Annotated in this window: 54 protein-coding genes and 1 pseudogene (1 of these 55 cut by a window edge); 20 read left to right on the plus strand and 35 right to left on the minus strand. The window is 62.0% G+C overall.

Annotation, left to right across the window (positions count from 1 at the left end):
* Positions 1–51: 51 nt before the first annotated feature.
* The 4 genes from HX814_RS15010 to HX814_RS15025 all read right to left on the minus strand — a co-directional run bounded on the left by HX814_RS15010 (position 52) and on the right by HX814_RS15025 (position 1,904).
* A complete protein-coding gene (locus tag HX814_RS15010) occupies positions 52–477 on the minus strand; it encodes a DUF2946 domain-containing protein (protein WP_166742140.1) in 426 nt (141 codons plus the stop codon).
* A gap of 10 nt (positions 478–487) precedes the next feature.
* Positions 488–970, minus strand: a complete 483-nt coding sequence (locus HX814_RS15015; protein WP_177008331.1) for a copper chaperone PCu(A)C — start codon at positions 968–970, stop codon at positions 488–490.
* A 46-nt stretch (positions 971–1,016) separates the two neighbouring features.
* Positions 1,017–1,412, minus strand: coding sequence for a DUF2946 domain-containing protein (locus tag HX814_RS15020; protein WP_177008332.1), 396 nt, complete (start codon positions 1,410–1,412; stop codon positions 1,017–1,019).
* Positions 1,413–1,547: 135 nt separating this feature from the next.
* Positions 1,548–1,904 carry a DNA-binding protein gene (locus HX814_RS15025; protein ID WP_177008333.1) on the minus strand — a complete coding sequence of 119 codons (357 nt, stop codon included), beginning with the start codon at positions 1,902–1,904 and terminating at the stop codon, positions 1,548–1,550.
* A gap of 452 nt (positions 1,905–2,356) precedes the next feature.
* Between HX814_RS15025 and HX814_RS15035 the strand changes: the two genes are divergently transcribed.
* Positions 2,357–2,608, plus strand: coding sequence for a DUF6124 family protein (locus HX814_RS15035; RefSeq protein ID WP_087693137.1), 252 nt, complete (start codon positions 2,357–2,359; stop codon positions 2,606–2,608).
* A gap of 95 nt (positions 2,609–2,703) precedes the next feature.
* Here the strand turns inward: HX814_RS15035 and HX814_RS15040 are convergent, their stop codons facing one another.
* The 3 genes from HX814_RS15040 to cbiE form a co-directional block, all read right to left on the minus strand.
* The gene (locus tag HX814_RS15040; protein ID WP_177008335.1) at positions 2,704–3,834 is read right to left on the minus strand and encodes a YhcG family protein; all 1,131 of its coding nucleotides are present in this window, start codon (positions 3,832–3,834) and stop codon (positions 2,704–2,706) included.
* A gap of 250 nt (positions 3,835–4,084) precedes the next feature.
* Positions 4,085–4,804 carry a cobalt-precorrin-6A reductase gene (locus HX814_RS15045; protein ID WP_177008336.1) on the minus strand — a complete coding sequence of 240 codons (720 nt, stop codon included), beginning with the start codon at positions 4,802–4,804 and terminating at the stop codon, positions 4,085–4,087.
* Positions 4,801–6,006, minus strand: a complete 1,206-nt coding sequence (gene cbiE / locus HX814_RS15050; protein ID WP_177008337.1) for a precorrin-6y C5,15-methyltransferase (decarboxylating) subunit CbiE — start codon at positions 6,004–6,006, stop codon at positions 4,801–4,803. The genes HX814_RS15045 and cbiE overlap by 4 nt, the downstream gene beginning before the upstream one ends.
* Positions 6,007–6,101: 95 nt before the next feature.
* Here cbiE and cobG point away from each other — a divergent pair, with 95 nt between their 5' ends.
* The 5 genes from cobG to HX814_RS15075 all read left to right on the plus strand — a co-directional run bounded on the left by cobG (position 6,102) and on the right by HX814_RS15075 (position 11,487).
* A complete protein-coding gene (cobG, locus tag HX814_RS15055; protein ID WP_371318524.1) occupies positions 6,102–7,403 on the plus strand; it encodes a precorrin-3B synthase in 1,302 nt (433 codons plus the stop codon).
* On the plus strand, positions 7,396–8,022 hold the full coding sequence (locus tag HX814_RS15060; RefSeq protein WP_003217338.1) for a precorrin-8X methylmutase: 627 nt from the start codon (positions 7,396–7,398) through the stop codon (positions 8,020–8,022). The genes cobG and HX814_RS15060 overlap by 8 nt, the downstream gene beginning before the upstream one ends.
* A complete protein-coding gene (locus tag HX814_RS15065) occupies positions 8,022–8,753 on the plus strand; it encodes a precorrin-2 C(20)-methyltransferase (protein WP_003217336.1) in 732 nt (243 codons plus the stop codon). The genes HX814_RS15060 and HX814_RS15065 overlap by 1 nt, the downstream gene beginning before the upstream one ends.
* Complete coding sequence (cobJ, locus tag HX814_RS15070) at positions 8,753–10,393, plus strand: precorrin-3B C(17)-methyltransferase (RefSeq protein WP_177008338.1); 1,641 nt, start codon at positions 8,753–8,755, stop codon at positions 10,391–10,393. Before HX814_RS15065 ends, cobJ begins: the two co-directional genes overlap by 1 nt.
* A 302-nt stretch (positions 10,394–10,695) precedes the next feature.
* On the plus strand, positions 10,696–11,487 hold the full coding sequence (locus tag HX814_RS15075; RefSeq protein WP_102606174.1) for a hypothetical protein: 792 nt from the start codon (positions 10,696–10,698) through the stop codon (positions 11,485–11,487).
* A 1-nt stretch (position 11,488) separates the two neighbouring features.
* Here HX814_RS15075 and HX814_RS15080 read toward each other — a convergent pair whose 3' ends face one another.
* The 13 genes and pseudogenes from HX814_RS15080 to HX814_RS15140 form a co-directional block, all read right to left on the minus strand.
* Complete coding sequence (locus HX814_RS15080; RefSeq protein WP_003217330.1) at positions 11,489–12,085, minus strand: MarC family protein; 597 nt, start codon at positions 12,083–12,085, stop codon at positions 11,489–11,491.
* Between the two features lie 184 nt (positions 12,086–12,269).
* Complete coding sequence (locus HX814_RS15085; RefSeq protein WP_102606175.1) at positions 12,270–15,047, minus strand: hybrid sensor histidine kinase/response regulator; 2,778 nt, start codon at positions 15,045–15,047, stop codon at positions 12,270–12,272.
* A 102-nt stretch (positions 15,048–15,149) separates the two neighbouring features.
* Positions 15,150–16,442: a phosphoribosylamine--glycine ligase gene (gene purD, locus HX814_RS15090; RefSeq protein WP_003217326.1), complete on the minus strand. Its 1,293-nt coding sequence runs from the start codon at positions 16,440–16,442 to the stop codon at positions 15,150–15,152.
* Positions 16,443–16,580: 138 nt separating this feature from the next.
* Positions 16,581–18,188 (minus strand): bifunctional phosphoribosylaminoimidazolecarboxamide formyltransferase/IMP cyclohydrolase, encoded by a 1,608-nt coding sequence (purH, locus tag HX814_RS15095; protein ID WP_008439025.1) that lies wholly within the window; start codon positions 18,186–18,188, stop codon positions 16,581–16,583.
* Between the two features lie 81 nt (positions 18,189–18,269).
* Complete coding sequence (gene fis, locus HX814_RS15100; protein ID WP_003186237.1) at positions 18,270–18,590, minus strand: DNA-binding transcriptional regulator Fis; 321 nt, start codon at positions 18,588–18,590, stop codon at positions 18,270–18,272.
* A complete protein-coding gene (gene dusB / locus HX814_RS15105) occupies positions 18,587–19,600 on the minus strand; it encodes a tRNA dihydrouridine synthase DusB (RefSeq protein WP_003217321.1) in 1,014 nt (337 codons plus the stop codon). Before dusB ends, fis begins: the two co-directional genes overlap by 4 nt.
* 185 nt (positions 19,601–19,785) lie before the next feature.
* Positions 19,786–21,048, minus strand: coding sequence for a DUF3426 domain-containing protein (locus HX814_RS15110; protein ID WP_177008339.1), 1,263 nt, complete (start codon positions 21,046–21,048; stop codon positions 19,786–19,788).
* A 30-nt stretch (positions 21,049–21,078) separates the two neighbouring features.
* Positions 21,079–21,957 carry a 50S ribosomal protein L11 methyltransferase gene (gene prmA, locus HX814_RS15115; protein ID WP_003217316.1) on the minus strand — a complete coding sequence of 293 codons (879 nt, stop codon included), beginning with the start codon at positions 21,955–21,957 and terminating at the stop codon, positions 21,079–21,081.
* A 288-nt stretch (positions 21,958–22,245) separates the two neighbouring features.
* Positions 22,246–23,607 (minus strand): acetyl-CoA carboxylase biotin carboxylase subunit, encoded by a 1,362-nt coding sequence (gene accC, locus HX814_RS15120; protein ID WP_003217312.1) that lies wholly within the window; start codon positions 23,605–23,607, stop codon positions 22,246–22,248.
* 17 nt (positions 23,608–23,624) lie between these two features.
* The gene (gene accB, locus HX814_RS15125) at positions 23,625–24,086 is read right to left on the minus strand and encodes an acetyl-CoA carboxylase biotin carboxyl carrier protein (RefSeq protein ID WP_003217309.1); all 462 of its coding nucleotides are present in this window, start codon (positions 24,084–24,086) and stop codon (positions 23,625–23,627) included.
* 25 nt (positions 24,087–24,111) lie between these two features.
* A complete protein-coding gene (aroQ, locus tag HX814_RS15130) occupies positions 24,112–24,567 on the minus strand; it encodes a type II 3-dehydroquinate dehydratase (RefSeq protein ID WP_003217307.1) in 456 nt (151 codons plus the stop codon).
* A gap of 264 nt (positions 24,568–24,831) precedes the next feature.
* Positions 24,832–25,326, minus strand: a pseudogene (locus tag HX814_RS31695) (methyl-accepting chemotaxis protein); the annotation flags it as partial.
* A gap of 1,519 nt (positions 25,327–26,845) precedes the next feature.
* Positions 26,846–28,516: a PleD family two-component system response regulator gene (locus HX814_RS15140; protein WP_008439016.1), complete on the minus strand. Its 1,671-nt coding sequence runs from the start codon at positions 28,514–28,516 to the stop codon at positions 26,846–26,848.
* 274 nt (positions 28,517–28,790) lie between these two features.
* On the opposite strand from HX814_RS15140, the gene HX814_RS15145 reads away from it, so the two are divergent.
* The 5 genes from HX814_RS15145 (at position 28,791) to HX814_RS15165 (ending at position 34,237) form a co-directional block, all read left to right on the plus strand.
* Positions 28,791–29,858, plus strand: coding sequence for a DUF2333 family protein (locus HX814_RS15145; RefSeq protein WP_003217301.1), 1,068 nt, complete (start codon positions 28,791–28,793; stop codon positions 29,856–29,858).
* A gap of 2 nt (positions 29,859–29,860) precedes the next feature.
* Positions 29,861–30,397, plus strand: a complete 537-nt coding sequence (locus HX814_RS15150) for an NUDIX hydrolase (RefSeq protein ID WP_008439015.1) — start codon at positions 29,861–29,863, stop codon at positions 30,395–30,397.
* 297 nt (positions 30,398–30,694) lie between these two features.
* Positions 30,695–31,066 (plus strand): translation initiation factor Sui1, encoded by a 372-nt coding sequence (locus HX814_RS15155; RefSeq protein ID WP_003217297.1) that lies wholly within the window; start codon positions 30,695–30,697, stop codon positions 31,064–31,066.
* Between the two features lie 212 nt (positions 31,067–31,278).
* Entirely contained in the window at positions 31,279–33,192 is a 1,914-nt protein-coding gene (gene speA / locus HX814_RS15160) for an arginine decarboxylase (protein ID WP_003217295.1), read from the plus strand.
* Between the two features lie 181 nt (positions 33,193–33,373).
* On the plus strand, positions 33,374–34,237 hold the full coding sequence (locus HX814_RS15165) for an alpha/beta hydrolase (protein WP_134325668.1): 864 nt from the start codon (positions 33,374–33,376) through the stop codon (positions 34,235–34,237).
* On the opposite strand, the gene HX814_RS15170 is transcribed toward HX814_RS15165, so the two are convergent.
* From HX814_RS15170 to HX814_RS15180, 3 genes are all read right to left on the minus strand, one after another.
* Complete coding sequence (locus HX814_RS15170) at positions 34,221–35,567, minus strand: MATE family efflux transporter (protein WP_003217292.1); 1,347 nt, start codon at positions 35,565–35,567, stop codon at positions 34,221–34,223. The genes HX814_RS15165 and HX814_RS15170 overlap by 17 nt on opposite strands.
* Positions 35,568–35,731: 164 nt before the next feature.
* A complete protein-coding gene (locus HX814_RS15175) occupies positions 35,732–36,034 on the minus strand; it encodes a DUF6124 family protein (RefSeq protein ID WP_023659366.1) in 303 nt (100 codons plus the stop codon).
* A 294-nt stretch (positions 36,035–36,328) separates the two neighbouring features.
* Positions 36,329–36,619: a hypothetical protein gene (locus tag HX814_RS15180; RefSeq protein ID WP_003212934.1), complete on the minus strand. Its 291-nt coding sequence runs from the start codon at positions 36,617–36,619 to the stop codon at positions 36,329–36,331.
* Between the two features lie 162 nt (positions 36,620–36,781).
* Between HX814_RS15180 and HX814_RS15185 the strand changes: the two genes are divergently transcribed.
* The 5 genes from HX814_RS15185 (at position 36,782) to HX814_RS15205 (ending at position 41,217) form a co-directional block, all read left to right on the plus strand.
* A complete protein-coding gene (locus HX814_RS15185; RefSeq protein WP_003212932.1) occupies positions 36,782–37,087 on the plus strand; it encodes a MazG-like family protein in 306 nt (101 codons plus the stop codon).
* Positions 37,084–37,833, plus strand: coding sequence for a methyltransferase domain-containing protein (locus tag HX814_RS15190; protein WP_177008340.1), 750 nt, complete (start codon positions 37,084–37,086; stop codon positions 37,831–37,833). Before HX814_RS15185 ends, HX814_RS15190 begins: the two co-directional genes overlap by 4 nt.
* Before the next feature lie 24 nt (positions 37,834–37,857).
* Complete coding sequence (locus HX814_RS15195; RefSeq protein ID WP_177008341.1) at positions 37,858–38,463, plus strand: DUF4136 domain-containing protein; 606 nt, start codon at positions 37,858–37,860, stop codon at positions 38,461–38,463.
* Between the two features lie 45 nt (positions 38,464–38,508).
* Entirely contained in the window at positions 38,509–39,066 is a 558-nt protein-coding gene (locus HX814_RS15200; RefSeq protein WP_003212927.1) for a DUF4136 domain-containing protein, read from the plus strand.
* A gap of 129 nt (positions 39,067–39,195) precedes the next feature.
* Positions 39,196–41,217: a pilus assembly protein TadG-related protein gene (locus tag HX814_RS15205; protein WP_256343939.1), complete on the plus strand. Its 2,022-nt coding sequence runs from the start codon at positions 39,196–39,198 to the stop codon at positions 41,215–41,217.
* On the opposite strand, the gene HX814_RS15210 is transcribed toward HX814_RS15205, so the two are convergent.
* Positions 41,214–43,961, minus strand: coding sequence for a PAS domain-containing sensor histidine kinase (locus HX814_RS15210; RefSeq protein ID WP_177008342.1), 2,748 nt, complete (start codon positions 43,959–43,961; stop codon positions 41,214–41,216). The genes HX814_RS15205 and HX814_RS15210 overlap by 4 nt on opposite strands.
* Positions 43,958–44,398: a TadE/TadG family type IV pilus assembly protein gene (locus HX814_RS15215; RefSeq protein WP_003212919.1), complete on the minus strand. Its 441-nt coding sequence runs from the start codon at positions 44,396–44,398 to the stop codon at positions 43,958–43,960. Before HX814_RS15215 ends, HX814_RS15210 begins: the two co-directional genes overlap by 4 nt.
* Before the next feature lie 71 nt (positions 44,399–44,469).
* On the opposite strand from HX814_RS15215, the gene HX814_RS15220 reads away from it, so the two are divergent.
* Together HX814_RS15220 and HX814_RS15225 are read left to right on the plus strand one after the other, a co-directional pair.
* Complete coding sequence (locus tag HX814_RS15220; protein WP_003212917.1) at positions 44,470–44,955, plus strand: prepilin peptidase; 486 nt, start codon at positions 44,470–44,472, stop codon at positions 44,953–44,955.
* A gap of 114 nt (positions 44,956–45,069) precedes the next feature.
* Positions 45,070–45,858, plus strand: a complete 789-nt coding sequence (locus HX814_RS15225) for a response regulator transcription factor (RefSeq protein WP_102605218.1) — start codon at positions 45,070–45,072, stop codon at positions 45,856–45,858.
* On the opposite strand, the gene HX814_RS15230 is transcribed toward HX814_RS15225, so the two are convergent.
* From HX814_RS15230 to cpaB, 8 genes are read right to left on the minus strand one after another with little or no spacing between them, the layout of a single operon-like run.
* A complete protein-coding gene (locus HX814_RS15230; RefSeq protein WP_177008343.1) occupies positions 45,855–46,127 on the minus strand; it encodes a DUF3613 domain-containing protein in 273 nt (90 codons plus the stop codon). The two genes, HX814_RS15225 and HX814_RS15230, sit on opposite strands and share 4 nt — an antisense overlap.
* Positions 46,128–46,149: 22 nt before the next feature.
* On the minus strand, positions 46,150–46,872 hold the full coding sequence (locus HX814_RS15235; RefSeq protein WP_087693100.1) for a tetratricopeptide repeat protein: 723 nt from the start codon (positions 46,870–46,872) through the stop codon (positions 46,150–46,152).
* 11 nt (positions 46,873–46,883) lie between these two features.
* On the minus strand, positions 46,884–47,768 hold the full coding sequence (locus HX814_RS15240; RefSeq protein WP_177008344.1) for a type II secretion system F family protein: 885 nt from the start codon (positions 47,766–47,768) through the stop codon (positions 46,884–46,886).
* Position 47,769: 1 nt separating this feature from the next.
* Entirely contained in the window at positions 47,770–48,654 is an 885-nt protein-coding gene (locus HX814_RS15245; RefSeq protein ID WP_003212908.1) for a type II secretion system F family protein, read from the minus strand.
* Positions 48,655–48,665: 11 nt separating this feature from the next.
* On the minus strand, positions 48,666–49,937 hold the full coding sequence (locus HX814_RS15250) for a CpaF family protein (protein WP_008438997.1): 1,272 nt from the start codon (positions 49,935–49,937) through the stop codon (positions 48,666–48,668).
* Positions 49,934–51,124, minus strand: coding sequence for a pilus assembly protein (locus HX814_RS15255; protein WP_177008345.1), 1,191 nt, complete (start codon positions 51,122–51,124; stop codon positions 49,934–49,936). Before HX814_RS15255 ends, HX814_RS15250 begins: the two co-directional genes overlap by 4 nt.
* Positions 51,121–52,344: a type II and III secretion system protein family protein gene (locus HX814_RS15260; protein WP_177008346.1), complete on the minus strand. Its 1,224-nt coding sequence runs from the start codon at positions 52,342–52,344 to the stop codon at positions 51,121–51,123. Before HX814_RS15260 ends, HX814_RS15255 begins: the two co-directional genes overlap by 4 nt.
* 20 nt (positions 52,345–52,364) lie before the next feature.
* Positions 52,365–53,300, minus strand: a complete 936-nt coding sequence (gene cpaB / locus HX814_RS15265) for a Flp pilus assembly protein CpaB (protein WP_087693096.1) — start codon at positions 53,298–53,300, stop codon at positions 52,365–52,367.
* A gap of 315 nt (positions 53,301–53,615) precedes the next feature.
* On the opposite strand from cpaB, the gene HX814_RS15270 reads away from it, so the two are divergent.
* Positions 53,616–53,807, plus strand: a complete 192-nt coding sequence (locus HX814_RS15270; protein WP_008438993.1) for a Flp family type IVb pilin — start codon at positions 53,616–53,618, stop codon at positions 53,805–53,807.
* Positions 53,808–53,872: 65 nt separating this feature from the next.
* A complete protein-coding gene (locus HX814_RS15275; RefSeq protein WP_003212897.1) occupies positions 53,873–54,280 on the plus strand; it encodes a response regulator in 408 nt (135 codons plus the stop codon).
* Positions 54,281–54,395: 115 nt separating this feature from the next.
* Here HX814_RS15275 and HX814_RS15280 read toward each other — a convergent pair whose 3' ends face one another.
* Positions 54,396–56,081: a ShlB/FhaC/HecB family hemolysin secretion/activation protein gene (locus HX814_RS15280; RefSeq protein ID WP_087693095.1), complete on the minus strand. Its 1,686-nt coding sequence runs from the start codon at positions 56,079–56,081 to the stop codon at positions 54,396–54,398.
* 175 nt (positions 56,082–56,256) lie between these two features.
* Positions 56,257–56,431, minus strand: the 3' end of a protein-coding gene (locus HX814_RS15285; protein WP_256343940.1) for a collagen-like triple helix repeat-containing protein. 1,538 nt of this gene lie beyond the right edge of the window; 175 of the gene's 1,713 nt are visible here — the last part of the coding sequence; the start codon falls outside the window, past its right edge; its stop codon occupies positions 56,257–56,259.

Genomic DNA, 56,431 nt, shown 5'->3' on the forward strand with positions numbered 1-56,431 from the left:
CTGCGGCTGTCTGTCTAAAGTCGGCCGGGGTGAAGTAACGGTGTGAAGTGCTTACGCGATGATGGGCGGGGCGCGGCTGCGGGCACCGGGGAACACGGTTTGCCGGGCATGGCCCAGGCGTGGGGCGGGGGTCAGGGCGTTGGCGGGCGGCGGGCTGCCGAGGGTGACAAACGACACGCTGCCAGGCAGCGCCGGGCAACTGAAGAGCAGGCTGCAATAGCCGCACTTTTCCCAGAGCACGTGGTGTTCGTCGGGTGCTTTGTGGTGATCGGTCGCAGGCTTGGCGTCGCCATGGCAGCTCGGCGCGTCCATGGACATTTCCATCGACATGCCGGCGTGATGATCCATCGGCATCGCTTGGGAAATCAGCGGACCGATAAAGATCATCAGCATGGCGAACAGGCTGATCCAGCTGCCGCGCATAAGGCCTACAGGCTTACGGCGGTGCGGGGACAACCTGGCGCGTGGGGCGCCCATCAAGGTTTATCTATTGGGCGTGCATGTGTTCGTGGCTGGCCATGGGCGGCTGCTTCTGCACTGACACTTCCACCTTCACTGGCCCGGCCTTTTCAAAGTTCAGGGTCAGCGGAAAATGCTGGCCGTCGCGCAAAATGCTGCGGTCCTTCAGGTCCAGCAGCATCACGTGGTAGGCCATGGGCGCGAACGTCAGGTCACCTTTGGCCGGCACCGCGACGCTGGTCACTTGCTGCATCTTCATCAGATCGCCCTGCATCACATGCTCATGCAGTTCGGCCTTGGCGGCCACGGGCGTGTCGACGCTGAGCAAGCGATCCGCATGCTCGCCCTGGTTATGAATCACGAAATACGCCGCGACGGTCGGCGCATTGGGCGGCAGTTCCTGGGACCAGGGTTCGCTGACCACCAGTTCGCCGACCTTGAAGTCTTCGGCATTGGCAGCAGTACACACCGGCAGCAACAACGCAGCCAGAAGCAGGGAAGATTTGAGCATGGCAGTTCTCCAGAACGGTTCTAAACGCAGTTCACTTGCGAAGAAATCAGACCGTTGGAGAGGCGCGGGGGTTAAGGCTCGGCCATTGCTGGCGCGGGGTGGGGGATTGCAATGACGGCGGCGGCAGGTCTTGCGCCGCGTCGAATCGTGCGAAATACAGTGTTGGTGAATGCCCCGGCAGCGCCACTAATGGCGCCGAGCCCGAGCAGCACCAGCAATGCTGCATGGTGGAGTGATCGTCCTGCTGCGGCGCCGGAATCTCCAGCTTGCCCAGGGCAATGGCCGTCAGCTTGTTGGCATTGGAGGAGCAGAAACTGCCCCACAGCAGTTGCTTGACCGGGTCATCCGCCTGCTGCATCGCACCCGCCAGCGGCATGGCAAACGCATTGAACAGCACTGCAAGGCAGGCTATCCAGGCAATTGCAAAGCGTTGACGGGCCATGGCGGACAATCCGTAGGGTTAAGCGATCAGGTGGGTATTTAGCCTGATCGGGGAGGATAAGTAAAAAGGGGCGGTGTGGTTTGGTGTCGCAGTGCTGGGTTTGAGGATAGACGGGAACTGAGGGATTGTATTCGGCTATTGCCTGGTATTCAGCCTGCGGGTTGCTCGGGCAATGGTCTCTCGCGCTGTGCTGACCAATGAGCCATCGCCTGGGTCTTCTTCGATGCAGGCTTCCAGATAAGCGTCGATCTCTTCTTGTGTGCGTAGATGGTTGGCAGCATCGAAGCGCGTGAACTGTGTCTTTGTGTCAGGCAGGCATTGGGCTTTTTCCAGCCATTGGTTTAATCGTGCTGCGACGTCGGGCTCATCTGATTTCAATGCGTCCGCTTCAAGGCCAAGCGCGTGCGCAAGCTCGGAATTCGCGATTATGTGTTCGATAATCGTATGTTCAGCAGGTCGAGTTAAGCGTCGGGGACGGGATTTTTCAGTCATGCGATGAACCTCATGTTTAGCGTCGGTGGACGAAATGTTGAAGATCATCGCCAAGGGAATACTTACTCTGGTAGTCAGCGGGTTCTGGTGTCTGTGTAGGCAGCTTCTCATTGGGCCTCCATGCAACCTGGATACGGGAATGCTCCACAGAAATTTTCGACAGTGATTTGAGGTTGTCCCTAGGAAACTCAATCTCTAGTCTCCGAACACCACTGCAAACTCAGTGGTCGGGCGTCGCGGCCCGGATTTCTTCAGACGCAAAAGCGTCATCCTGTCCTTTCAGTTGGCGCTTTTTTATCGTCTACTGTGCGGCGCTATGGTGGCTGTGCGCGGGATACCTTCGGGTATGCCGGTGTTCTGGAGAGCCGGTCCGCGAACCCGCGTTCAGCTACCACCCCCATCGCATCGCGGCGATCAGTGGTAGCTCCTTTGTACTTCTCCGGAGCTTCACAATGATTAAACCTACCCCCAATCCCCCTTTTCGGCTGTTCACCGTAGCCGATGGAATCAGCACCGAAGACCTGTTGGTCAACCTCATTGAAACACTCGCCTCGGCCAATGCGCTGAGTTGCGACTTGGCGTTTAGCCTGGAAGGATCGAAGCGAGAGGAGTTGTTGGGCGTCGCTCAGTTGATCGAGCTGGCGGAGTTACTGGCTGATCGGGTGCACGATGCAGCCGGACAGACGGCTGCCGCGAGGAGCTAACAGCCTGATAAGTGATCGTTCCTGCGCTGGGCGGAACGATCACTGTTTACTGCGTTATCGCTACCGCGAGCGAGATAGCAGCAACGCGCAGGGTTTCATGCATCGCCTCCCTTCTTTCTCCGTCTTGGTTTAGGCTGGACCGATCCCTGCGCATCAATGTCAAAGGCTTCTGAAGAGGGTAAAGCGGTCTGCGCGCTACGTTCACGTGCCAGTTCCACGGCGCGATGCAACTGCACCTGCAAAGTCTTTAAATCGGGGATGTGGGCAAGATATTCGGCCACGTGGATGTTGGCTGCACCCAAGTCCAGCAGTTCCACCTGCTCGGAATCGCGGGCAGCGCACAGAATCAGGCCGATGGGTGCTTCCTCGCCTGCCGCGCGGTCGTGTTTGTCTAGCCAGCGCAGGTAAAGCTCCATCTGCCCCTTGTGTGCGGGTTTGAATTTCTCCAGTTTCAACTCCACCGCTACCAGCCGTTTTAGGTGACGGTGGTAGAACAGCAAGTCGAGATAGAAATCATCCGAGCCGACGCTGATACGCTTCTGCCGTGCCACGAAGGTAAAACCCACTCCCAGCTCCAGCAGGAAGCGCTCCATCTCGCGCAAGATGGCGTCTTCCAGATCGCGCTCGCTGTAATCGTGAGGCAAACCCAGAAAGTCGAGCATGTACGGGTCGCGGAATACGAGATCGGGAGTCATCTGTCCACCTGTACGCAGGTGGTTTATTTCAGCCTTCACCACGACTTCGGGTTTCTTGGCTATGGCCGTACGCAGATACAACTGACTGGCGATGCGCTCGCGCAAGGTGCGTACGCTCCAGCGTTCCACGCGGCACAGCTCGGCATAATACTCACGTTCCAGCGGCTGTTTGAGCGGCAGGACTTCGATGAAGTGGCTCCAGCTCAATGCCTGCGATAGCGTCGAAACCATATCCTCATCGGGGAACACCTCGGCGAACTGCACCATGCGGCGCAGGCTACGTGCGCCGAACGCCTGACCGTACTCTGCCACCAATTGTGTCGACAGCGTCGACACAATTTGCTCGCCATATTCTGCACGCTCGTTTTTCAGTACTTCACGCTGGACGCACAGCCCGACATGCCAGTACAGCATCGTCTGTGTGGCATTAGCGGTCCGTGCGACATGCTGGCGGGCAGATTCGATCAGGCTACGCAGTTCGGTCAGCAGGACGTCGGCCTGTTGGGGCGTGGTGAGTTTACGTGTCGCCATCGCTTCAACTCTTCATCCAGGAATACGTTTATTGGTCAGTTACGGTTGTCTTGCGTTGCTTTGAGTTGTCAGAGCCAATGGCAATCCAGGCGGAGGCGATCCATCTGGTTCTCGGACACCGATAATGTAGCGCTTCATGATCGTGAGTCCTACGGTAGGTTGACCTGATGATTGTATGAGCGTGTGATAATCATCGACGATAAAGAGTGCCCACAGGATGCGAACAGCATCAGATGCTTGAGCAACCCGTCTACTGCGACTGTATGGCCAAGAGCAGGGAGACGACACTCGTGAACTCCCGATTCACCCTCGACAACACCGGCCGCCTCAACACCAACACCGGCACCCCCCGCTCCCGTGCCACTTCCAGCTTCGGCTCGGTAGCCGTGCTGCCGCTGTTCTTGCTGATCAGCACATCAATCTGCCGCCGCTCAAACAGCGCCCGTTCATCCTCGATCAAAAACGGCCCACGGGCGCCAATCACTTCGCAGCGTTCATTGCCGGGGTACACATCCAGTGCGCGCAGTGTCCAGAACTGCTCGGCGGGGATTTCGTCGAGGTGTTGTAACGGTTCACGGCCCAGCGTGAACAGTGGTCGCTTGAAGGGTTTCAGAGCTTCAATCAACTCCGCCCAGTCACCGACTTCGCGCCAGTCATCATCCGCCTGTGGCTGCCACGCCGGGCGGCGCAGGGCCCAGCAGGGAATGCCACACACACCCGCAGCACGGGCGGCGTTGGCGCTGATCTGTGCGGCATACGGATGGGTCGCGTCCAGCACCAGCTCGATACCTTCATCGCGAATGAACTGCGCCAAACCTTCCGCGCCGCCATAGCCACCGACGCGCACCTGGCACGTAAGGTCGGTGGGAACGCGGCCAACACCCGCCAGGCTGTAGACATGCTCGGGCCCCAGTGTGCGGGCGATGGCCAGGGCTTCCGTCACGCCGCCCAACAGCAGGATGCGTTTCATAGCGGCTTGATCACTTCCAGCAGGGTGATCGGCAGCGCCTGGCGCCAGGTATCAAAGTCTCCCAGCGGTTGGGCATGGGCCACATGAATGCGGGTCAGCTCGCCGCCGTGTTGTTCGCGCCAGGCCATCAGGGGCATTTCACTTTGCAGGGTCACGGCGTTGGCCACCAGCCGGCCGCCCGGACGCAGGTGTTGCCAGCAAGTGTCGAGCACGCCGTCGCGGGTGACGCCGCCGCCGATGAAGATGGCGTCGGGCGCTTCCAGGCCAGCGAGTGCGTGGGGCGCGGTGCCGCGAATCAGTTGCAGGCCGGGTACGCCAAGGGCGTCACGGTTGTGTTCGATCAACAGTTGCCGGCCTTCATCGGCCTCGATGGCCAGGGCGCGGCAGCTGGGGTGGGCGCGCATCCATTCGATCCCGATGGAGCCGCTGCCCGCGCCCACGTCCCACAGCAGTTCGCCGGGCATCGGCGCGAGGCGGGCGAGGGTCATGGCGCGCACGTCGCGCTTGGTCAGTTGGCCGTCGTGCCTGAAGGCCGAGTCCGGCAGCCCTGCCAGGCGTGACAGGCGCGCTGTGTTGGCGTCGGCCACGCAGTCGATGGCCAGCAGATTCAACGCGGCAATCGGTTCGCCAGGCCAATCCCGGGCGATGCCGTCGATGCGCCGCTCATCCGGCCCGCCGAGGTGTTCAAACACACTCAGGCGACTTGCGCCAAACCCGCGCTCGGCCAATTGTGTGGCAATCGCCGCCGGGCTCTGGCCGTCATTGCTCAGCACCAGCAAACGCACGCCGCTGGCCAGATGCGCATTCAGCGCCGCCATCGGCCGGGCAACCACCGACAGCGTCACTACCTCTTGCAACGGCCAGCCCAGACGCGCCGCCGCCAGGGACACGGAAGAGGGCGCCGGCAGAATCAGCAGCTCATCGGCCGGCACCTGCCGCGCCAGGCTCGCACCCACGCCATAGAACATCGGGTCGCCGCTGGCCAGCACGCACACCGCTTCACCACGCCTGGCCAGCACCGGCTCCAGGGAAAACGGGCTGGGCCACACCTGGCGTTCGCCACGGATGCACACCGGCAACAAGTCCAGCTGGCGTTGCCCGCCAATAATGCGCGAGGCGCGCAACAGGGCGTGCCGGGCGTTTCTGCCCAGGCCCTTGAAGCCGTCTTCACCGATGCCTACTACCGTCAGCCAGGGCGACATATGAATTCCTTGAACGACATCCGACGGGCAGGCTTTTCATGCCGCCGGACAAAGCAGGCATAATACCGCGCCTTTACCCGTGAACCGGTAGCCCCGTGAAACCAATACCACCGTCCAATACCTTGCGCCCCTCGGCCTGTCCGGGGTTGCTGCGTATTGTCCAGGCGTTGGATGGCGGGATTTGCCGCATCAAACTGGCGGGCGGTTCGATCCGTGCCGAGCAGGCGTTTGCCGTGGCCGACGCCGCCCAGGCCCATGCCGGCGGGGTGATCGAGGCGACCAACCGCGCCAACCTGCAGATTCGCGGGATCGGCGCCGAACAGGATGCATTGATCGCCGCCTTGCTGGCCGCCGACCTGGGCCCCAAGCGTGCCGCCGGTGATGATGTGCGCAACCTGATGCTGAGCCCCAGTGCCGGCATTGACCGCGAGATGCTGTTCGATACCCGACCGTTGGCCGACCAGATCCTCACCATCCTGGAAACCCACCCGCGTTTCCATGAGCTGTCGGCCAAGTTCGCCGTGCAACTGGACGGCGGTGAAGCCCTGGCCATGCTCGAGCATCATCACGACCTGTGGCTGTCAGCCTTCGATGCCAATGGCAACACGCTGTTGGCATTCGGCCTGGCAGGCTGCCCGGCGCGGGATGCGCCCTTGGCGGCGGTACCTTTGGCGCAAGGGCATGCACTGGTGGTGGCGGTGCTGGAGCGGTTCCTTGAACTGGCCCGGCCTGATCAAACCCGCATGCGCCACCTGCTGGCTGAAACCGCTGTGGATAACTTTTTGCGGCAGCTGAATATGCCATTGCAGCCGGTTGATGGCTTTTCAAGGCACTCCAACCCCGCGCCGCTGCACCTGGGAAGTTATCCACAGCGCCAAAAAAACCAGGTCTACGTCGCCGCCGTCGCACCCTTGGGCCGCCTGGATTCGGCGATGCTCAGGGGCGCTGCGCAGCTGGCCGTCGACCATGGCGACGCCACCTTGCGTGTCACGCCATGGCAAGGCCTGCTGCTGCCCAATATCCAGGATGCGGCGGCTGTCACCGAACGCCTCGAACAGCTTGGCTTTTTGTGTTCGGTGGACCAACCCCTCGCACGGATGATCGCCTGCACCGGCTCCAGCGGCTGCGCCAAAGGCCTGGCCGACACCAAGACCGACGCCCTGCAATTGGCAACGCTTGCGCCCGGCCACAGCGTGCACCTGTCCGGCTGCCCGCGTTCCTGCGCGGCCGCACACACCGCGCCGGTCACCCTGCTGGCGGTAAGTCCCGGCCACTACGACCTCTATTTTCGCGACGCAGGCCTGCCCGGTTTCGGCCGCCTGCACGCGCGCACTCTTTCTATTGAAGCGGCGGGCGCCTTGTTGCGCGCTCACCCACGGAGCAACACCGATGATTGATTACATCCGCGACGGTCAGGAGATCTATCGCAACTCCTTCGCGATCATTCGCGCAGAAGCCCGGCTTGATCGCATCCCTGCCGACCTGGAAAAACTCGCGGTGCGGGTGATTCATGCCTGCGGCATGGTCGACGCCATCGACGGCCTGCAATTTTCCGAAGGTGCCGGCAAGGCCGGGCGCGAAGCCCTGGCCGCTGGCGCGCCGATCCTGTGTGATGCGCGGATGGTCTCCGAAGGCGTGACCCGTACGCGCCTGCCGGCCAACAATCAGGTGATCTGCACCCTGCGCGACGACAGCGTGCCGGAGTTGGCCCGCGAGTTGGGCAACACCCGTTCCGCCGCCGCCCTGGAGCTGTGGCGCCCGCACCTGGAAGGCAGTGTGGTGGTGATCGGCAATGCGCCGACAGCGCTGTTTTACCTGCTGGAAATGCTCGACGCCGGCGCGCCAAAACCTGCACTGATCCTCGGGTTCCCGGTGGGCTTTGTCGGCGCCGCCGAATCCAAGGCGATGCTGGCGGCAGACAGCCGCGGCGTACCGTTCGTGATCATGCAGGGCCGCCTTGGCGGCAGTGCGATGGCCGCCGCCGCGGTCAACGCCTTGGCCACGGAGGTCGAATAATGCCGGCACGCGGACGTTTGATTGGCCTGGGCGTAGGCCCCGGCGATCCGGAACTGATTACCCTCAAAGCCCTGCGCCTGCTGCGCGAATCGCCGGTGGTGGCGTACTTCGTGGCCAAGGGCAAGAAGGGCAACGCTTTCGGCATCATCGAAGACCATTTGGTGCCCCAGCAAACCCTGATGCCGCTGGTGTACCCGGTGACCACTGAAGTGTTGCCGGCGCCGCTGTCCTACGAGCAAGTGATCAGCGATTTCTACGACACCGCCAGTGTCGACGTTGCGGCACACCTGGACGCGGGGCGCGATGTGGCGGTGATCTGTGAAGGCGACCCGTTCTTCTACGGCTCCTACATGTATTTGCACGACCGCCTGGCCGAGCGCTACGAAGCCCAGGTGATCCCGGGTGTGTGCTCGATGCTCGGTGGCGCCTCTGTACTGGGCGCACCGTTGGTGTATCGCAACCAGAGCCTGTCGGTGCTTTCCGGCGTGCTGCCCCATGACGAACTCAAGCGTCGCCTGGCGGATGCCGATGCGGCGGTGATCATGAAGCTGGGGCGCAACTTCACCAAGGTGCGTCAGGTACTGGAAGAATTGGGATTGGCGAGCCGGGCGTTGTACGTCGAGCGCGCGACCATGGCCAATCAGAAAATCGTCGCTCTGGATCAGGTCGATCCGACGTCCTCGCCGTATTTCTCGTTGATCATCGTTCCTGGTGAAAGGTGGCAAGGCTGATGACGGCTCCCGCGATTGTCATCCTGGGGCAGGGCAGCCTCGCCACGGCCCGCGCTATCCAGCAGGTGTATCCCGACGCACTGATTCACGGCCTGGCCGGGCGGGTCGAGGGCGCAGATCAGGCCTATAACGAATTCGGCGCCAGCGTGCGCCAGTTGTATCAACAGGGCACGCCGATCATCGCCCTGTGCGCCGCCGGGATTGTGATCCGCACCCTGGCGCCGCTGTTGCTGGAGAAGGGCGTCGAGCCTGCTGTGCTGGCCGTCGCCGAAGACGGCAGCGCGGTAGTGCCGCTGCTCGGTGGCCTCGGTGGCGTGAACGTGATGGCGCGGGAAATCGCCGCTGCCCTGGACGTTGCCGCCGCGATCACCACCAGTGGCGAGCTGCGTTTTGGTACCTGCCTGCTTAACCCGCCCCATGGTTATCAACTGGGGGATCTGGAGCTGGGCAAACGCTTTGTCTCGGATTTGCTGGCTGGCGAATCAGTACGCATTGAAGGCGCGGCGCCGTGGCTGGATCAGGCCAACTTGCCCCAGGATCAACAGGCGCGCCTGGCGATTCACGTCGGCAGTGCCGAGCGCACACCTGCGGCCAATGAGTTGCTGATTTATCCGAAGACGGTGCTGGTTACCTGCCAGCCGGGGCCGCAACTGGCCGGGCGAATTCGTGCGGCGTTGCAGGATGCCGGGCTCGCCGTGCAGTCCCTGGCTTGCCTGCTGGCGGCTGAAACGGAGATGGCCGATTCGTCATTGCACGAGGCGGCGTTGGAGCTGGGCGTGCCATTGCGCTTCGCCGATCTGGCGCCTCAGGCGGATATCGCGATCACGGTGGCCGAGGCCCCTCTGGACCTGTCCCTGATCGGTCGTCCCCGTGGCCGCCTCGCGGTGATCGGCTTGGGCCCCGGCGCTGCCGAACTGATGGTACCGGCAGTAAAAGCCGAGCTGGCCCGCTGCACCGACGTGCTGGGTTACGAAACCTATGTGCGCATGGCCGGGCCGTTCCGCGCGGACCAGATCCAGCATTGCACCGACAATCGCGAAGAGATGCAGCGCGCGCGTCATGCCTTTGAGCTGGCGGCGCAGGGTCGTTCGGTGGTGGTGGTTTCCTCGGGTGACCCGGGTGTATTCGCCATGGCCGCCGCGGTGATCGAAGCCTTGCACGAGTCCAGCGACCCGGCCTGGCATCAGGTCGACCTGGAGATTTTGCCGGGCGTATCGGCATCCCTCGCCACGGCAGCCCAGGCAGGTGCCCCGCTGGGGCATGACTTCTGTGTGATGTCACTGTCGGACAACCTCAAACCCTGGTCGATCATCGAGAAGCGCCTGGACCTGGCGTCCCAGGCCGACCTGGCGCTGGCGTTCTATAACCCGATCTCCCGTGCGCGGCCCTGGCAGTTGGGACGCGCCCTGGAAATCGTCGCGCAGCACCGCACGCCTGAAACACCGGTGGTATTGGGCCGTGACATCGGTCGCCCGGGCCAGACCCTGCGAGTCACCACCCTGGGGCAACTGACGCCGGAGCAGGTGGACATGCGCACCATGGTGCTGATCGGTTCGTCCACCACCTGCGTCTTTGCGCGGGCAGGTGGTGGCGAGTGGGTCTACACGCCACGTTGGTACGGCGAGAAACCCGCCTCCTGAAAACAACGGCGGCCCCGCCATGGGGCCGCCTTGAAACGTCAGTCATTGATGCCGGAAAGGTCTGCTTGCCGAGGTTTTTTTGCATCGGCTCAAGTCATACCTTTCTCTACGGCTTGAAGAAAAGCACGGCGCTTTTGTGTGCCGCCGCCTCATCCCCAGCGTTTACTCAACTGCGCCGCCTGCGGTGATTTTTCCTGCGGGTCGTGGCGCGTCCCGTGGTCAATTTCCAGCAGCTCAAAATCCCCGGCAAGTCGACTAGTGTTGGCGTTGAGCCCCATGTTGGGGGTTATGGAGAAATGGCTATGGAGCGAAACAACAAACGGATCAACAGCGCAAAAAGGAGGAAGCTGATTGCCGCTTACCGGCTTCCGGGCGCGCCCGGCCTGGCGTCGGGGTTGAGCGCGCCGGTGAAGCCCGAGGCGGATGATGAGCTGGACGCGGCGGTGGTGAACAACAGCGTCATGTCGTTTGTGCAAGGCATGACCAGCCTCAACAAGGAGTACACCCGCAAAAGCTATTTGCTGGCGAGCAGCTACGTCAGCGATGTGCTGCGGGTCGCCCGGGGCACAGAGGCCTGGTACAACGAATTCATCAAGGTCATGAGCAGCCTCGGCTGGATGCCGGTCAGGAGCAGTTTCGAGCGGGTGTACACCTCTCGCAAGGGGCTGTCGGTGCAGTTGGCGGCGCTGAACCTGATGGCGGCCACCGTGGCCTCGACGTTTCTGTCGGGGCCGCTGATCAGTGTATTGCCCAAACGGGTGGCGGAGGCGGTTGAAGCCTTGAAGCAGCTCCCGGCCTCATTTGAGTTATTCAAGCGAAATACCACCACGCGTGACGGTGGCGATTTCGGCTTGGCGTCCTGCTCGGAAATCGCCGGGGAAGTTTCGATGGTGCTGGTGACGTACAGCTCCCACGGCGTCAGCAAGCAACTGGGCATACCGTTTCTGGAGTGGGACAGTGCATCCGTCGAGGCCTTCAGTGGCCGCACGTGCCTGGTGCTGAACAGCTCGGTGGTCAACGAAGACACGATTCAACTGCTGCGGGACAGCGCAGGGGACAAGGTCCGCCTGGCTATCGCCAACTACAGGATTTGATCTACGGCACCAGGTAACCGCGTACACCGGTGAAGATGATTTGTGCGGCCAGGGCGCACACGAACAGCCCCATCAACCGGCTGACAATCTGCAAGCCCTGGTCGCCGAGGATGCGTTCGATACGGTTGGACAGGTACAGCACCACGCCCACCGTCAGGCTGGCCAGGGCGATACTGAGGATCGCGGTGATCTTGTCGTCCCAGTGCGGCTGGCTGACGCCCATCACCAGCAGCGCACCGATGGTGCCGGGGCCGACGGTCAGGGGAATGGTCAGCGGCACGATGGTCACGTCCTGCTGCACGTTGTCGGTCTGCACCGCTGACTTGCCCTGGGCCATGCCCAGGGCCGAGATGAACAGCACACTGCCGGCGCCGATGCGGAAGGCGTCGACGGTGATGCCGAACACACTGAAAATCACCCGGCCGAACAGGTAGAGCAACACGCTCGATACCAGGGTGGCGAGGGCCACTTTCCAGGCCAGGCGCCGCCGCTCCTTGCTGGAGTACCCGCGAGTCAGGCTGATAAAGCAGGAGAGCACGAAGAAGGGGCTGTAGAGCACCAGCATCTTCAGGTAAACGCTGAATAGCACGTGGAGCATGGTGGGAGCTCGCAGCGAAGGAGGGCGAGCGGGAGTTTATCAGGCCTGTGACGAACGGGCTGCACTGATCCCCTGTAGGAGCGAGCTTGCTCGCGAAGGTCGTTAACGATAACGCGGGCTTTCTGGTTTAACGCGGCGCTCTCAGGTTCTTCGCGAGCAAGCTCGCTCCTACAGGTTGGGCGTGTCAGGAAGTCGGGGCGTGCTCGGGGCGTTGTGCCCGCTGTGCTACCCAGTACTCCACCAGCTCGCGCAATTGCGACAACTCCACCGGCTTGGCCATGTGCCCGTCCATCCCGGCCTGGCGTGCACGCTCTTTATGTTCCGAAAGAATGTGCGCGGTGAGTGCCACGATTGGCGTACGAATCCGCTGGTTGCTGACCTCCCATGCCCGCAGTTGCTGGGTCGCGGAGAAGCCGTCGAGGATCGGCATTTCACAGTCCATCAACACCAGGTCGTAGCGCTGGGCCTTCATTGCCTGCAGGGCTTCTTCGCCGTTGCTGGCGGTGTCGGGCTGCAAGTTGAGCTTGCCGAGCATGCCGCGAATCACCTTGGTGGAGATGCTGTTGTCCTCCGCCACCAGGATCCGGAAATCACTCGGCACGGTCACCGGGGCCGGCGCGCTGATCGCCGGCTGGCGTGGTTGCACGGAGCCCTTGCTGCGCTGGGTCAACTCATCGGCAAGGGTGGTCTTGAGGGTATAGCCGGCCACGGGTTTGGCGAGGATGCGCTTGATCCCGCAGTTGCGCGCGATGATCTTGCTCGGCGCATTGCTGATGCCGGTGAGCATGATCAGCAGGATGTCGTGGTTCAGGCTCGGGTCTTCCTTGATCTTCGCCGCCAGTTGCATGCCGGTCATGCCGGGCATGTTCTGGTCCAGCAGCACCACGTCGAAATAGTCCCGCAGGTGCGCCTTGGTGCGCAGCAGCGCCAGGGCTTCCTTGCCCGAAGGCACGGCACTCACGTTCAGGCCCCAGGCCGTGCATTGCTGCACCAGCACTTTGCGGCAAGTGTCGTTGTCGTCCACCACCAGCACGCGCGCGCCCTTGAGCGGGCCGTCGAGGTCGGAGGTCGGGTGCTCCAGGCGTTCCGGGTCCAGCGGCAAGGTCAGCCACAGGGTGCTGCCTTGCTGGCTGCCACTTTTGATGCCGAATTCGCCGTTCATCAACAGGATCAGCTGGCGGGCAATGACCAGGCCCAGATGGCCGCTCAGGCGGGTGGCAGAGAGGAAGTTCTTGCTGTGCAACTCGCTGTGCAGCAGGGCGTCGCGCTCGGCGGGTTCCATCGGCAGGCCGCTGTCTTGCACGGCAATGCGCAGGCGCGGTTTGCTGCTGCGCTCGTCCAGTGCGACGACGATCAGTACTTCGCCTTCATCGGTTTTTTGCAGGGCATTTTCCAGCAGGCTCAACAGTGCCTGGCGCAGCCGCGTCGGGTCGCCGCTGATCACCCGGGGTACCTGGGGCTGGATAAAGCTGATCAGCTCGACGTTCTGCTGCTCGGCCTTGGCGCGGAAAATACTCAGGCAGTCTTCGATCAGCGCGTTGAGGTCGAACTGCACATCGTCCAATTCGATCTGCCCGGATTCCAGCTTGGAGATGTCGAGAATCTCGTTGATCAGGGTGAGCAGTTCGTTGCCGGCGCTGTGGATGGTTTGCACGTAGTCGCGTTGCTTGACTGAAAGCGGGGTGCCCAGCAGCAGTTCGGTCATGCCCAGCACGCCGTTCATGGGGGTGCGGATTTCGTGGCTGATCTTCGCCAGGAATTCGGCCTTGGCGGCGATTTCGGCGTTGCTGGCCGCCAGGTCGCGGCTGAGGCTGAAGTTGTCTTCGGTGATGGCGCGCTGGCGTTCGCCCAGGGCCAGGCTCATCAACAGGCCACTGAGGCAGATAAAGCCGAGCAGGGTGATGATCAAGCCTTGTGGCGGCACCAGCGTCAGGCCCAGCAAGGCCGGGAGAATAATCAGCGTGCCGATGTTGAAGATCACCATCGCCAGCATGAACAGGCGCGCCGGGCGGTAGCCCTTTTGCCAGTGATAGGCCGAGACGAACAACATGCTCAGGCCGGCCAGCGCCACCAGGGCGTAGGTGATGATGTTCAGGGGCAAGGTGTTGACGAACAGCAGCAACAGGCCGGTCAGGACGATCAGCAGGATGTCGGCCATCAACAGCTTGTTCAGCGGATGCGGGCCCAGTGGCGCAAAGAAGCGGTAGGCAAACATCAGCCCGCACGGCGCGGTCAGCAGCAGGGCGAGGTAGGCACCGGGGGTTTGTACCGCGTGCCAGTTCGGCAACCACGGGCCCAGCACGTTGAGCAGCAGCGCAAGGCTGAGCAGCAACAGCAATTCGCAGGCGGCGAGCCACAGGCTGCTGCGGGAGCGATGGTAGGCGTAGCGGGTGAGGTTGTGCAGGATCAGCATCACCAGGCAACCGAACAGCAGCCCGTAGATCAGCGTCTGGTTCTGGTTGGCCGCAGCCAGCACGGCCGGCTCAAGGGTGATGTAGGGGCGCAGCTCGTGTTCCGAGACCATGCGCAGGTACACGTCCAGCGGCTTCTGGCTTTGCGGCATCGGCAGCATGAAGTCGCTGCTGGGCAGCGGGCGCTCGGCCTGGGGCTGGCGGGTGCCGGTAGCTTCCTGCTCCACCAGGGTGTCGCCGTCGAGTACATACAGGTTCAGGTGTGACAGGTCAGGGGCGAATACCCGCAGCACTTGCTCGTGTTTGCCGGGTTGCAGCCTGAAGCGTACCCACAACGCACCGTCCGGTTGCGCGGCGGTAATCCGGTCCAGTTCGATGGGGCTGAATTGATTGATGTAGCGGGGCGAGCGGATGTCGCTCAGTTGCAGATCGGCCTGTTCATCAAGCAATACTGCCCAGCCACTGCCTTGTGCGGCGGCCTGGGCCGGGAGCAAGCAGAGCAAGGTCAGCAGACTGACAGTGAAACCTATGGCGATCCTGAGCCAGCGCACGGCGAAATCCCTTCGTAGGTTGATGCATGGGTATAACTATGCGCGGGGCCACAAGCGTAGGGCAAGGGCCAGAGGCCCCTGCCTAACCGAACGGATAGCTGTTTACTGACTTTCGCCACGCTCACGGGCAATGGCGCGGTAGCCAATGTCGGTGCGGTAGAAGCAGCCTTTCCAGTCGATCTTCGCCGCCAGCTTGTAAGCCTGTTGCTGGGCGGCATCTACGCTGCTGCCCATGGCGGTTGCGCACAGTACGCGACCACCGGCGGTGACGACCTTGCCATCCTTGAGCGCGGTGCCCGCGTGGAACACCTTGCCTTCCAGCGTAGCAGCCGCGTCCAGACCTTCAATCACATCGCCCTTGGCGTAGTCGGCCGGGTAGCCGCCGGCGGCCAGCACGATGCCGACGCTCGGGCGCGGGTCCCACTGGGCTTCGACCTTGTCCAGGGCCTGGGCCAGCGCAGCTTCAACCAACAGCACCAGGCTCGATTGCAGGCGCAGCATCACCGGTTGGGTTTCCGGGTCGCCGAAGCGGCAGTTGAACTCGATGACTTTCGGATTGCCGGCCTTGTCGATCATCAAGCCGGCGTACAGGAAACCGGTGTACACATTGCCTTCGTCGGCCATGCCGCGCACGGTTGGCCAGATGACCAGGTCCATCACGCGCTTGTGCACTTCGGCGGTTACCACTGGCGCCGGGGAGTAGGCACCCATGCCGCCGGTGTTCGGGCCGCTGTCGCCGTCACCCACGCGTTTGTGGTCCTGGCTGGTGGCCATCGGCAAGACGTTCTTGCCGTCGACCATTACGATGAAGCTGGCTTCTTCGCCGTCGAGGAACTCTTCGATCACTACGCGCGAACCGGCTTCACCGAAAGCATTGCCGGCGAGCATGTCGCGCACGGCGTCTTCGGCTTCAGCCAGGGTCATCGCGACGATCACGCCTTTACCGGCGGCCAGGCCGTCGGCCTTGATCACGATCGGTGCACCGACTTCACGCAGGTAGGCCAGGGCCGGCTCGATCTCGGTGAAGTTCTGGTAGTCGGCGGTCGGGATCTTGTGGCGCGCCAGGAAATCCTTGGTGAAGGCTTTCGAGCCTTCCAGCTGGGCAGCGCCGGCGGTTGGGCCGAAGCAGTCCAGGCCGCGGCTGCGGAACAGGTCCACAACGCCAGCTACCAAGGGCACTTCCGGGCCGACGATGGTCAGGGAAACGTTTTTCTCGGCAAAGTCCGCCAGTTGCTCAAGGGCCAACACGTCGATGGCGACGTTTTCGCACTTGGCTTCAATGGCGGTACCGGCGTTGCCGGGGGCGACGAAAACTTTCTGGACACGTGGGTCCTGGGCAACTTTCCAGGCCAGGGCGTGTTCACGGCCACCGCTGCCAATGATCAAAACATTCATTTCAAAAACCTCGGATGACGCTGAATTCTGACCGTTCCCACGCTCTGCGTGGGAATGCCTCTTGTGACGCTCTGCGTCACGCTTTGGGACGCGGAGCGTCCCGGGCTGCATTCCCACGCAGAGCGTGGGAACGAGCAATCAGTGACGGAAGTGGCGCATGCCGGTGAAGACCATGGCAATGCCGGCTTCATCAGCCGCTGCAATCACTTCTGCGTCACGCATCGAGCCGCCCGGTTGGATCACGGCGGTAACACCGGCTTTCGCGGCGTTGTCCAGGCCATCACGGAACGGGAAGAATGCGTCGGACGCCATCACCGAACCGGCGACCTGCAGGCCGGCATGTTCTGCCTTGATCGCAGCGATGCGTGCCGAATTCACGCGGCTCATCTGGCCCGCGCCGACACCGATGGTCTGGCGGTTCTTGGCGTAGACGATGGCGTTGGATTTAACGTACTTGGCGACTTTCCAGGCGAAGATCAGGTCGTTGATTTCCTGTTCGGTCGGGGCGCGCTTGGTCACCACTTTCAGATCGGCGCTGCCGATCATGCCGATGTCGCGGCTCTGTACCAGCAAGCCGCCGTTGACGCGCTTGTAGTCCCAGGCAGCGGCACGTTCGGCCGACCACTCGCCGCACGCCAGCAGGCGCACATTGGCCTTGGCGGCAACGATGGCGCGAGCCTCTTCACTGACGGATGGCGCGATGATCACTTCAACGAACTGACGCTCGACGATCGCCTTGGCGGTCTCGGCGTCCAGCTCACGGTTGAAGGCGATGATGCCGCCGAAGGCCGACTCGGTGTCGGTGGCGTAGGCCAGTTCGTAGGCCTGGCGGATACCGCCTTCAGCGTCCGGGCTCACGGCCACGCCGCACGGGTTGGCGTGCTTGACGATCACGCAGGCTGGCTTGACGAAGCTCTTCACACATTCCAGCGCGGCGTCGGTGTCGGCCACGTTGTTGTACGACAGCTCTTTGCCTTGCAGTTGGGTCGCGGTGGCGATGCCGACTTCAGCAGGCTTGGCCTCAACGTAGAACGCCGCGCTCTGGTGCGGGTTCTCGCCGTAGCGCATTTCCTGGGCCTTGATGAACTGGCTGTTGAAGGTGCGCGGGAACTGGCTGCGACCTTCTGTGCTGAGGGTTTCAGCGGCCTGGTTCACGGTGCCCATGTAGTTGGCGATCATGCCGTCGTAGGCAGCGGTGTGTTCGAAGGCCTTGAGCATCAGGTCGAAGCGCTGGGCGTAGGTCAGGCCGCCGGCTTTCAGGCTTTCCAGTACGTTGGCGTAGTCGCTGGCGTTCACCACGATGGCCACGTCTTTGTGGTTCTTGGCTGCCGAGCGAACCATGGTCGGGCCGCCGATATCGATGTTTTCGATGGCGGTCGGCAGGTCGCAGCCTGGCTTGTTGATGGTGGCTTCGAACGGGTACAGGTTAACGGCCACCAGGTCGATCGGCTTGATGCCGTGCTCGCTCATGATGGCGTCGTCGATACCGCGACGACCGAGGATCCCGCCGTGGATTTTCGGGTGCAGGGTCTTGACCCGACCGTCCATCATTTCTGCGAAACCGGTGTAGTCCGCCACTTCCACTGCGGCCACGCCGTTGTCCTGCAGCAGTTTGAAGGTCCCGCCGGTGGAGAGAATCTCCACGCCCAGGGCTTCCAGCTCCCGGGCAAATTCGAGGATCCCGGTCTTGTCGGAGACACTGATCAAGGCACGGCGGATCGGCAGGCGGGTAGTCTGGTCGGTCATTTCAATTTCCATCAAAAGCAAAGGAGTCAGCAAAAAAGGCGTCCGTTTTTACGCGGGCGCCTTTATGGTTTGATTGAATGCTTACAGCAAATCGTACTGCTTGAGTTTCTTGCGCAGCGTGCCACGGTTCAGACCGAGCAGCTCACTGGCCTTGGTCTGGTTGCCCTTGACGTAGTTCATCACGCTTTCGAGCAACGGCGCTTCGACTTCGGAGAGCACCAGGTTGTACACGTCCGTGACGGCAGCGCCCTCAAGGTGGGCGAAATAATTGTGCAGCGCCTTCTCGACACTCCCGCGAAGGGTCTGGCCTTCTTCGCTCGGCGTGTTGAGGTGCTGTTTCAAATTGACGTTGTCGCTCACGGGTGTTGTTCCACTCACTAAAGTCTCGGTCATCATCGTCATGCGGCCACCCCTTCTCCGTCCCCTGTCACCAGGCTCTTGTAACGCTCGGAGAAGAACTCACGAACGTTGGCGCACTGTGCTTCCGTATCATCCAAACGATTGAAGTGGGCGCGAAACTCCCTGGCGCCCGGCAAGGTTGCGAGATACCAGCCCACATGCTTGCGAGCAATGCGTACTCCCATCACGTCTCCGTAGAAAGCGTGCAGGGCGGCCAGATGCTCTAGCAGAATACGTTCCACCTCGATCAGCTCCGGTGCCGGCAAGGTTTCGCCGGTACGCAGAAAATGCTCGATCTCACGAAAAATCCACGGCCGCCCCTGGGCAGCCCGGCCAATCAACAGGCCATCGGCGCCGGTCGCGTGCAGCACGCGCCGGGCTTTCTCGGCTGAGTCGATGTCGCCGTTGGCAAAGACGGGAATCGACACCGCCTGCTTGATCGCGGCAATGGTGTCGTACTCGGCTTCACCGGTGTAAAGGTCGGCGCGGGTGCGGCCATGCACCGCCAGCGCTGTAATGCCCGCCTGCTCGGCGATCTTCGCCACCGTCAGGCCATTCTTGTTGTCCCGGTCCCAACCGGTGCGGATCTTCAGGGTGACCGGCACATCCACTGCAGCGACAACGGCATGCAGGATCTCGCTCACCAACTGCTCATCCTTCAACAGGGCAGAACCTGCGGCCTTGTTGCAGACCTTCTTGGCCGGGCAACCCATGTTGATATCAATAATCTGCGCCCCCAACTCCACGTTGGCCCGGGCCGCATCCGCCAGCATCTGCGCATCACCGCCGGCGATCTGTACCGAGCGGGGCTCGGGATCACCTTCGTGGATCATGCGCATCCGCGATTTGCGGGTGTTCCATAGGCTCATGTCGCTGGTGACCATTTCCGAGACTACAAGCCCTGCGCCCAAACGCTTGCAAAGCTGACGAAAGGGCTGGTCGGTGACGCCCGCCATCGGGGCGAGGATCAAGCCGTTGTGCAATGTGTATGGGCCGATGCGTACCGCCGACATAGGACTTCCCTGTTGTGGGGCCGGATCATTAGAGTTCGAAAAAGGGTTGGCATGATACCCGCTCTCGATGACTGGATAAAGGCTGAATTGGATAAAATCTGAGCAGTTATTTTCTTATCGCCGCAGGTTTGGTCAAAGGCGATGCAGTCAATAATCTGCCGTCAAGCACCGGCCAGGCAGCCGTTTCACTCGGGGGAGTGGAAGCTCAGGCTGTAATTCACCGCTTTGTTGCCCGGGTCGAGGATGTCCAGGGCAATGTGGATCGGCGTCTGGGAGGGCATCTCGGTCACGCCTGCCAACTCGCCGCTGAGGTATTCGGCGGGTTTGAAGCGACGACTGGCGATCATATTCCCGTTCATGTCGGCAAAGCGTAGCTCCAGCAGCGGGAACGGTTGGGAGAATGTCGCGCGGTTATAGATGATCGCGTCCACCACCAGGGCACCGGCAAACTCCGGGTGGCTGCGCACCACCAGGTTGCTGCTCTTGATGTGGGCGATATCGACCCGGGATGGCACGGTGCAGCCCAGTTTCGGGCACAGTTCCTGGAACCATGGACGGTAGGCGTCCTGGCGTGCCAGGTCGTCGAATTGGTAGGCGACGTATTGTCCCGCCAGGCCGGCGGCGGCCAGCAGCACCAGCAAGCCCCAGAACAGGCGGCGGCCCCAGCCGGAGGAACGCTTCTGTGAATACAGGTGCAGCGGGTCGTCTTCCAGGTCCGAAAGCAGGTCGTCGTGGGCGCCGGCCTCGGGGCGAGGGCGCTTGCGTTTGGGCTGCGGGCGTTCCGGTTGTTCGGGTTCCGGCTCGTCCGCTACGGCGGTTACCGGTGGGTCGAGTTCGTCATCGGTGGTGCTTGTGTGCAGCGGTGGTTCGTCGTCCGGCTCTACCGCTTCAAACGACATCGACGGTTCGGTGCGCTTGGGTTTGCCTGGGCTTGCCTTGGCCGGTTGCGGTTCCTCGTCGGCCGTTTGCGGGGCTTGGGCCCGTTCATCCCGGGGTTCGCTGAACAGGCTGGAGGCCCATTGCTCTTCCTCGGCCTTGGCCGTATCACGGCTGGCGCTGAGGGCATCTTCCTTTTGCCGACGATCGGCGCCGGGCTGGCGACGGTCGGCACCCACGGGCTGGGTGTGCTGGATCTCGCGACGTTCCAGCTTGGCCAGTTCTACGTCGAGGTCCAGGTTATCCAGGTCCAGCTCTTCGGCGGTCCATTGCTTCTGGCTGATGGCTCGCGGCGCTTGGGGTGGCGGTTCTACGGCTGCCGGCGGCTCTGCCGCAGGTGGTGCCTGGGGCGCGGGCGCATTGGCGCGCTGCTCCAGCAGTTGGCGAGCGGCATTGAACACTTGCAGGCACGACCCACAGCGCACCACGCCACGGGCCACGCTCAATTGAGCGTGGTTGACGCGAAAGCGTGCTTGGCAGTGTGGGCACTGGGTGACGAAACTGTCGGTCATGCGGCCATCCGATTCATGCAGGCGCTCATTCTAGCGCCGACGACCACTGATGCGTACCCAGCCATCGCGGTTGGCGATCGGATCCAGCTCAAAATCCTGGGCGTAGGCGGCGGCAACGTCTTCGCCCTGTTCGGCGAGGATGCCCGACAGCGCCAGGCGGCCGCCCGGCTTGACCAGGCTCGACAGCTGCGGCGCCAGGGAAACCAGCGGCCCGGCAAGGATATTGGCCACCAGCACGTCGGCTTGCACCTGGGGCAATTGCTCCGGCAGGTACAGCGGGAATTTCTCTTCGGCGATGTTATTGCGCCCGGCGTTATCGCGGGAGGCTTCCAGGGCTTGCACGTCGATATCGGTGCCGACCGCTTCCTTGGCGCCCAGCAGCAGGGCGGCGATCGCCAGGATCCCCGAACCGCAGCCGAAGTCCAGCACGTTGCAGTCTTTCAGGTCCTGGCCATCGAGCCATTCCAGGCACAGCGCGGTGGTGGGGTGGGTGCCGGTGCCGAACGCCAGGCCCGGGTCCAGCAGCAGGTTCACGGCGTCAGGCTCGGGGGCGGCATGCCAGCTCGGCACGATCCACAGGCGCTGGCCAAAACGCATTGGCTGGAAGTTGTCCATCCAGCTGCGTTCCCAGTCCTGGTCTTCGATGATTTCGCTGTGATGCTCCGGCAGCGGGCCGCCGGTGAGCAGTTCCATGTGGGCCAGGACGCTGGCGGCATCGGTGCCGTCTTCGAACAGGGCCAGCAGATGGGTGTGGGACCACAGCGGGGTGGTGTTGAGCTCGGGTTCGAAGATCGGCTGGTCTTCGGCGTCCATGAAGGTCACCGACACGGCGCCCACTTCGAGGAACGCGTCTTCGTAGGTTTCGGCTTGTTCTGGGCTGATGGCGAGACGGACTTGCAGCCAAGGCATGGCGGGCACCTTTGAAAAAATGAGTGTGCAGCGGGGTAGGGCTGCGAAAGACGCGCAAGTTTACGCGAGCGAACAGCAGAAGACGACTGTACTGCTGGTGTACACAGAACAAAATGTGGGAGCGGGCTTGCTCGCGAATGCGGTGTGTCAGTAATGGATGTGTTGACTGGCACACCGCATTCGCGAGCAAGCCCGCTCCCACAAGGGGAATGTATCCATCCAGAAAAATCGGGTGGGCAGAAACAACAAAACCGCCCGAAGGCGGCTTTGTTGGGTGGAGCACTTCGCTTACTGATTAGCCAGCTTGTGTTCCAGGTAGTGAATGTTCACACCACCTTCGCAGAAGCCTTCATCGCGAACCAGGTCCCGATGCAGCGGGATGTTGGTCTTGATGCCGTCTACCACAATTTCGTCCAGGGCATTACGCATACGGGCCATGGCCTCGTCGCGGGTGGCGCCCCAGGTGATCAGCTTGCCGATCAGCGAGTCGTAGTTGGACGGAACCTTGTAGCCGCTGTACAGGTGCGAATCCACACGTACGCCGTTGCCGCCGGGCGCGTGGAAATGCTTGACCAGGCCAGGGCTTGGGATAAAGGTTTTCGGGTCTTCGGCGTTGATCCGGCACTCCAGGGAGTGGCCGTGGATCTTCACATCATCCTGGGTAAACGACAGCTTGTTGCCAGCGGCGATGCTCAGCATCTCCTTGACGATGTCGATACCGGTGACCATCTCCGAAACCGGATGCTCTACCTGCACACGAGTGTTCATCTCGATGAAGTAGAAACGGCCGTTTTCGTACAGGAACTCGAAAGTGCCCGCGCCACGGTAGTTGATGTCGATGCACGCCTTGACGCAGCGAGCCAGTACTTCCTGGCGAGCTGTTTCGTCCAGGCCCGGTGCCGGCGCCTCTTCCAGTACCTTCTGGTGACGACGTTGCAGCGAGCAATCGCGGTCACCCAGGTGGATGGCGTGGCCCTGGCCGTCGGACAGTACCTGCACTTCCACGTGACGTGGGTTGGTCAGGTACTTTTCCAGGTAGACCATCGGGTTGCCGAACCAGGCGGCAGCTTCCGAGCGAGTCTGCTTGGCGGCTTCGATCAGTTCTTCTTCCTTGTGCACCACGCGCATGCCGCGACCACCACCGCCACCGGCGGCCTTGATGATCACCGGGTAACCGACTTCGCGACCAATGCGCAGGGCGGTTGCCTCGTCTTCAGGCAGTGGGCCGTCGGAACCTGGAACGGTAGGTACGCCGGCCGCGATCATGGCGTCCTTGGCCGATACCTTGTCGCCCATCAGGCGAATGGTTTCGGCTTTCGGGCCGATGAAGGCAAACCCGGATTTCTCCACCTGTTCGGCGAAATCGGCGTTTTCCGCGAGGAAGCCGTAGCCGGGGTGGATGCCATCAGCGCCGGTCACTTCAGCGGCGGCGATGATGTTCGAGACTTTCAGGTACGAGTTCGTGGCCAGTGGCGGGCCGATGCAGATGCTTTCGTCCGCCAGTTTCACGTGCATCAATTCGGTATCGGCCGTCGAGTAAACAGCGACGGTCTTGATGCCCTCTTCCTTACAGGCGCGCAGGATACGCAGCGCGATCTCGCCGCGGTTGGCGATCAGGACTTTTTGCAGTTTCTTCGCAGGTTTCAACATCGAAGGCGCTCCGCGGTTCAAACGATGGTGAACAGCGGCTGGTCGTACTCAACCGGCTGACCGTTTTCTACCAGGATGGATTCGATGACGCCGGCTTTTTCCGCCGTGATGTGGTTCATCATCTTCATCGCTTCAACGATGCAGATGGTGTCGCCCACTTTCACGGTTGCGCCGACTTCAACGAAGGCTGGCGAGGTCGGTGCCGGGGTGCGGTAGAAGGTACCGACCATTGGCGACTTGACCACGAAACCGTTCAGTTTTGGAGCAGCCGGAGCTTCGGCAGCAGCCGCGACCGGAGCAGCCGCCACGGGTGCAGCGGCCGGAGCCGGCGCTTGCATCTGTGGTGCGTAGAACTGTTGGGCCGGGGTCTTGCTGTGACGGCTGATCCGTACGGATTCCTCGCCTTCCTTGATCTCCAGCTCGTCGATACCGGATTCTTCCAGCAGTTCGATCAGTTTCTTAACTTTACGGATATCCATGAATCATCAACTCCCAAAGGGTCGGTCAGGGGCGCTTGGCCGTGTCTTCAAGCTGTTCCAGGGCGGCCTCCAGGGCCAGTCGGTAACCGCTGGCGCCAAGGCCGCAGATCACTCCTACCGCAACGTCGGAGAAGTAAGAGTGATGGCGGAAAGGTTCGCGTTTGTGCACGTTCGATAAATGCACTTCGATGAATGGGATGCTCACCGCCAGCAGCGCGTCACGTAATGCAACGCTTGTGTGCGTAAAAGCGGCGGGATTGATCAGGATAAAGTCCACGCCTTCGCTGCGCGCGGCATGGATGCGATCAATCAGTTCGTACTCGGCATTGCTTTGCAGGTAGAGCAGATGGTGGCCGGCATCACGTGCCCGTCGTTCCAGATCGAGGTTGATCTGTTCGAGGGTCACTGCCCCGTAGACGCCCGGTTCGCGGGTGCCGAGCAGGTTCAGGTTGGGTCCGTGAAGAACCAGTAAGGTCGCCATCGGCTGTTCCTTGTTATTGATGTGGGCACGGTAGAACCCGGCGACTATGCCGCAAAGGCTTTGTGACTGTCCAGTTCTATGCAGTAGGCAGCACGATTAGCGAGGATTGCGCAAAATATGTGACCGCAAGGCTGAATCCGGTCAGTGTGGGAGCTGGCTTGCCTGCGATGGCGGTGGTTCAGCCGCCACATGCGTTGACGGGTGCGCCGCCTTCGCGAGCAAGCCCGCTCCCACATTTTGATCTTCACAAGACGGGAGAGCCGGTCAGACGCGGAATGCCTGCACGGCGGTGTTGAGTTGCCCGCCTAGTACCAATAAGTGCTCGCCCTGGCGGCGTCCCTGGCCAATTCGCAGCAAGTTGTCCTCGCCCAGCTGGTGAATCCGCTCGCTGTTATCGCGGATTTCACTCACGGCGCCACTTTGCTGGGCCGTCACATCGGCGATCCGCACGGCGGTGTCGGAAATGGTCTGGATCGCCCCGACGATTTCATCCAGCGCGCCGTCAGCCGCCTGGGCTTGTTCGGCAGTGGCCTCGGCGTGTTCGACCTGGGCACGCATGCCTTCCACCGATTGCCGGGCGGCGGTTTGCAGGCCGGCGATCAGGTGCTGGATTTCGGCGGTGGCGCCAGCGGTGCGCTGGGCCAGGGAGCGCACCTCATCGGCCACCACGGCGAACCCGCGCCCGGCTTCACCGGCCCGGGCGGCTTCGATGGCGGCGTTCAGCGCCAGCAGGTTGGTCTGGTCGGCAATCGAGCGAATCACCGTGAGTACGCCGCCGATGGTCGCGGACTCTTCGGCGAGTTTCTCGATCATCTGCGCATTTATCTGCACTTCGCCGACCAATGCGTGCAACCCGGTCAGGCTCAGGCCGATCACCCGTTGGCCCTGCTCGACGGCCTGGCCCGCGCTGCGGCTGGCCTCGGCAGCCTGGCTGGCGTCGCCGGCAACCTGCTGGATAGTCGCTTCCAGTTCGCCCAGGGAATCGCGAATCTGCGCGGTATCACCGGCCTGGCGCTCGGCCCCGTCGTGCATGCCGCTGCTCAACTCCGCCAGCGCGCTGCTGCTGCCGGCCACTTGCTCGGCGTTGCCTCTGATGGTGCCCACCAGGTCCACCAGGTAGGCGCGCAGGCGGTTCAGGGACTCTTCGATATCGTGCAGTTCGCGGTTGGTCTTGCCCAGGGCAATGTGTTGGCTGAAGTCACCTTCGGCCCAGGTGGACAAGGCCGGCGCCAGGTTGGTCAGCACCCGCGCCAGGCGCCGCTGCAAGGTGTCGATCAAGAGGGCGATCAGCAGAATCAGGCCGATCATCACGCCTTGCATCAGCCGCACTTCGCCCTGGATCTGCGCGTGCTGGGCGCGCACCACAGGCTCCAGCCCGGCGATGGCTTGCTGCACGGCGTTGATTTTCAAGTGGGTGGCGGTGGCCAGTTCGGTGCGTTGCTGGATTTGTTCGCGGGTGCGTTTCAGCTCGGCGGGGTAGCGGGTCAGCAGGCTGTTGAGTTCGCGCTTGAGGTCGACGCCGGTGTCCTGGGCCACGGTTTTTTCAGTGTTTTCCAGGCCCATCATGGCCGAGAAATCGTCGGTACTGGACTCGCTGCTGGCGGTTACCCCCAGTAATGGCAACTGCCCCAGCACGTCAGCCTGGCTGCGGATATTACTGACTTCGCGCTCCACATCGTCAGCCAGTTCGCTGCGCCCGCTGCTCACCAGCTTGTCCCGGGCCAGGGAGAGTTTCGCCAGGTGCTGGGACGCAGCGAGCAACGGCGGCAGATAGCGCGCCGCCTCGGGCGTACTGACGCCGCTGGCGTACTGGTTCAATTGCTCCAGGTTGGCACCGAGTTCGCGTTCGGCTTGCAGCAGCAGGGCTTGCGGGTCGCCGGCCAGCTTACCGGCGGCCAGCAGGTCGGTCTTGCCGAAGGTGTCCAGGTCGGCAAGGCTGGGGCGCAGGTTTTGCGCCAGCTCTGCGGGTAACTCATCCAGCTGCTGCAACAGGTTTTCCAGGCTCTGGCTGGCGCTGCTCAGGCGCAGGGCGTCGCCGCTGGCGAGGTAATCGTCGATATTGCGCGCGGCCTGGTTCTGGAACGTCTGCGACAGGCCAAGGTAGCGCTCCATCAGCAGGTAAGGCCGTTCCAGGGCACGTTGCGACCACCAGAGCGTAGCGCCCAGGGCCAGGCAAACGGCGACCAGAAGGAGGGTGTTCAGATTCGTCAGCAGCTTCAGGCGCATGCGTGGTTTCAACCGACAGCAGAAGTAAGTGCCTGAAGTTATTGCGTTTCCATTACAGAGTTATGACGGATTCGGTGGATTCCGGTGAAAAGGTGGCACTTTGCTTTGATGCACGCGCCGACATCACCCGGTTACGCCCGGCATCCTTGGCGCGGTACAGCGCCTCGTCGGCCTGGGCCGCCATCATCAGGCTGTCGGAGCCATCACACAGCTCCACCACGCCGGCACTGAACGTGCACCACAAATCCTGGGGCTGGGCGGGATAGTGAATCTCGGCAAAGCGCCCGCGAATCTCGTCAAGTACTTGGCAAGCCCTGTCGAGGTCGGTGTCGGGCATCACGATGGCAAATTCTTCGCCGCCGTAACGGCCTATATAGTCGGTCTTGCGCAGGCGCTGCTTGAGAAACAGCGCGAGGCTCTTGATCACCCGGTCGCCCATGGGGTGGCCGTGGCTGTCGTTGACCCGCTTGAAGTGGTCGATGTCGAGCATCGCAAAACTCAGTGGCTTGCTCTCGCGGCGCGCGCGGAAGCTGCAGTCTTCGAGCAGTTGCAGGATGTGGGTGTGGTTGTACAGCCCGGTGAGGCTGTCGCGCACCATCCGCGCCTTGAGGTTGCGTGCCCGCGCGGCGCGGTTGCGTACGGTGGTGATCAGGTGCCGGGGCTTGATCGGCTTGGTGAGGAAGTCGTCGCCGCCTTCGCTCATGGCGTCCAGTTGCTTGTCCAGGTCGTCTTCGGCCGAGAGGTAGATGATCGGCACGCTGACGTAGCGGTCATTGTGACGGATCACCTTGGCCAGCTCGGTACCGGTGCAGGCCGGCATATACATGTCGAGGATGATCAGGTCGGGCTGGAAGTCCGCCAGCTCGGCCATGGCCTGGATCGGTTCGATCAGGGTGCGGGTAACGATACCGGCACTGTTGAGCAGGCGCTCGGTGTGCATCGCCTGGGCCCGCGAGTCGTCGATGATCAGCACTTTATAAGGTTCGTACTGGGCGACGCAGGTCAGCACCTCGATTTTTTCCAGCAGGCTCGACGCCTCCAGGGTGCCGGTGAGGAACTCCTGGCCGCCGGCGCGCACGGCGGCCAGGCGGGTGGGGGTGTCGGTTTCGTGCAGGCTGAAAAACAGCAGTGGCAGCTTTTGCTCCAGGCCTTCCTGGGCTTCGGCGGCGAGCTTCAGGCCGAGGCCGGCGCCGCAGAAATCCACATCCATCACAATGGCCGCCGGCAAGCGCTCGGCCATGGATGAGCGAAACGCCGCCACGCTGTCGAGGGACTGGGCGCTCAAGCCGAAAAATTCCAGCTGCTTGGCCAGGCGGTCGGCGCGGTCGTGATCGGCCAGCATCACGTAGATCGGCTTGCGCATCGGCGGCAGCAGGGTTTGTTCCAGCTGGTCGCCCTGGCGCAGCCCGGTGCGCGACAGGCGCTGCATCAAACGGTTGAGTTCGGTGATCAGGTGGCTGCTCAGGCGGCCGCGGTTGTCGTCCACCGCCTTGAGTGAAGCGCCGATCTGGTGCGCCAGCTGGCCGTGTTCCGGCTGCTCGAAGCGCTCGGCAAAACGCAGCAGGCGCAGGTTGGCCTCACTGAGCTCGGACAAGTCAGTGGTCGACCATTCGCTGCGTTGCAGGCGCTGCCAGATCTCAAGAATTTGACGTGCCTGATGAATTACCCGCTGGGCAAAATGGTGCTTGAGACGCTCACGGCTGGGGTCTTCTGGCTCGGTCATATCCTGACTACTAGTTAGGCTGCATGCTGAGGTCGAACTGATGGCTCTATGCTAGCACCTCTTTTCCGTTGCACGAGTGTCATACGTCAATTAACTGCAAGGTCGCAGAGATTCATTTATCGACCATGCAGTCGCGCGGGCGTAAACAGCGTGCATCCTTTATAGTCGAACCGCGTACTCGCGCCACCCTGGCTAAAAGCGCCGCACTGCTCGGCACGATGGGGCAGGGTTGTGGTCGTAGCTATTGAACTCAAGTGATTGAAAGGATATCGCCATGCTGGACTGGAAAAACCGCGCAGGCAGTGCAAAGGGCCCGGCCCCTGAAACCAAGTCGGCCCCCCGCAGCTATTTCCGTAACCTGCTGATGAGCCGTGCGTTGCTCTCGCTGGTTGCGTTGTACCTGTTGGTCACCGGTGCCCTGGGTTGGTACTGGAGCGAAGAGCCTGCGTTGTTCCCGGTCCAGCAGAATGCGCAAATTGCCGCCGAGAAGGATGGCAAGCAGATGGTGGTGGGCTTTACCACCGTCGAAACCCTCAAGACGGTGGTGGGCACCCTGCTGAACAAGCCGGGTGGCTACATTTCCAACGACCGTTTCCCGCCGGGCCTGTGGATGGACAACATGCCGAGCTGGGAGTACGGCGTACTGGTGCAGGTGCGTGACCTGACCCGTGCCCTGCGCAAGGACTTCGCCCGCTCCCAGTCGCAGTCGGCGGAAGACGCAGACCTGGCCAAGGCCGAACCGCGCTTCAACTTCGACAACAAGAGCTGGGTGCTGCCGTCCAGCGAGTCGGAATACCAGGAAGGCATCAATTCCCTGAGCCGCTACGAAGCGCGCTTGTCCGACCCGAATCAAAAAGGCGCGCTGTTCTATGCACGTGCCGACAACCTCAACAACTGGCTGGGTGATGTGGCGACCCGCCTGGGCTCGCTGTCGCAACGGCTGTCGGCCAGTGTGGGTCGGGTCAAGCTCAACACCGCGCTGAAAACCGAAGCGCTGGCGCCGGGTGAAGTGCCGCAGGTCGACGAAGAAGTGGTGGAAACCCCATGGATGCAGATCGACAACGTGTTCTACGAAGCCCGCGGCCAGGCCTGGGCCCTGTCGCACCTGCTGCGCGCCATTGAAGTCGACTTCGCCGATGTGCTGGCCAAGAAGAACGCCACCGTCAGCGTGCGCCAGATCATTCGTGAGCTGGAAGCTTCGCAAGAGCCGGTATGGAGCCCGATGATTCTCAACGGCAGTGGCTTTGGCATCCTGGCCAACCATTCGCTGGTCATGGCCAACTATATTTCCCGGGCCAACGCTGCAGTGATCGACCTGCGTCAGCTCCTGAACCAGGGTTGATGATGGACGCTTCCACCAGGGAGGCAGCGCACCGCGCCGCCTCCGACGCCGAACTGATTGCCTGGGTCGACGAGCAGGACAACCTGCTCGGCAGCCTCGTACGTTCCGATCTGCGCCGGCGCGGGCTGATCGGGCGCTGCACCTTTATTTTCCTGTTCAACTCGGCCGGTGAGCTGTGTGTGCACCGGCGCACCCTGAGCAAAGCCATGTACCCGGGTTTCTGGGACACGGCGGCGGGCGGAATGGTGGCGGCTCACGAGTCCTATGCCGAATCGGCGGCCCGTGAGCTGGAAGAAGAGTTGGGCGTCAGCGGCGTCGAACTGACCGCCCACGATCACTTCTACTTCGAAGACGGCGACAGCCGGCTCTGGTGCACCTCGTTCTCGGCCGTGTGGGACGGGCCGCTGCGAATCCAGCCGGAAGAAGTCATGGAGGCGCGCTTTCTGCCCCTGGCCACGGTGCTTCAGGAGGCCGAGCAAAAGCCCTATTGCCCGGATGCCCAGGAAGGGTTGCGTCGTTATTTGGCCCTGCGTCGCTAAAGTTGCATAAATTGGCGCCATTTGGCTCTTAGCAAGGGGCGTTTTTGCCGTTACACTGCGCGACTTTTCAGGCTGAACCGCTGTTGTTCCACCCTGTAGGAGCGAGCTTGCTCGCGAAAAACGTAAGCACGACGCGTGCTGTCTGAAGGCCCGCGTTATCGTTGACGACCTTCGCGAGCAAGCTCGCTCCTACAGTGGTTTGAACATCGGCGGCTCAGTAGCGCTGCCCCTGCCTGAGTGGGGCTTCGCGGTCGATGACCCCATCGATCAGTCTTTGTCCTCCCAAGAGGATTGCCGGTGGCCAAAAAAGCCGCATCCTTCGCCGCCCTTGGTGGCCTGGTATTTTCCACCGACGCAGGTCGACACTGCCCGGACTGTCGCCAGCCCGTGGACGCGTGTACCTGCAAAACAACCCTGATTCCCGAAGGCGATGGTATTGCCCGCGTTCGTCGCGAGAGCAAGGGCCGTGGCGGCAAGACAGTGACCACCATCACTGGCGTGCCCCTGGCCGAAGAAGCCTTGAAGGAACTGGCCACCACGCTGAAAAAGCGCTGTGGCACCGGTGGCGCCCTGAAAGACGGCGTGATCGAGATCCAGGGCGACCACGTCGAGTTGCTGTTGGCCGAGCTGATCAAGCTGGGTTACAAGGCGAAGAAATCCGGCGGCTAGCAGCCTCTGTGAAAACCACCCCGATAGCCCGCTGGCTGAACGCGAACTGTCGTCCCCATGGTTTTCACAGAGCCTGTTCCTGACCGGTGTCTAAACTCTGTCCTGCAAGTGGGGTCTACCCCTCTCACAGGCAAATCGTCATTTTCATTCTTTAGACTGCGCCAGCCTCTGATCAGGCCGGTGCACTTCGACTTCATTTATAGGGGACTTCGATGTCCGTACGACGCACACGCAAAGACGATGGCAGCCAATGGACAGTTGCGGACAGCCGCAGTGTTTACGGGATTCGCCATTGGGGGGCCGGGTATTTCGCGATCAATGATGCCGGTCGCGTTGAAGTCCGTCCGAACGGCCCGAACAGCACGCCTGTGGACCTGTACGAGCAAGTCGACGAGCTGCGCAAAAGCGGCCTGTCCCTGCCGTTGCTGGTGCGCTTCCCCGACATCCTGCAAGACCGCGTGCGCCAGTTGACCGGCGCGTTCGACTCCAATATCGAGCGCCTGGAATACCAGAGCAAATACACCGCGCTGTACCCGATCAAGGTGAACCAGCAGGAAGCGGTGATCGAGAACATCATCGCCACCCAGGACGTGTCCATTGGCCTGGAAGCCGGCTCCAAGCCCGAGCTGCTGGCCGTGCTGGCCCTGGCGCCGAAAGGCGGCACCATCGTCTGCAACGGTTACAAGGACCGTGAGTTCATCCGCCTCGCGCTGATGGGCCAGAAGCTGGGCCACAACGTGTTCATCGTGATCGAGAAAGAATCCGAAGTCGGCCTGGTGATCGAAGAAGCCGCCAACCTCAAGGTCAAGCCTCAGGTGGGCCTGCGGGTGCGCCTGTCGTCCCTGGCGTCGAGCAAGTGGGCGGACACCGGCGGCGAGAAATCCAAATTCGGTCTGTCGGCGGCGCAATTGTTGTCGGTGGTCGAGCGCTTCCGCGCGGCGGGCCTGGACCAGGGCATCCGCCTGCTGCACTTCCACATGGGTTCGCAGATCGCCAACCTGGCCGACTACCAGCACGGGTTCAAGGAAGCCATTCGTTACTACGGCGAACTGCGCAACCTCGGCCTGCCGGTAGACCACATCGACGTGGGCGGCGGCCTGGGCGTGGACTACGACGGTACCCACTCGCGTAACGCCAGCTCCATCAACTACGACATGGACGACTACGCCGGCGTGGTCGTGGGCATGCTCAAGGAATTCTGCGACGCGCAGAGCCTGCCGCACCCGAACATCTTCTCCGAGAGCGGCCGTTCCCTGACCGCCCACCACGCCATGCTGGTGGTGCAAGTTACCGACGTCGAGAAGCACAACGACGACGTGCCGCTGATCGAGAACAAGGAAAGCCTGCCGGAAACCGTGCAATGGCTGGTGGACCTGCTGGGCCCGACCGACATTGAAATGGTCACCGAAACCTACTGGCGCGCCACTCACTACATGAGCGACGTGGCAACCCAGTACGCCGACGGCAAGATCACCCTGGCCGAGAAGGCCTTGGCTGAACAATGCTACTTCGCCGTCTGCCGCCGCCTGCACGACTCGCTGAAAGCCCGTCAGCGTTCCCACCGCCAGGTGCTGGACGAACTCAACGACAAGCTGGCCGACAAATACATCTGCAACTTCTCGGTATTCCAGAGCCTGCCGGACACCTGGGCCATCGGCCAGGTGCTGCCGATATTGCCGCTGCATCGCCTCGACGAAGAACCGCTGCGCCGTGCGGTGCTGCAGGATTTGACCTGCGACTCCGACGGCAAGATCAAGCAATACGTGGATGAGCAAAGCATCGAGACCAGCTTGCCGGTGCACGCTGTGAAAGAAGGCGAGGACTACCTGCTGGGGATCTTCCTGGTGGGTGCCTACCAGGAAATTCTCGGCGACATGCACAACCTGTTCGGTGACACCGACTCGGTGAACATCTACCAGCGTGACGACGGGTCGGTGTACAGCGCCGGGATCGAGACCCACGACACCATCGAAGACATGCTGCGCTACGTGCACTTGTCGCCGGAGGAGTTGATGACTCACTACCGTGACAAGTGCGCCAGCGCGAAGATCACGGCGGCGGAGCGGACTCAGTTCCTGGATGCGTTGCGTCTTGGTTTGACGCGTTCGTCGTACCTGTCCTCGTAAGCACACCGCTTCCAGGCTGACAAAGATCTCAATGTGACAGAGATCCAGTGTGGGAGCGGGCTTGCTCGCGAAGGCGGTGTGTCAGTCGATACATGTGCAGACTGATACACCGCCTTCGCGAGCAAGCCCGCTCCCACATTTGGATCGCCGCAAGTCCTGCAGTTTTTATAGGGCCTGAATAATGTCGAAAAAGCTCCTGCAAGTGTTCACCCTGGCCATCGCGACGCTGCTCGCAGCCTGCTCCCCGATCAAAGTGCTCAACGCACTCACCCCCACCAGCACCTTCACCAAAACCTCCTCCCTCGCCTACGGCGATGACCCCCGCCAGAAACTCGATATCTACCGCCCCGTCACCGCCTTGCCCGACGCGCCCGTCGTGGTGTTTTTCTATGGCGGCAGCTGGAACAGCGGCTCCAAGGATGACTACGGTTTCGTCGGCGAAGCCCTGGCCTCGCGCGGCATCGTGGTGGTGATCGCCGATTACCGGCTTTACCCGCAAGTGCGCTACCCACTGTTTTTGCAGGACGGCGCCCAAGCAGTCGCGTGGGCGTATCAGCACAGTGCCGAATACGGCGGCGACCCCCGCAAGCTGTATGTGATGGGCCACAGTTCCGGTGCCTATAACGCGGCAATGCTGGCACTGGACCCGCAGTGGCTGGCCGGGGTTGGCCTGTCGCCGTCAGTCTTCAAGGGATGGATCGGCCTCGCCGGGCCGTATGACTTTCTGCCGATTGAAAACCGCGATGTGCGCCCGGTGTTCTTCTACCCGGACTCGCCGCCCGATTCCCAACCCATCAACCACGTGAGCCAAAGCGCACCCCCCAGCCTGTTGATTGCTTCGGTGGACGACAATCTGGTCAACCCCAAGCGCAACACCGGCGGGTTGGCGAAAAAGCTGCGAGCGGCGGGTGTGCCGGTGGAGGAGTTCTACTTCACCAAGACCAGCCACGCCACATTGGTGGCGTCGATGTCCCGGCCGCTGCGCTGGCTGGCGCCCGTGCTGGACCGGGTCACGGCGTTTATCACGTTCACGCCGGGCCAGTAAGCCAGCGGTCCTGCTTGTTCAGGCGCCAGGCAATTGCCCACAGCGTCAGGCTGCGCAGGGCCATGAACAACAGGAAGGTTATCCACAAGCCGTGGTTGCCCAGGCCCTGCAAGGCCCAGGCGAAGGGCAGCACAATCACCACCGTCAGCAGCATGCCGTTGCGCATTTCCCGGGCGCGGGTGGCGCCGATGAACAGGCCGTCCAGCAGGTAGCTCCACACGGCGATCAACGGCAGTACGGCGAGGTAGGGCAGGTAGATGTCGGCGGTTTCGCGCACGCTCGGAATATCGGTTTGCATGGCGATAAACAGGTGGCCGAACACGGCGAACAGGATCGCGAAGCCGATACTCGCCAGCAACGACCAACCACAGGCCACCACCAGCGAGCGGCGCAAGGCCTGGCGGTCGTGGGCGCCGATGGCGTGGCCGCACAAGGCTTCCACGGCGTGGGCCAGTCCGTCCAGGGCGTGGGCCGTCAGCAACAGACCATTGAGCAGCAGCGCATTCGCCGCCACCGTGGCATCCCCCAAGCGAGCGCCTTGCACGGTGATCATGAAAAACACTGATTGCAGGGCCAGGCTGCGGATGAAGATATCGCGGTTCACCGCCAGCAGCGGGCGCCAGCTTTGCCACAGCTTGAGTGCCGCCCAGGCGATATGGCCAGGGTAGGCACGCAGGGCTTTTTGGGTGAGGGCCAGGCCGAGCAGGGCGCCGGTCCATTCGGCGATCACCGAGGCGCGGGCCGAGCCGACCACGCCCCAATCCAGGCCCAGCACGAACCACAGGTTGAGCGCGATGTTCACGAGGTTGGTGGTCAGCAGAATCGCCAGCGGCGCGCGGGCGTTCTGGGTGCCAAGGAACCAGCCCACCAGCGCATAGCTGGCCAGCGCTGCGGGCAGGCCGAAGAGCCGGGTGTGGAAGAATTCGCGGGTCAGCTGGTTCAGTTCGGGCGAGGGCTGCATCCAGTCCAGCACCAGGCCGCTTAACGGAATGCCGATGCTGCCGAGCACTATGGCCAGGCCCAGCGCCAGCAACAGCCCCTGCAACAGAATCTGCCGCAGCGCGGCCCCGTCACCGCGCCCGGCGGCCTGGGCGGCAAAGCCGGTGGAGCCCATGCGCAGGAAACCCATGGCCCAGGCGAGGAAGGTGTACAGGCTGGCGCCAACGGCCACGGCGCCGAGTTGGTGGGCGTGGGGCAGATGGCCGATGACCATGCTGTCCACCAGCGCTACCAGTGGTACGGAGATGTTCGACAGGATCATCGGCGCGGCGAGGGCCCACACGCGGCGGTGGGTGGGGCGGTCGCGCCAGTCGGTTAGCAGGGAAGTCATGCGGGCTCCTTTGGGGAGCGGTAGTGTAACTGTCCATTAGCTGCGCCGCAGGGCCAATGTGGGAGCGGGCTTGCTCGCGAAAGCGGTGTGTCAGTCGCCGGATGTATTGGCTGATCCACCGCTTTCGCGAGCAAGCCCGCTCCCACATTTTTGAACGCGTAGTGTCAGGTTTTGCGCGGGTGCAGGCATTCGATGGAGCGGTCGACGGTGGTCTTGGCAATTTCCAGCAAGTGCCAAACCGCCAGGATCTTCGCGCGCTGCGGGCTTTCCAGCAGCTCGCCGCAATCAAGCGCAGTCGCCGAGGCGCTGCTGAGCAGGCTGGCGGTGTAGAGCAGGGAATCTTCGAAGCTCAGGTCTTCGTTGATGGTGTGGAAGCCTTGGGATGGCAGGTAATGTTCGAGGGCGCGATTGAAGGCGGCGCGGTCGTTGAGGAGGTCGCTGGGTGGATCGGGGACGAGCTTATGCATGGTGTAACTCCACTAGAAGGTAAGGAGCTGACACCCGCGCGACTAAACGAGGGTGGCGGCTGTACGCAGGTTAGTCGACCGGCTAGTGGAACCCGGCGCACCCGAAGGTGCCCTGCGCACAGCCGCCATGAAGCATGGCGACAACTTGCGCTCACTAATTCCGGGCGACTAAACCCGATCACTGATATGCAGTGAAGGGCCGAAGACTAGCCACCCATCCCAACAGGCACAAGGCCGAAAGATTGTCTCGGAAACGTCCCTCAAATTAAAGGGATTTACCCTGCTGGCCCTTTATTAATGCACCACCCAACTGAGCACCCACAGCCCGAGCATCAACCAGATAATCCCCATGATGATCGAAGCCCGCATAAACGCGCGCACCGCCGAGTACAACAGCATCAAGCCGATAATCAGCATGAGGATGCTGATGATCGAGGTGTCCATCCCCAAGGATCTGGACAGCCCGTCGACAAAGTCGCCGCCCGCGTGGGACAGGGTATTGAACAGCCCGCTGAACAACTCGACGATAAAGTGGATGATCTGGCCGATCTTGAGACCCAGCCATCCGAAAAAGTCTGTTTGCATGTGTGTGTCCTGATAAGACGGTGGGCGTAGCTGCCGAACCTGAGCCTTTGTTCGTTATTGGCCCAAGCTAGTTCCCTTCTAGCATAGAGGTTTACGGGCCGCAGGGATTCACTTGCCTTCGCGCGGCTTGCGCCCGAAGCTATACACCTTCAGGAGCCCCCCATGAACCTCGATCACCTCACCGAACGCCTGCACCGCATCCGCGATACCAACGACTGGAAGCAGTTCCACAGCCCCAAGAACCTGGCCATGGCCGCCAGCGTTGAAATGGCCGAGCTGGTGGAGATATTCCAGTGGTTGAGCGAAGACCAGTCGCGCCAGTTGCCCGCCGACAAACTCGCCCATGCCGGCCAGGAAGTCGGTGACATCGTGCTGTACCTGCTGCTGTTGTGCAGTGAGTTGGGGTTGGACATGGATCAGGTGGTACAGGACAAGCTGGCCGACAGCGAACGGCGGTTTGCCAAATGAGCGACCGTCATTTCGACCAGTTGGCCACCCGCTTTGCCGAGAAGATCTATGGCGGTGCCAAGGGCGCGATTCGCCTGGCGGTGCTGCAGGCCGACCTGATTGAAGCGCTGCCGGACCGCCCGTTGCGGGTACTGGATATCGGCGCGGGGCTGGGCCATATGTCGCTGTGGCTGGCCGAGCGCGGCCATGATGTAACCCTGGCCGAACCCGCCGAGCCGATGCTCGAAGGCGCGCGCCAGCGTTTCGCCGAAGCCGGGCAGACCGCCACCTTCATTCAGGCACCCTGGCAGGACCTGCTGGGCCAGCTCACCGAACCCTATGACCTGGTGCTGTGCCACGCCGTGCTGGAATGGCTGGCCGAACCCCATGCGATCCTGCCGGTGCTGCACCAGTTGACCGCGCCCGGTGGCTGGCTGTCGCTGGCTTTCTATAACCGCGACGCCTTGATTTACCGCAACCTGCTCAAAGGCCACTTCCGCAAAATGCGCAAGAACGACATGGCCGGCGAAAAGCAGAGCCTTACGCCGCAACAACCCCTGGACCCACGGGAGTTGGCGACGCAACTAGAGGGCCTGTGGCAGGTCGAAACCGAAAGTGGCGTGCGGGTGTTCCACGACTATATGCCGGTGGAATTCCAGGCCCGCGCCGAGTTGCAGGATTTGTTGGAGATGGAGCTCGCACACCGTCGTCACCCAAGCTTTGCCGGACTTGGGCGTTATTTGCACTGGATCTGCCGTCCGGTTTAAGCGGCCCAGTCTGCGGAGGTCGAAATGAAGCGCTGTCTTGGACTGATCCTGCTGGGCCTGGGCCTGGCGGGTTGCCAAAGCCCCAACCCGTATGTGGCGGCGTCTGCCCTGATGCCGCCGGCGCCTGCCCAGGCGGCCAACACCTTTGATGCCAGCGCCTACCCGGCGCCGGTGCGCGACTACGGCGCCTACCGCAGTTGGGCCTGGCTCAACAACCAGCTGCCGGCGGGCTCGGCCTGGGCGGATTCGGCGCAGATTGCCGAGGCGGTCAGCGGCGCCCTCGACCAGCGCGGCCTGCGCCCCTTGCATGACAACCGCGCCCCCGACCTGCTGGTGAGCGCCGACGTGCGCCTGGAAAAACGCCTGCGCCAGGTCCAGGACGACTATGGCTATGGTTACGGCGGTTATAACCGCTATGGCAACGGCTACGGCATGTACAACACGGTGCCGGTGGTACGCACCTATGAAGTGACGGTGGCCGTGGCACGCATCAGCCTGTTCGACGCGCGCACCCGCCAGCCGGTATGGAGCACCAGCGCCGAAACCACGAGCCAGGGCAGCCTCAGCGAGCGCGCCGATTCGCTGCGTGAGGCGATGCAAAAGGCAATGACTGCCTACCCACCCAGTTAGCAGCTATTCTCATCTCAGGCCCGGATTGTCTTTTGGAGAAAAACCATGCTTCGTCGTATTGCTGCACTTGCTGTTGTTGTGTTGCTGGGCGGTTGCCAGACCAGCCAGGTCAACCATGATTTCGACGCCAGCCGGGACTTTGGCGCCTACCGCAGCTGGAGCTGGAAAGAACCCGCGCTGCAATACCGCCCGGATGACCCGCGGATCAAGAGTGACCTCACCGAACAGCGCATCCGCCAGGCCGTGGGCGAGCAGCTCGACCAGCGTGGCCTGCGTCCTGCGGCGCCGGGCACCAAGGCTGACCTGAATGTACAGACCTACCTGATCGTCGAAGACCGCCAGCAACAAGTCACCACCAATTACGGCGGCGCCTGGGGCGGCCCGTGGAATGGTTACTGGGGCGCGCCGATGTATAACGAAACCCGCAACATCACCTACAAGGTCGCGACCATCCAGATTGACTTGCTCGACGGCAAGGATGGCAAGCTGGTGTGGCGTGGCAGCGATGAGCAGATCCTCGCCAGCTCGCCTGAACCCCAAGACCGCAGTGCCGCTATTCGTGCCACGGTGACCAAGGTGCTTTCCAACTACCCGCCGCATTGATCGCCTGATCAGCCCTCCGCCAGTCGTCGATCTATGGCGACTGGCCTGCAGCCCCCGCCGCTCTTGACTACACTCCCAAGCAACACAGGAGAGTAAGCGCTCGGCAGTGTGCCGGCAAAGGAGTGCTCGATGTCTCTTCGACTTCGTTCCGGTCACCACGCCGGGCCTGCAAGGCAGCGCGGTGCGGTTGGCTTGGTGGCGGTCTTGACCCTGGGCATGGTGCTGGTATTCATGTTGCTGGTGGTTGATAGCAGCCGTTTGTACCTGGAAAAACGCCAGTTGCAGGGGATTGCCGATATGGCGGCACTGGAGGCAGTGCAGCGTAAGGGGGATTGCCTGCCCGCCACCAATACCGCGCCCACCTATGCCCGTGCCAGCGCAGTGCGCAACGGTTATGTCATCCCGCCAGCAAACGCCCTGATAGTGAAATGCGGCGTGCTGACCACCGGCGCCACCAACCAGCGGGTGTTCTCCGCAGACGCGACCAAGACCGATGCCATCCAGGTGACTGCCTCGCGCCCGATCATGACCAGCGTTGCCGGGGGGGTCTGGGCGTTGTTCAGTGGTAGCGGCTACAACTTCAACACCCAGTTGTCTGCCGTCGCGGTGGCGGCGCCGAAGATCCTGCCGCCTCAGGCGCAACTGACGATCAAATCGACCCTGGTCACCGTGGACTCGAGCAAATCAGCAGCACTGAACCTGTTGTTCGGCCAACTCTTGGGCGGCTCACTGAACTTGAGCGTGGCAGGCTGGCAGGGCCTGGTAGACACCAACATCAACTTGCTCAGCTACCTCAACCAGTTGGCGTTGAACGTGGGCGTCACGGCCGGAGCCTACGATCAACTGCTGACCAAGACGGTCAAGATCAGTCAGCTGGTCGACGCAGCCATTACGGTGCTCAGTGCCGGAGGCAATACAGCCAGCGTGGCGGTCAGCGGTCTTACCAGTATCAACGCGATAATCGGCAACCTTGATGTCACCCTGGGCAGCCTGCTGCAGCTGCAAACGGGGGCGGTGTCGGCGGGGCTGAATACCAGCCTGAATGTGTTCCAGCTGGCCGAAGCCTTTGTGCAATTGGCCAATACCAAGAACGGGGTGGTGGCGACCATCCCGGTGAATATTCCGGGCCTGGTGAATGCAGGTGTTCAGGTCAAGGTGATTCAGCCACCGCAGTTGTCCGCTATTGGCGATCCGCGGTTTGCCGTGGATAAAACTTCAGCAACCCGCATTTACGTAAAAACGGCTCAGATCAGCGTCGGCCTGACGTTAGGGTTGCCACCGCTGGATTCTCCCGCGGTGCAGGCCGCCCTGAACGGCTTGGTCGGGCCGCTTTCGGATGTATTGAACAACTTGTTGAGCTTGAACCTGGGAGGAACCATCAGTTCGGTGCTGTGTGTACTGGGTGGTTATTGCCAGATGACGAATTTGCAGGTGCTGTCGTCATCCTCAAACCCGCCGGCCGCCAGGATAGATGTGGTCCTTCAACTGGGCACGGCTGAAAGCTATGTCACCGGATTTACCTGCGTCAGCGACGCTACCAAGACCCTGACCACCCAGACCAATGCCTCGATCGTTACCGTGCAAATTGGCCAGAGCCCGCAACTGATCAACGCGTTCAACAGCAACACCACCCTTAATCCGATTCCTCCAGTGCCGGTGGTGGATATCGGATCCATTACCTGTTTCAAACCCTTGCTGGGCCTGGGGCCTACCACTTGTGATCCGTCTACCCGCAAACCGTTTTACGGGGGCGGCCTGGGCTTGAGCGTCAACAGTCCGGTGGGCGCTGCGACAAGTGCCTTGCCCCCCCACACGTACCTTCAGCCGCCGGAAATCAACCTGCCGCCGCAGTACTACGCCTCATCGACAGCCAGCCTTCTCAGCGCGATCAGTAACGCGTTGAGCGGTATCCAGTTCCAGGTCTACAAGCCAACGGGGTTCAATCTGCTGGGAGGGTTATTGACGACGGCGGGCACAGTGCTAAACGGGCTCAACAGCACCTTGGGCACCGTGATTGGCGGAGTGCTCAGCCCTATTCTGGACCCGGTGGTGAACAGCCTGTTGTCGAACCTTGGGGTTAACCTGAACGCGGTGGAAGTGGGCGCCAACCTCAGTTGCCGGCCGCATGGGCAAGCGGCCCTGGTGAATTAGGCTTCAACCACCGGCAACTCCACACAGAACTTCGCCCCATGCTCGCTGTTGGCGACGCTCAACCGGCCGCCCATGTTCTCGACAATGCCGTAGCTCACTGACAACCCGAGGCCGGTGCCCACGCCAATCGGCTTGGTGGTGAAGAACGGCTCGAAAATCCGCTCCAGCAGCCGCGGGTCAATCCCGCCGCCGTTGTCCTCGACCCAGATGCGCACGTGGCGGCTGTCGTGCTCGATCTGCACCGAGATCCACGGTTGCAGGTCGCGGTCGTGCTCGCGTTTGCTCAGCAGGGCATCGCGGGCGTTGACCATCAGGTTGATCAGCACCTGCTCCAGCTGGTCGACATAGCCTTTGACCTGCACCGTCACGTCTAGCTGTGCCACGCGCAGGTCCACGCCTTTGCCGCGCATGCCTTCACTGAGCAGCGACAGGGTGCCTTCCACCGCCTGCGCCGGGTTGAAGGGCTGCTGTTCGACTTCCGAACGGCGGCCGAACACCCGCATGTGGTCTACCACGCGGGCTGCGCGCTGGACCTGGGAGTCGATACGCTGGAGTTTTTCCGTCAGGTAGTCGATTTGTGCATCACCGTTGCTCAAGCGCTTGAGCACGTTGACGATGGCCATGCGCATCACATTCAACGGCTGGTTGATCTCATGGGCCAGGCCGGTGGCCATTTCGCCGAGGGTGGCCATTTTGGCGCTTTGGGTCAGTTGCTGCTGGGAGCGGCGCACTTCGGTGTTGTCGCGGCCCACGGCCTGCACTTCCTGCAATTGGCCCTGTTCGTCGAACACGCCCCGGTCCGACCACACCCACCAGGCATGTGTGCGCCCCGGCAGTTGCAGGCTGATTTCGGCGGTGCTCACCGGGAATTCCGGGGTGAGCTGGCGGATGCGCAGTACAAACGCCTCGTGTTGTTCGTCCGACAACCATTGGCGGAGGTTCATGCCCGGCAGCTGTCCAGGCAGGCATTCCATGTAGTTGGCCAGTGGCGTGTTGCCGAAGGTCAGGGTCAGGTCCGGAAGGTAGCGGCAGATCATGGCCGGGGAGTCTTCCACGAGGATTCGATAGCGCTCCTCGCTTTCCTTGACCCGTTGCGCCGCCAGGGTCGTCTCGGTCACATCCAGCCACAGGCCCACGGCTTCCACGGGCAACCCGAGGTCGTCGCGCAGCAGCCGGGCTTCATCCAGCAGCCAGTGGTAATTGCCCTGTGTGTCGAGCACCCGGTAGCGACTGCGCACGCTGCCTTCGCGCAGCAGTTGGCGGGTACGGTCGAAGTAGAGGTCGCGGTCTTCGGGGTGGATCCACTGGTTCAGCGTCGCCGGGGTGAAGTCGGCCAGGGTGCGGCCAAGCAGCGGCAGCAAACTGTCGCTGAAGAACACCGGTTGCAGCGTGCCCTCGACGTAGCGCTGCACATAGATCACAGCCGGGGAACTGGCGATCAGGTTATCCAGGCGTGCGTGGGCGGCGGCGGCCTGTTGCTCCTGGTTTTTTATGTCGCTGATGTCGAGCATGAAGCCCACCAGGCGGCGATGCTCACCCGAGCCCAACGCTTGCCCCTGCACGCGATACCAGATGGGGTTAAGCGCCGCGTCGGCACGTTGCAGGCGCACACTGGTGGACAGCGGTTTGCCCAGGGTCTTCAGGTCTTGCAGGCGGCTGGCGAGTTCTTCCCGGTCGGCAGGGTGAATCAGCTTGAGCCACATGGGTAGCGACAGCTGTGTGATCGCCTCGCCTTGGCTCAGGGTGTGCAGCAGCGGTGGGGCGAGTTCGAGGTCTTCAGTGTGTGGGGACAGCTCCCACCAGCCGGTGCCGAGCAATCCTTGCAGCGCGTCGAGGCGTTCCAGTTGCTGTTGATGGCGCAGTTCGCGCAGGCGGCCGAGCAGCGGTGCCGCGAGGGCGGCGGTCAGTTGCAACCAGTCACGGTCGCTGGTGTGTTCCTGGCGGTGATACACCCCGCACAGCAGCCATGCGCCCACGCCCAGGCCGTCGCGGTAGGGCACCAGAAAACCATCGGTATTGCCAAACAGGCCTTGCAGGCGTGGGTGTTCGCTGTGGCCACGGTTTACCTCCAGGCTCACTGGCGCCGTGCCGCCCAGGCTGTCGAGGCTGGAGCCCAGGGCTTGGCCGTTGCTCCAGAGTACCGGCGCATCGTGGGCGGTGTAACAGCCCTCGATGCACCACGCCTGGCCCTGCTCATCCAGCAAGGCGATGGCGACGCAGGGGATGTGCCAGTGCTGGGAAATAGCCTGCAGAGTGTCTTGCAGTACTTCGGGCAGGCGCACCAGGCTGCAGACCCGCAGTTGCTCGCTGATCTGGTCGCTCACCCGTTGATTGTGTTCGCGCACCTGGGTGAGTTGGCGATGGGCAATCAGGTCGCCAATGTCCAGCAATTGCAGGAGCCAGCCCTTGCCTTCGGGTTGAACCCAGCCACGGGTATGCAGGGTTTGCCCGGCGAGCCCCTTGAGCTCCAGGTCCAGGCTTTGCCCCTGCCAGTCGCTGGGCGTGCCCTCGATCACCAGGCGGCTCGCCGCAGTGAGGTAGTCGAGCAGCGAGGGTGCCTGTTGCTGTTGCGCAGCGGGGTGTTCGAGTCGATGGCGAAGCGGGCCATGGACATCCATTACGCGGCCCTGGGCGTCCAGGTAGAACAACAACGCGGCGGTTGCCGGGATCGCTGCCGGTGCGTCAGCAGGCAGCTGGTTGCCGCGTCCGAGCAGGCGGCCGAAGAGTTTATCGCCTGAGGTCAAAACTGCATGCTCGACTGGGCGGACAGCATGGGAGGCAGGGCGGGGACGGTACCGATGCCTGGCAGTACCAGGAACGGCAGCACACTTTGGAGGCTGGACGTCGGGTAGTTGATGTACACCGTCAACACGCCTGACGAGTTGTAGACGGCCGTCACGTACCCGGGAAGGAATTTGAACTGGGAGGGGATCCACGCCAGTTGTGCCTGCGCCGCACTGACGGCCTGCAGCGGCAGTGCCGTGACGTAGCCAGGCGTGGCGGGGTCCAGCGCGACGCTACGTCTTACGCCTTCGGCGGCGGCCTGGGTAAAGGACTGCATCAGCAATAACGGCAAGCTGTAGCTGACCAGGCCATAAAAAATGGCAAAAAAAATCATGAAGACCATCGCGAACTCCAGCGCGGCGGCACCTTTTTGCTTTTTAGCGAGGCCTTTTTTCATGACTCGTCTACCCTGACTACTACTACCTGATATCAGCATAGAATCATTCAGCAAAAAGGGATTTTTTTTACGTGATTCAAAGCCTCGTCCTGGTCGTTTGGCTCGCGCTGTGCGCTGTGCAAGATATCCGTCTACGTCAGGTCTCCAACCGTTTGACCCTCGGCGCAGCCTTGCTGGCGTTGGGTTACCTGTTCTGGAGCGGTACGACCTGGCTCGGTGCACCGGCTGTCGAGGGCGGCGTGGCCTTTGTCCTGGCGTTGTTGTTCACCCTGCCGGGGTACGCGCTGGGCCGCCTGGGCGCCGGTGACGTGAAGCTGATCGCGGCATTGGGGCTGGCAACCGACTATCTCTACGTACTGGGCACTTTTATCGGCGCCGGCCTCGCGAGCGCAGCCTGGCTGTTGCTGGCGCCCAGGGTGTGGCCGCTGATGAATCAAGGGCTTAGGAATACCTTGCAGTACCTTGATCCGGCACATTCGGCCAGGCAGCCGTTCGTGCCGTTTTTACTGATCGGTTTTTGCCTGTCCTGGTTTTGGATCCCATTAGTCGCCACGTAGGGTATCGCTATGTACATAGTAGGAAAGTACGTCTACGTTTATGGGTAGGTTGTATAGGAAAAATGGTCGGAATGGATACATCGGTCCTTTTGCTTGCCAGGCATGGAGTAGCGCGTGAACAAGCTTACCTCTCAAGTGAAAGTGCTCGTGGTGGACGATCAGCCTTTGATCGTGGAAGAGCTTTGCGAATTTCTTGAAAGCAACGGTTACCGTTGCGTCCCTTGCGCATCCAGCCAGGAAGCCATCGAGCGTTTTCGCGACGATGCCGAGATCGGCCTGGTGCTGTGCGATCTGCATATGCCCGAGATGGATGGCATCGAACTGGTCCAGGCCCTGCAACACCTGGCCGGCAAGCAACGGGCCTTTGAGGCCATCATGCTGACCGGGCGTGCAGACAAGCAGGACGTGATCAAGGCCTTGCGCGCCGGGATTGCCGATTACTACCAGAAGCCGATCAATTTGGGCGAGCTGCTCGAAGGGTTGCAACGCCAGGTGGTCGCGCTGCAGGACCGGCAGAAAGATCTCGACCTGGGGCACCTGAACCAGAAGCTGCAGTTTCTCTCGGCGTCCATCGATGACCTTTATCATGACCTCGACAAGGTGCGCAGCAGTCCGCAATCCGGCCTGTCGACTGAAGCCGAGGGTGAAGTCAGCGACACTGACCGGGTTGAAATACCGGCGATCTTCAATCAGTTGTCGCCCCGCCAACTGGATGTCGCAAGGCTGGTAGGCAAGGGCCAGACCAACTACCAGATTGCCTGTGAGCTGGGCATCACTGAAAACACCGTGAAACTCTACGTGTCCCAAGTGCTGCGCCTGACCCATATGCACAACCGAACCCAGTTGGCGCTGGCGTTATCGCCGAACAATTCTGCGGCGCGCCAGCGCGTCACTGCGCATTAGTTGTTGCTGCCTGGGGTGTTGCCGCCCAGTTTCTGGTCGTAGTACTCAGGAATAGGGTATTTGTAACTGTCCAGCAGGCGTTGCATGGCCTGGTCGCGTTCAGCGGGCGTGGCCTTCTGCCGGATGGGAGATGCGCGTTCGCCACTGACCTGCAGTTGCAGCCAGCCTTCGGTCTGTTTTTGCTGTGGCGAAGAAGGCCCCGGCTCAATAGCCAGCACCGTCAGCGGCAGGCTGGCGAACAGCAGCGTGGCGAGCAGTGTGAATTTCATCGTGTGTACTCCCTTCAGAGACCTATTTGACCGGCGCTTGCAGCACGTCGCCTACGGTTGCGACCTGATCTTTTGGCGCTGTCGTCGGTGAGACGGGCGCCTTGAGTTGCTGCGCCCGGGCCTGGGCTTGCGTCACTTGTTCCGGGCTCAGGCCCATGCGGCTGGCCACTTGTGCGGCTTGTTCCCAGTTGTCCTGGTAGATCATCAGCGTCACGAGGTTGATCGCCGCCAGTTGGTCGCTCTGCTTGAGTTCCATGGCCGTGAGGAATTCGAAGCGTGCATCTTCCACGCGCCGTTGATTGAGGTACACCACGCCCAGGTCGTTGCGGATTTTCTCGTCGGTGGGCGACATCCTGGCCGCGCGTTGCAAGTGCGCCATGGCCTGGCCGTTGTCTCCCCTGGCCGCTGCCAGCTGGCCGAGCCCGTGCTCGCCTTCGGCAGCCATGCAGGTACCGAGCAGGCTGCGGTACAACGGTTCGGCTTCGCTGCGGCCCAGCAGGCGGTACACCTTGGCCTGGCGCTGGCGCACCTGGGGCAGGTTGTCCGGCAGGTTTTGCAGGTTGGCCAGGCTGGCGTGCAGCTTGCCCTCGTTGGCCATGTCGTCGGCCAGGTTCAGCGATAACTCCTGATCGGAGTTGGGCTTGGCACAACTGCCCTGCGCGCTGAAACCCGCCCACGGCAGTTGCCCGTTACTGGCGCAACCACTTAACAACAACAGGCTGCAGGCGACCATCAATGTCTTCATTGCATGTCCTCTCAAGGCACGAAGGCTTTGGCGATGGCGATAAAGCCAGGGCCGGCCAATACGATCAGTAATGCGGGAAACAGGAACAGCATCATCACCACGGACATTTTGGCGGACATCTTGGAAATGTATTCCTGCAGGCGGGTCAGGCGCCGGTCATCCAGCAACTGCTTGAGCGATTGCAGCGACTTCATCGCCCCGCCGCCCTGATGCAGAAGCTGCTGGAGGATCAGGCACGTGTCGCTGAGTTCATCGACGTCCAGCATCTGGCTGGCCTTGTTCAATTCCTCCCCCAGTTCCAGCCCGGAATCGACGCGTGCCAGCACCAGGCGCAGTTCGGCGGTCAGTACCGGCAGCAACTTTTGCGCGTCGTAGGCCATGACCCGCAGCGCCTGCTCCACGGCCATGCCTGACTCAAACAGAATGCGCACCAGAGGGATGAAGGTCGCTACTTCCCGGGAGATTTTCCCCTGGCGCCTTTTGGCGAGTGCCACCAGTATTCGCTTGGGCAGCAGGTAGCCGATGATCAGGCCCAGCAGGGAGATCACAAACTCATGCTCAGTGCCGGGAAAGAACAGCTTCAGTGTCATCGCGGTCAGCCCCAGCAAAACTATCGGTGAACCGATCTGGCAAGCGGCGAACATCGAGCGTTGGCTGGTTTTTCTCCAGCCCATGCGGTTGAGCAGGATTTGGGTTTCGTTATCGAGGCTGATGGTGCGCTGGCCGATCCGGGTGCTGCCCAACTGGTGCAACCACTCACTCATTTTGTCATTGCGGCCTGGCTCGCCCTGCAGCCGCTGGGCGACCACGCGTTGTTGACGACGACTGCTCAGGATATTCGCCAGCAGCAGTGATAACGCGGCAAGAAACAATACGGCACTGATCAGTATCGCCATCTCAGATACTCCGCAACATGCGCCACAGCGCCACGCATCCGATGACTTGCAAGGCGAACGCACCGAGCATCAGGCGTTGGCCGCTGTGGTCATCCCACATGGCCATCAGGTACGTCGGATTAACGAGCAGGAAGTAGCCCGCGACACTCACCGGCAGTACCGCCAGCACCAGCGCGGTCACCCGGGTTTCACCGGTCATGGCGCGTAATTGCCGTGCGCCCTGGTCGCGCTCGCGGATCATCTTGATCAGGTTTTCCAGCAGCTCACTGGCGTTGCCGCCGTAGCGGTGGTTGACCTTGAGGCCCAGGGCAAACAGGCGCAATTCATCCTGTTCATAAAACTCGGCATAGTCATGAGCGGCCTCCGGCAGGCTGACACCCAATTGCACATTGCGCTTGATACGGCCCATGGACTTTTTCAACGGGTCGTCACTGGCATCGATTCCGCTCAGGATGGCGTCCGCCAGGGTGCGTCCGGATTTCAGGCTGCGTACGGCGTGATCGAGCAATTGCGGGAGTTGTTCGATCATCCGGCGCAGCCGCCGCTGGTAGCGTACGGCGATGTACAGGCGCAGTGCCAAGGGCGGTGCCGCCACCATCACAAACAAGCCTATCCACTGGCCCACGAGCCCCCCCAGCAGGGCGCCAAAGGCCCACAGGGTCAGCCACAGGCCGAGGCGCTCGGTTGGCCGGCCGAGGCCTGCACGGATAAACGTGCGTTCCAGGCTGGTGGTCACCGCGTTGTCTTTCATGGCCTGGGGTTGCCCTTCGGCCAGGCGTTCCAATACCCGGTCGGTCTGGGCCTTGCGCAGACCGTTGCGCATCAGGCCTATCCCCAGCACCAGAAGGGCCACGGCGAGCAGGGCGAGCAGAATCGGACCGATCATCGGGTTGCCTCCTACACCGGCAGGTGACCTTCGTGACGCAACTTGTCACCGGCCGGGTTGACCGCTTCGCGCAGGAAGCCAAAGCCGGTGCGCTTGTCGTGGCGAAACAGGGTGTTGGTGACGTACACGTCTTCGCGGATGCCCACGACTTCCACCACTTCGCTGACACAGCGGCGGCCATCGGGCAGGCGCGTCAGCTGGATCACCACATCCAGCGCCGCGCAGATCATTTGCCGCAGGGTTTTTTCCGCGACGACCCGGCCGGTCAAGCCCACCAGGGTTTCCAGGCGCAGCAAGGCGTCCTGGGCGTTGTTGGCGTGCACGGTACTCATCGAGCCGTCGTGGCCGGTGTTCATGGCGGTCAACACATCGATGACTTCCACGCCTCGGATCTCGCCGAGGATGATGCGGTCGGGGCGCATCCGCAGGGCGTTGCGGATCAAGTCACTGGCCTTCACTTCCCCATGCCCCTCGGCATTGGGCGGGCGGGTTTCCAGGCGCACAACGTGGGGATGGCCCAGTTGCAACTCGGCCACGTCTTCGATGGTGACCAGGCGCTCGCGGGGGTTGATCAACTGGCTGAGAATGTTCAGCAGTGTGGTTTTACCGGTGCCGGTACCGCCGCTGATCAGGATGTTGCAGCGCTTGCCGACGGCTTCCTTGAAAAAGTCGAAAATGGCCTGGTCGATGGTTTGCATGGCCACCAGGTCGCTGCTTTTAAGCATGTCCTTGCGAAACTTTCGAATCGACAGGCACGGCCCGTCCAGGGCAATCGGCGGAATGATCGCATTGACCCGGCTGCCATCGGGCAGGCGCGCATCGACCATCGGCGACGACTCATCCAGCCGGCGTCCCAGGGGTGCGAGGATGCGCTGCATGACCCGCTCGACATGGTGGTCGTCAATGAAGCGCAAGTCACTTTGTTGCAGCAGGCCATCGCGTTCGACGAATACCCGGTGCGGGCCGTTGACCAGGATCTCGGTGACGGTCGGGTCGCGCAGCAGCACTTCCAGCGGGCCGAAACCGGTCAGCTCATCGACGATCTCTTCAGCCAGGCGCTCCATCTCATAGCGGGAAATCGCCAGGTGCATACGTGTGATGTATTCGGCCACCTTGTCGATCACAAACTGCGCCAGGGACTGGCGTGTGCCTTCCAGCAGATTTTTTCCCGAATCCTCGATGGCATCGATGATGTAGCGATGCAGCACCAGCTTCAGGCCGTCGTGATCAGTGTTGCCGACGTTGCCGCGCGGGGCGACGCCAAACAGCTTCTCGCCGTTCATTTGGTCCTCAGAAGGCGGTTGAGCCAATTGGTGGAGGGTTTTTCCAGGCCCTCGGAGCGTTTTGCCAGGCGCTCACCCAAGCCGCGCAACGTCTGTGTCAGGGCTTCCCGTGGGGCCAGGGCGAACAGGGTCTGGGCCTGGTTCTTGGCACTCAGGCGCACTTCCGGGCTCCAGGGCAGGACGGCGATTACTTCCAGCCCGAAGCTCTTGCCCAGTGCCTCCGAGTCCGGGGCGGCCCCCTTTAGGTAGCGGTCTACCAGCAGGCGGGCATGGTCGAGTTTCATGCCTTTTTCCCGCCACAGGTTGAGTACGGCCAGGTTGCGGCGGCAGTCCGGCACGCTTTGGTCGGTGCACCACAGCAGTTTGTCGCAATGGCTGACAAAGGTGCGCAAGGCTTCGCTGTCGGGTTGGCCGGTCAGGTTCACCACGATGTGCTGGAAGTGCTGGCGCAGGGCGCTGAGCAACATGTACAGCTCGGCCGCGCTGGTACGCTCCAGGGGCTCGTCGTTGTTGTGGTAGGCGAGGATGCGCAGACCGGCTTCGGCGGTGGTGAAGGCGCTGTTGATCAGGGTTGAGTCCAGGCGCCGCAAGTGACGCAGGGCGTCGCCGAAATGAAAAGAACTCTCCAGCCCCAGCAGTGCGAGGCTGTCAGCGAGTGGCAGGCCCAGGTCGAGCAACAGCGTTTGCTGCCCGCTTTTTTGCACCACCAGCGCCAGGTGGCTGGCGATCAGCGCGCCGTCGGCATTGCCTTGGGTGCCGTAGAGCACGGTCAGCCCGCCCAAATGGGTATTCGGGGTGACCGCCGGCAAGCGTTTGCTCAGGCGCCGAACCAGGCCGGCAACCTCACTGGAGCGCGAGCCGTAGGCCACGAAATCCCGTGCGCCGGCGCGCATCGCGTTCAGTACAAGCTGGTTGTCCATGCCATCGCCCAAGGCGACGATGGCAAGCATCGGCTTGGCTTCCAGGGCACCTTCGATCAGGGCGCACTGGGTGGTGACGTGTTCCCGGTCCAGGCCAATGAACACCAGGTTGGCGAACGTCACGTCTACCAGTGCCAACAGTTCGTCGAGGCTGCCGGCACCGGCGCTGACCACTTGCCCCAGGGGCGCGAGTGCGCCCTGAAGCCATTCCAGATCCGTGGTGTTGCGGGTAATTGCCAAAAAGGTCTGGCTCAGGCTCTCACTCATTCGGACAGTCCACTGCGGCGGTCGAAATTGCCGTTTTCGAGGAAATACAGGCGGTACCAGTTAGGGTCGTAATTGCGCAGCTTTTCCCCTGGCAACGAAGGCAGTTGGGCGTTGGCCGCCAAGGGCTGCACGAGGTGCGGGGTGACGATCATCAGCAGCTCTTTTTCCTGGCGATTGATGCTGGAGTCGCGAAAGAATGCACCGAGGATCGGGATGTCACCCAGGCCCGGGAATTTGCTGACGCTGGAGGTGGTGTTGGTGCTGATCAGGCCGCTGATCACGAAGCTTTCGCCGTCGGCCAGGGAGATGCTGGTGTCGGTGCGCCGGATGGTCAGCGCCGGCACGGAGATACCCTGGATGTTGACCGCGTTGGTGTAGTCCAGCTCACTGACCTCTGGCGCGACCTTCAGGGAAATCCGCCCATGGTCGATGACGGTCGGGGTCAGGGTCAGGCGAATACCGAACTCTTTGTATTCGATGGAGATGGTGTTGCTGCCGCTGCTGGGCACCGGGATCGGTACTTCACCACCGGCGAGGAAGGTCGCACTTTGGCCACTGAGCGCCACCAGGCTCGGCCGGGCCAGGGTGTAGGCAAAGCCGCTGCTTTCCAGGGCGTTGATCATGGCCGAGACACGTCCGCCGCCAAAGCCGATGTTGAAGGTGTCGTTGTTCACCGGGAGCCCACGGAATCCTGTGGCCGCCGCGTTGGCAACATTGTTCGGGGCGCCGAACAGAAAGTTGCCGCCCCGGCCAAAGATCGAGGTACTGGCCTCCTTGAGTTTGGTGCGGCTCACTTCCACAAAGCGGATGTCGGTTTGCACCTGGCTGGGCAGGGTCGGGTCATCGGACGGCGACAGGGCCAGGCTGGTCAGGGCCGACGTGGCCTTGCCCTTGACGAACACCATGCTTTGGCGCGGGCTGCTGGAGCAGGCCGTCCAGACCATCAGGCTGGTGGTGCCCGAGGCGATGCCGGTGAGCAGGAACGCCTGGTTGCCGTTGACCTGCACATCGGCCACTTTCGGATCGCCAATGGCCAGCCGCGTAATCGGCACCGGCGACTGGATAGCCTGTTGAGCGCCTTCACCCACCTCCAGCACCGGCGGCAGCTGGCCCAGGCCCGTGCAGTTGCCGGGTGCTGCCAGTGCAACGCCGACAGGCAGGCTCAGGGTGAGAAGTGCCCAGAAAATTCGCGAAAAAGACCACACGAAACGACTGCTCATTCAAGGCATCCTTAGCTCTTTCAGGGCGTTTGTTGGGTAACCTGATTGCCACGTATTACTTCGACGCCTGAACGCCTTGGCGCACCATTGCCGGCGGGACTCAGGCCGTTGACGGGCGCTGTACTGAAGGCCAGCTGGTTGAACTGGTAGAGCTCGCGCCGGGTGTTTTCCAGGTGGGTCGCGGACTCCGTTTCACCGGCCCAGTATTGGCTCAGCAGTTGTTCGTCGGCACTGCGTACAGCCAGGCGTAGTACGCCGGACTGGGCTGCGAGCATCAGCCGGCTCAGGAGCTCCTCCGGTACGGCGAGGAGTACCGTGCGCGCGCTGGCGCGACTCTGCTGCGCCTTGAGTTTTTCGTCCGGGGTGGTCGGTGGCACGGAGCCGGGCGTGCCGTCGTTGGTCAGCCCCAGTTGATCGCCGACGCCCAGCAGGCGCAAGGCGGGCACCACGATTTGTGCGGACTGCTGCGGGTTGCTGGCTTCCTGGCGCAGGAAGAGCAGGACGTCCACATAGTCCCCCGGGGAGAGTTGCCCGCTGGCGCCGATCACTTCATCCACGGCGACGGCAAGCGCGCGTTCGTTAGGGCGGATCATTCGCGCCACGGTGCCGCCGGAGTTGAAGCTCTCCTCGGTCAGCCAGGTCCCGGCCGACAGCGGCCGCCACGGGATCTTGCCCACGGCCTGGTCGAGGCTGGTGAGGCTGCCGGCGGGAACCGTGCGCAGTTTTTCCAGGGTCAGGTCGGCGGCGGTGAGCGCAACAAAAGGTGCAACGTCATGGGCCAGCACCACCACCGGTTGGCGGGTCTGGTCTTCGGCGACGGGTTGCACGACTTCAGGTGTTTGGGGCACGGGCGGTGCGACAGGGGCAGGGCGGCTGAGTACCAGGCCCCAGTAGCCTGCAATCAGTGCACCTACCAACAGCAGCCCGGCGAGGATCAAGCTAATCCGACTGTTCATGAAGGCTCTCCCTTTCCTGCTGCATCCACTGCTGTTCCCACTAATGCTTGCGTATCCGGATCGCTTCAAGCTTCTAACTATTTCGCTATTTGAAGGTAGTTCAGCTAAGACAAAACGCCATTACCGGGCGAAAAATATCTCCAGAAACCTCTGCGAAAGTGGGATTTTTGGCGTCAGCCGGCCGACTAATACTTTGTGATTAATCAGTTCTTACAGTTGTTGGTCTGGGGTTTGTTGACAATGCTCTAGTGGCACACCGAAATCATTTTTGTGATGCCGCGATACCAGCGCCGTGGGCGCAAAGGAGAAGTCATTATGTTCCTTGATCTTATTCGCATGGGTTTCATCAAAGTCCAGATTTTTTTCTATTCCAAAGAGGGCGCATCGGGTATCGAATACGCACTGGTTGCGGCGATGGTCGCTGTGGCGCTGGCTGCTTTTATTACACCTATCCGGACGGCCATAACCGGCGTCTTCAACTCGATACAGGCCGGCATTCATACCTGACCCCGGTACTCGCCTAAAACGTGCAGGTTCCGCTGAATGATCTATTGCGTATCAGGCATTTCCACATGAACTCCTCTTCGGCTCCCCGGCAACAAATCCTTTTGGTGGATGACGAAGAGGACGCCCTTATTGAACTGGCCGAGTCGCTGGAGAATGAAGGCTTTGTCTGTTTTACCGCGACCTCGGTCACCTTTGCCTTGCAGGAGCTGACCCTGCACCCCGATATCGCCCTGGTGATTACCGACCTGCGCATGCCCGAGGAAAGTGGTATTTCCTTGATCAAGCGTCTGCGCGAACACACCGCTCGCCAGCACTTGCCGGTGATCGTCATGTCCGGCCACGCCGAGATGGATGATGTCAGTGACATGCTGCGCCTGCAGGTGCTGGACCTGTTTCGCAAGCCGATCTACCTGGTGCGCTTGATCGATACCCTCAACAACCTCTTCCCCATCCCCAAAATCAGATTGATGTAGGAGCGAGCTTGTGTGGGAGCGGGCTTGCTCGCGAAAAACGTCAACGATAACGCGGGCAGTCTGGTTCCCCGCGTTGTCTGGACGTTCTTCGCGAGCAAGCTCGCTCCCACAGGGTTCAGAGTTGGTAGCTGAAACTCAGCGTATACCGCGGCCGCCGATTGAAGCTGTCGAGGGCGATATCCGACATTGGCTTGGCCGCTTCCAGCGCGATGTTGTAGTACTTGTTATCCCCGAAGCGCAGGCCCACCGCTGCCGATGACATGTTGTTGCCCTTGGCCGGCAGTTCGTTGAACCAGGTCTTGGCCTTGTCGAGCACCACGTACGGCTGCAGGATTTTTACCCACTCGCCACTGCGGTTGAAGCTGTAGTTGACCTCATACGCCACGCCCCAACCCTTGTCGCCCGAGCCCTGGTCATCCGGGTAGCCACGCCCGAAATTCTGCCCGCCGAACGTCGCGCGTTCGCTGTCGGGCAGGGTGTCGTTGCTCCAGTAGAAGGCACCCGATGCCACGCCTTGCCAGTTGTCGAAGAACTTGTCGCTCTGTACGCCCGAGACGCGCAGGCGGAAGAAGTCGATGTCGGGTTTTATACCCTCGAAGTCACTCCGGGTGCTGGCGCCCAGGCCGTCGATGCCCTGGTACAGGCCGGCGCTGAGAATGCGCAGTTGGCGCGTGTCGGATTTGCGCCAGTCACCTTCGAACGCCAGGGCGCGCAGGTTGGTTTCCAGGTCGAAACGTTGCGGGAAACCCACCAGTTGATAACGGGTGGTCTGGTCCACGGCATAGAGTCGCGTGCCCAGGGTCAATGACTCGGTAGGGGAGGCAATCAGCGGATGGCTGAGGCCGACGGAGTAGCGGTCAACCTCCTGGTGTGGCTTGAGTTCAAAACCGCCGTCCAGCTGCACGTTGCTGCGCGGGTCGGCGCGGTAGCGCTCGGCGTTGACCACCAGTTGAGTGCCCTCGGCATTCACGAACTGGCTGTAGCCCAGGCGGTAGTAGTGCTCCTTGTCCTCGCCGGGCGGGAACAGGCCGCTGACGCTCAGTTGTTCGCCCATGGATGTCTGGGAATTGCTGGTGCCGGTGATCAGGGCTTGCAGGCCGCCACGGCTGTCGTCCGTCATGCTCATGCTGCTGGTGAAGGGTTTGCGCGAGGCCTGGATCTGCATGCGCGTGCCGCCATCGGTGGTGCCCGGCGGCGGTACTTGCGCCTGCAGCGTTACACCTGGAATGCGGCCCATCAAGGTGGTGTAGCGTTCGAAGGTCTTGCGGGTCAGCGGGCGCTCGGCCAGCAGCTTGGCCGCCAGTTTGTCGACGTAGGCCGAGACCGAGCCTATGTCGCCCTGCACGTTGTAATCCTTGATGTAGCCCTCCACCAGCACCACGCGCACCAGGCCGTTTTCGAAGCGCTGGTCGGGCAGGTACGCGTAGGACAACAGGTAGCCGTCCTGCTGGTAGCGGCGGGTGATGCCGCGGGTGGCTTCGATCAGTTGTGCCAGGTTGGTTTCATGGCCAATCAGCGGTTCGAAAACCTTGGCCACATCCTGGAGCGGGTAGATCGTCCCACCGTCGATTTGCAGCTTGCGGATGGTCACTTTGGTGTCCATCAACAATGGCTGGCCCTGGGTTGCCGCCGGCTCGGGCAGTTGGGTCTGTGGGGTGACCGGGCGATAGGCATCGGCGGGGAGGTTGGGTACCGGCAGGTTGCGAATGGTGTCGTTGCTGTTGAGGTAGCTGGGCAGGGTCTCGGCATGGACGCTGGCAGCAATGAGGGTGAGCAGAAACAAAGGCGTCAAGGCGCGCATAGGACACTCCATGGTCAAAACTGCTGCAGCGTTTTCGCTAGGCCCGCCGGGTTCTGGGACACGGTTCGCAAAGCCATTCATTGGCCAATAAAAAAGACGAGAGACTCGTTGGAATCTCTCGTCTCAACCAAGCGTAGGCGCTGTAGGGGAGGCCGTCTAATGGCCAGGTGCAATTCTATTTTTTGCCGGTCAGCCCACCGAGCAGACCTCCCAGGCCGCCGCCTGTGTTTGCATTTGCATTGGCAGTGCCCGTAGCGGTGGCACCGGCACCCACGTTCAAGCCACCGAGCAGACCGCCACCGTTACTGCTGGTGCCGCCGGTTACCAGGCCACCCACCGAGCCGACGGTA

The sequence above is a fragment of the Pseudomonas sp. C8002 genome, from assembly GCF_013385765.1.
In the GTDB taxonomy this organism is placed as follows: Bacteria; Pseudomonadota; Gammaproteobacteria; order Pseudomonadales; family Pseudomonadaceae; genus Aquipseudomonas.

What these genes read in the sequence shown, in the direction of transcription:
- HX814_RS15010 (WP_166742140.1), bottom strand. Translation starts at nt 477, where the DNA reads ATGGGCGCCCCACGCGCCAGGTTGTCCCCGCACCGCCGTAAGCCTGTA.
- HX814_RS15015 (WP_177008331.1), bottom strand. Translation starts at nt 970, where the DNA reads ATGCTCAAATCTTCCCTGCTTCTGGCTGCGTTGTTGCTGCCGGTGTGT.
- HX814_RS15020 (WP_177008332.1), bottom strand. Translation starts at nt 1,412, where the DNA reads ATGGCCCGTCAACGCTTTGCAATTGCCTGGATAGCCTGCCTTGCAGTG.
- HX814_RS15025 (WP_177008333.1), bottom strand. Translation starts at nt 1,904, where the DNA reads ATGACTGAAAAATCCCGTCCCCGACGCTTAACTCGACCTGCTGAACAT.
- HX814_RS15035 (WP_087693137.1), top strand. Translation starts at nt 2,357, where the DNA reads ATGATTAAACCTACCCCCAATCCCCCTTTTCGGCTGTTCACCGTAGCC.
- HX814_RS15040 (WP_177008335.1), bottom strand. Translation starts at nt 3,834, where the DNA reads ATGGCGACACGTAAACTCACCACGCCCCAACAGGCCGACGTCCTGCTG.
- HX814_RS15045 (WP_177008336.1), bottom strand. Translation starts at nt 4,804, where the DNA reads ATGAAACGCATCCTGCTGTTGGGCGGCGTGACGGAAGCCCTGGCCATC.
- cbiE (WP_177008337.1), bottom strand. Translation starts at nt 6,006, where the DNA reads ATGTCGCCCTGGCTGACGGTAGTAGGCATCGGTGAAGACGGCTTCAAG.
- HX814_RS15060 (WP_003217338.1), top strand. Translation starts at nt 7,396, where the DNA reads ATGATTGATTACATCCGCGACGGTCAGGAGATCTATCGCAACTCCTTC.
- HX814_RS15065 (WP_003217336.1), top strand. Translation starts at nt 8,022, where the DNA reads ATGCCGGCACGCGGACGTTTGATTGGCCTGGGCGTAGGCCCCGGCGAT.
- cobJ (WP_177008338.1), top strand. Translation starts at nt 8,753, where the DNA reads ATGACGGCTCCCGCGATTGTCATCCTGGGGCAGGGCAGCCTCGCCACG.
- HX814_RS15075 (WP_102606174.1), top strand. Translation starts at nt 10,696, where the DNA reads ATGGAGCGAAACAACAAACGGATCAACAGCGCAAAAAGGAGGAAGCTG.
- HX814_RS15080 (WP_003217330.1), bottom strand. Translation starts at nt 12,085, where the DNA reads ATGCTCCACGTGCTATTCAGCGTTTACCTGAAGATGCTGGTGCTCTAC.
- purD (WP_003217326.1), bottom strand. Translation starts at nt 16,442, where the DNA reads ATGAATGTTTTGATCATTGGCAGCGGTGGCCGTGAACACGCCCTGGCC.
- purH (WP_008439025.1), bottom strand. Translation starts at nt 18,188, where the DNA reads ATGACCGACCAGACTACCCGCCTGCCGATCCGCCGTGCCTTGATCAGT.
- fis (WP_003186237.1), bottom strand. Translation starts at nt 18,590, where the DNA reads ATGACGATGATGACCGAGACTTTAGTGAGTGGAACAACACCCGTGAGC.
- dusB (WP_003217321.1), bottom strand. Translation starts at nt 19,600, where the DNA reads ATGTCGGCGGTACGCATCGGCCCATACACATTGCACAACGGCTTGATC.
- HX814_RS15110 (WP_177008339.1), bottom strand. Translation starts at nt 21,048, where the DNA reads ATGACCGACAGTTTCGTCACCCAGTGCCCACACTGCCAAGCACGCTTT.
- prmA (WP_003217316.1), bottom strand. Translation starts at nt 21,957, where the DNA reads ATGCCTTGGCTGCAAGTCCGTCTCGCCATCAGCCCAGAACAAGCCGAA.
- accC (WP_003217312.1), bottom strand. Translation starts at nt 23,607, where the DNA reads ATGTTGAAACCTGCGAAGAAACTGCAAAAAGTCCTGATCGCCAACCGC.
- accB (WP_003217309.1), bottom strand. Translation starts at nt 24,086, where the DNA reads ATGGATATCCGTAAAGTTAAGAAACTGATCGAACTGCTGGAAGAATCC.
- aroQ (WP_003217307.1), bottom strand. Translation starts at nt 24,567, where the DNA reads ATGGCGACCTTACTGGTTCTTCACGGACCCAACCTGAACCTGCTCGGC.
- HX814_RS15140 (WP_008439016.1), bottom strand. Translation starts at nt 28,516, where the DNA reads ATGACCGAGCCAGAAGACCCCAGCCGTGAGCGTCTCAAGCACCATTTT.
- HX814_RS15145 (WP_003217301.1), top strand. Translation starts at nt 28,791, where the DNA reads ATGCTGGACTGGAAAAACCGCGCAGGCAGTGCAAAGGGCCCGGCCCCT.
- HX814_RS15150 (WP_008439015.1), top strand. Translation starts at nt 29,861, where the DNA reads ATGGACGCTTCCACCAGGGAGGCAGCGCACCGCGCCGCCTCCGACGCC.
- speA (WP_003217295.1), top strand. Translation starts at nt 31,279, where the DNA reads ATGTCCGTACGACGCACACGCAAAGACGATGGCAGCCAATGGACAGTT.
- HX814_RS15165 (WP_134325668.1), top strand. Translation starts at nt 33,374, where the DNA reads ATGTCGAAAAAGCTCCTGCAAGTGTTCACCCTGGCCATCGCGACGCTG.
- HX814_RS15170 (WP_003217292.1), bottom strand. Translation starts at nt 35,567, where the DNA reads ATGACTTCCCTGCTAACCGACTGGCGCGACCGCCCCACCCACCGCCGC.
- HX814_RS15175 (WP_023659366.1), bottom strand. Translation starts at nt 36,034, where the DNA reads ATGCATAAGCTCGTCCCCGATCCACCCAGCGACCTCCTCAACGACCGC.
- HX814_RS15180 (WP_003212934.1), bottom strand. Translation starts at nt 36,619, where the DNA reads ATGCAAACAGACTTTTTCGGATGGCTGGGTCTCAAGATCGGCCAGATC.
- HX814_RS15185 (WP_003212932.1), top strand. Translation starts at nt 36,782, where the DNA reads ATGAACCTCGATCACCTCACCGAACGCCTGCACCGCATCCGCGATACC.
- HX814_RS15190 (WP_177008340.1), top strand. Translation starts at nt 37,084, where the DNA reads ATGAGCGACCGTCATTTCGACCAGTTGGCCACCCGCTTTGCCGAGAAG.
- HX814_RS15195 (WP_177008341.1), top strand. Translation starts at nt 37,858, where the DNA reads ATGAAGCGCTGTCTTGGACTGATCCTGCTGGGCCTGGGCCTGGCGGGT.
- HX814_RS15200 (WP_003212927.1), top strand. Translation starts at nt 38,509, where the DNA reads ATGCTTCGTCGTATTGCTGCACTTGCTGTTGTTGTGTTGCTGGGCGGT.
- HX814_RS15205 (WP_256343939.1), top strand. Translation starts at nt 39,196, where the DNA reads ATGTCTCTTCGACTTCGTTCCGGTCACCACGCCGGGCCTGCAAGGCAG.
- HX814_RS15215 (WP_003212919.1), bottom strand. Translation starts at nt 44,398, where the DNA reads ATGAAAAAAGGCCTCGCTAAAAAGCAAAAAGGTGCCGCCGCGCTGGAG.
- HX814_RS15230 (WP_177008343.1), bottom strand. Translation starts at nt 46,127, where the DNA reads ATGAAATTCACACTGCTCGCCACGCTGCTGTTCGCCAGCCTGCCGCTG.
- HX814_RS15235 (WP_087693100.1), bottom strand. Translation starts at nt 46,872, where the DNA reads ATGAAGACATTGATGGTCGCCTGCAGCCTGTTGTTGTTAAGTGGTTGC.
- HX814_RS15240 (WP_177008344.1), bottom strand. Translation starts at nt 47,768, where the DNA reads ATGGCGATACTGATCAGTGCCGTATTGTTTCTTGCCGCGTTATCACTG.
- HX814_RS15245 (WP_003212908.1), bottom strand. Translation starts at nt 48,654, where the DNA reads ATGATCGGTCCGATTCTGCTCGCCCTGCTCGCCGTGGCCCTTCTGGTG.
- HX814_RS15250 (WP_008438997.1), bottom strand. Translation starts at nt 49,937, where the DNA reads ATGAACGGCGAGAAGCTGTTTGGCGTCGCCCCGCGCGGCAACGTCGGC.
- HX814_RS15255 (WP_177008345.1), bottom strand. Translation starts at nt 51,124, where the DNA reads ATGAGTGAGAGCCTGAGCCAGACCTTTTTGGCAATTACCCGCAACACC.
- HX814_RS15260 (WP_177008346.1), bottom strand. Translation starts at nt 52,344, where the DNA reads ATGAGCAGTCGTTTCGTGTGGTCTTTTTCGCGAATTTTCTGGGCACTT.
- cpaB (WP_087693096.1), bottom strand. Translation starts at nt 53,300, where the DNA reads ATGAACAGTCGGATTAGCTTGATCCTCGCCGGGCTGCTGTTGGTAGGT.
- HX814_RS15270 (WP_008438993.1), top strand. Translation starts at nt 53,616, where the DNA reads ATGTTCCTTGATCTTATTCGCATGGGTTTCATCAAAGTCCAGATTTTT.
- HX814_RS15275 (WP_003212897.1), top strand. Translation starts at nt 53,873, where the DNA reads ATGAACTCCTCTTCGGCTCCCCGGCAACAAATCCTTTTGGTGGATGAC.
- HX814_RS15280 (WP_087693095.1), bottom strand. Translation starts at nt 56,081, where the DNA reads ATGCGCGCCTTGACGCCTTTGTTTCTGCTCACCCTCATTGCTGCCAGC.